The organism is Alteribacter natronophilus (genome assembly GCF_006007885.1).
Lineage (GTDB): Bacteria > Bacillota > Bacilli > Bacillales > Salisediminibacteriaceae > Alteribacter > Alteribacter natronophilus.
Genome location: NZ_VCRO01000007.1, coordinates 57,343 through 114,009, shown reverse-complemented (window position 1 = coordinate 114,009; position 56,667 = coordinate 57,343). Strand labels below are relative to the sequence as shown.

The window sequence follows — 56,667 nt, the reverse complement described above, 5'->3', positions numbered from 1 at the left end:
CGGCAGCTGTTCCGGTACTTACAGGAATGGAAACTTCCTCAATCATCACACCTGATTCAGCCTCGCTCCCTCCTTCTCCACGGCGAATCCGGGCGGCTAAATCAGGAAAAGTGAGGTATAACTCGGCAAATACGCCCGTCCGCTCACAAAGGGCTCCACTAAGCAGATCTCCAGGCTGAATAGGCCTGCCTGCTTCCCTGGCCTGCCGCTCACTCCATTCAATCAGCCTTGTCAGACGTCTGGTCATCATCAGCTGCCACCTCCGTTTCTACAATATCCATACGGCCATCAGAAAGCAGATGATGGCCACAACCACTCCCGCTCCCCGGGTGGTATACAATTTTTTCTCCGGTAAATCCGGCTGCTTTTCCTTAAGCCACGCCGGATAAATAAGACCGATCACCCAGAGTGACACTGCCCCGGCTGCAAGAAGAATGCCTGCGAGGAAATTCACAGGGTTAACCTTTTTCCTTCCGTGCAGCGGTTCTCTTTTCAAACAGCCCTGCCAAAAGCCCCTCCACACCAAACACACCAGGGTCTTTTGAAACGAACATCGGCCGGACTTCAATTTCAGTGAATTCGTGAAAAATCAAGCGGAGTTTTTCTTCTGTAAACCCGAGACCGCCTGCCATGGTCCGTTTTTCGTAAATCTCCCGGTCAGTCATTGGAGAACCTCCCAGCGGTCCGTTTTCACGGAAGCAGGTAAGGGCAAAACGGCCTCCCGGTTTAAGAGCTTTCTTCACAAGTGACATATATCCCTCACGCCTGTGGGGCGGCACATGGTGAAAGCAGCCCGAATCGTATACGAGATCATACGCTCCAGGTTCTGGGTCGAAGTTGTAAAGACTCTCTTGAATAAAGCGTACAGGAAGACTTTCTTTTTCCGCTCTTTCCGATGCCCAGCTGAGTGCTTCAGCCGAGCTGTCCACGGCGTCTACCTGAAAACCGTTTCTTGCAAAGTGAAGGGCGTTTCTCCCCGGACCGCAACCGAGCTCAAGTACCCGGCCCGGCTTTATTTTGCCGGACTCCATGTAATCGAGTATGTTTTCATCCGGCCTGTCCGCAAAAAACGGAACCGGCCGCTCCCTGTCTTTGTAAAACGCATCCCAGTCGATCCCCGAATCCTCATCCAGCCAGCTGTCGAGCATATGTAAAACATCTTCTGTTGTGCGAATCATGGCGCCACCCTCTTTTTTTACATTCTTTTCGTAAAGGTGTTTTCGGAAAAATTGCTGTTTTATCCCGCTGCAGGCGGACTCTTTCCGCTTTATAACACTTCTTTCTAAAAGCAGTAATCTAGTCAATCAAAGTAAGCAGGGCTGTCCGGGTTGTCCCAGTAACCAAACAGGATCTCTATCTGACGGTTCGTAATTCTTGCCCGTGACAACGGAGGCAGATTCTCCCTGTCAAAAAAACCGATGTCGCTCGTTTCCATACTGGCAGCCGGTTTGCCTCCATCCAGGCTGCAGAGGATGAACATTTTATAAGTATGATACGCGGAGGGCGGATGATCGTGGCACTTTTTATCCATCACAGCAACGAGCCGCTGTGCCCGTACGTGGTATCCCGACTCCTCCTGTACTTCCTTTACCGCCACTTCTGCCGGAGTAAGGCCGATATCCCCCCAGCCGCCGGGCAGGGCCCAGCTGTCATCGCTTCTCTCTTTCACCATCAGAAGCTTTCCGTCTTTGAAAACGACAGCTCTTACGTCCACTTTCGGTGTCTGATACCCCGTTTCACCGGCAAACAGGTCTCTGATTTTTGAGACTGGTTCATCTGTAAAGCCTTCGAGCATTTCCGCACTGATTGCCCTGATCCTCTCAAAACGTTCAATATCAAATTCATCCTTTGAATAGGCGAGACCGGACTGAGCGAGAGCCTGGAGCTCTTTTGCCAGTGTCAGCCGTGTCGGTTCATTCATCGTACTCCCCCATTTACATTTGTCTGCCGCAACTGAAGATACTGTATCTTCCGATCTTCATCTCTCTCACTGCTTTCCATGTTCGTTTCATTCTTCATTCGTACTTTACTTTCTTCAATTTATGAACCTTCATTTCCTTCATTTAGGAAAAAGTCCCGACTTCAGATCAGAAATAAAGACGGTCCTCACCAGACCGCCTCACGCGCAATTATTCGTTCATTGTTCCTTCAAAGCACGGCTGAACGATGACGAAGCCCCATCCTTCAAATTCCATCTGTATCGACTCCCCGCTTCCCCTTCCGAGAAAGGTCTTGTAATTGACGTCCGTTCTGAACTCCGGTTCCAGATCACCGGACCAGGCGACCGTGGCATTAGGGTCGGTCCGCACCGGTTTGCCCGGTTCCACCATGAGTGTCAGCGGCTCGTAATATGTTGTAATGGCGATCCGCCCCCGTCCCTCGAGAAGGATGTTAAAAAGCCCGCCGGACATCATTCCCGCCACTTTCCTCATCATGAATATATCCCAGTCCACCGTTGGCTCGAACGCCAGAAGGTCGTTGCCGTTCACCCGGATGCTTTCATTTTGAAGATCCAGTATCGTAATTTTTTTGCCCTGGTCGGATAAAAACAGATTTCCTTCGCCGGAGGCTTTCATGAGTTCGCTGCCTTCGTTGGTGAACGTCTTTTTAAACGCCCGGCTTGCTCCGTGCTCAAGGAGGCCCTCCCGCTCAAAGCGGATGTCACCGGTGTAGGAGATCATCGCCCCTGTTTTCGCCCAGAGATCACCCGAAAGTGTCACCTCAAGGATCCGGTCCGTTTCCAGGTGAAACGTATCTTTCGCCTTTTCCCTCTTTTTCGTCTGCTCGACAAACTCCTGTACCGACTGTTCGCTCATATGTGTCATCCTTTCTATTAATTTGGAAGACTTACTGCCGGGTCAGCGATTTCCCTTTGATATTCCCTGAACCCTCTTCCTGTTAAACATTTACAAATAGATAATCTGCGTGCCAGGCATCTGTCCCTACTTTACATAAGTTTTAGTTTGAATATTGAGAAATCGAAGGTATGATAATAGTGAAATGTGTTTCCTATACCAATTAAGGGGGGGTTCTATGAGTTTTAATGGAAAAGTTGTGGTCATTACCGGGGCTGCCGGAGGGATTGGCAAGGAAGCAGTTAAATCTTTTTCAAATGACGGAGCAAAGGTTACATTAGTAGATTTAGACCAGGAAGCATTAGATCAGGCAGCAGCCGAATTAGACCTGAATGACGGGCAGTATATTACAGTTGCCGCGGATGTGGGAAATGAAGCACAGGTTAAGAACTTCATAGAAAAAACTGTAGAGGCTTTTGGTACAGTGGATGTTCTCTTTAATAACGCAGGTATTGAAGGGAAAGTACTCCCCATTCCTGATTACCCATCAGAACTCTTTGACAAAGTTTTAGATGTAAATGTTAAAGGCGTCTTTTATGGCCTGAAATACGCGATGCCTATTATGAAAGAAAATAAAGGCGGTTCCATCATAAATACAGCTTCTGTTGCCGGCCTCGGAGGAACAGCTGGTGTGTCTGCATATATCACGTCCAAGCATGCCCTTCTGGGGTTAACAAAAACAGCAGCATTAGAAGGGGCTCCGGATGGTATTCGTGTAAATGCAGTGTGTCCTTCACCAGTTAACAACAGGATGATGCGGTCTCTAGAGGCAGGATTCAGCCCTGAAAATGCAGAAGCAGCTCAGAAAAGCTTTGCAGCAGCCATTCCGCTGGGCAGATATGCGGAAAATCACGAAATTGCTGATTTGGTGTATTTCCTGGCATCGGAAAAAGCCAGTTTCATAACTGGCGGTATTTATACTATTGATGGCGGAATGAAAGCAACGTAACGGCAGTAACCAGTCGTACCTTAATAAAAATGGGAGAGATTTAATTAAGAGTCCCAAAAAAGGGAGGGGATGTCTCTTCCTATTAAAGATTTACAGATAGATAATCTGCGTGCCAGGCACCTGCCTCTGCAGGATCACATACCCTGCCTTTGAGGAGGTGTGCGCGTGAGATTCAGACGAAGACAGACGATCTGGGGAGTGAATTCGGCCCGGCCGGTTGATCAGGCACTTTATGACTGTGTACAGCAGAATTTAGGGGACCCTGCATTCTGGGGACGGTTTCTCACTGAGGTACCTGACGTAAGCGCAGGACTGACTGTTGAGGAGATCCGCTTTATACGGGAAAACGGAATGCGGCTCCTTCCGATTTACAATGATTTCAGGGTGGCACTGGGAGACAGGAGAGGGCGGACCGCAGCCAGAAATGCCATTTTTAATGCCCAGCGCCTCGGTATCCCGGAGGGAACGTTTCTTTTTGCCAATCTGGAGCGTTTTTTTGACATCGATGCTGCCTGGCTGATTGCCTGGGTGGATGCATTTCTGGACAGCGGCTACCGTCCCGGCTTTTATAATGATCCGGTTCAGGGGGATTTTAACGCCGCTTTCTGTCAGGCTGTTGAAGCGGAACCGGCAGTCCTGAATCAGAGCGTACTATGGAGTGCGGAACCCGAACCCGGCACTCTTCCGCAGGCAGAGGCACCGGCTTTTGCTCCGGCAGAACCGGACTGCGGCGGCAGCGTATGGGCCTGGCAGTACGGTCGCGATTCCGACATCTGCCCGATCGATACCGTACTTATGAACGACGAACTTTTTTCAGCCATTGAGTAATCATCCTGCCCGTCATCTCATAATCTCTGAAGATGGCGGGTACTTTTATGTTCATTTCCAACAAGAAGAAATTATTTTCCAAAATAGTATCCTAACCGAAATAATTGTTGTAAAATTTAAAAATAAGGAAACTTTTGCACTAATACATACGTAAATGAATCAACATGAAGATGAGGATGGTTATTATGTTATCAAAGCTTTCACTCAGGGACGCCGATACCGGACGGGTTGCTCCCGTACTGGTCGTCTCCAGTCTCATTTTAATTATATCTGCTGCTTTTCTGCCGGTTGTTGCGGTAATGGTGATTCAGGACGTGCTGTATTTTTCCCGTGATCATTGGATCTTCATCCGGCCGACCGCAGCTTATGTGACATTCGGGGCAGGCATGGTCTGGATGGCTGCCGTGCTGCTTTCAACTCTGTTTACAAAAATGTGGTCCGACCGCCGGGACCAGCCGTACCGCCTGACATTTGTTCATGTGGTTCTGTTTTTCATCGCATTCCCTGCATTCGTTTTCGGGGTCAACCATTACACATACCTCGATGACCAGGGAGCGCACACGAACCAGCTTTTTGCAAGCGGGGAAAAAATGATCGAGTGGACTGACGTGACGGAAGTGTACCGGGAAGTGGATGCGGAATCGAACCGGATTCTTTCATATACGTTCAGCGACGGAAACGAAACGATTCACCTGCCGTTCCGTGTAACGGATACGGAACTGCGCTCCCACGTCCGGAACGTTGTGAATCATTACGGACTTGAAGTAACAGAAATTGAAGCAGAGGCCTAACCAGGCAGAACCGGGCTGAGAACAACTTCTATCGAAAATGCAGGCGGTGCAAATAAAAAAACATCCTCTTCTGCCATGCCGGCTCAAGAGGATGTTTTTGCGTAAAAGATCTATAACGTTCTGTTACTCTGTTTCTTTATTAAGTGCCTGAAACACGTTCTCGGCTGCTTCTTCCAGCAAGCCCTTTGCGTCTTCTTCAATATGTCCCGCATCGCTGTCCAGCTGATCCACGTATTTATGGACAAACTTTTCTGCCTGCTCAATTCGCCCTGAACTCTCGTGATGCTGTGCCTGTCTGAGCGTATTCGTCAGTTTGTTTGTCAGCGGTCTGCGAATATCACCGGAAGCGATATAGTCATTCATCTTGTCTTCAAGTACCTTAAGAAGCTCTCCCGCAGACGGAAGCGGTTTGTCATCTTCCTCTTCCTTCGGTTCGCCGTCAAGGAAGTCTCTCACTCCCTGAACCTCTACACGGACATTATCAATGACCACATCGTGAGAAGCTGAGATCTGTTCATCCAGGACGTTTCCGAGAAGGAACAGGAAGCCAACGGTGTCATCTGCGCCCATTTCAAATTCAAACGTAAAGGTTTTAGCCTCGTCAGTCAGCTGAACAATTTCTTCAAAGTGCCTGTAGTATCCTCCTGCCGGACCGTTATCCAGTACGACTTCAATGGAGCGGTCAGCAGTCGAGCTGGCATCAAACTCAACAACATAGGTCTGGCCTTCATTCAGGCTCAACTCCGGCTGGGTAAGCTGAATATCCCATGGGTTGGCACCAGTATGTTCAATGCTGATCCGCGCTTCTTCATTTTCACCGCTGAACACGGCTTGCGATTCGCCGTCCCAGTCACCCTGAAGATGCGTGCCCCATTCTTCGGGACCGTGGGAGAAGTCGCCGTTTTTAAGCGGGAAGTATTTCTCCCGTTCGCCTTTCACTTCAAAGCGGACGTTGCTCACTGTTACGTCATGAGGAGCTGCCTCAACCGCCCCCAGAAGATACTTAAGCCCGACAGTGTCATCCTCCGGCACCGTAAATTCGAACGTGAAGGTTTCCATTTCTTCGGTTAATGCCATTTCCTCAGACAGATGGCGGTAGTATGATGCATTTTCCACGACCGCCTCAATCGTTCTGTCCACGGAAGATTTTGCATCGAACTGTACCACATAGGTGTTCCCTGCTTTCACCGGAAGATTCTCCTGAAACAGCATTAGATCCCACGGGTTTGCACCTGTATCCTGCACCGAGAATACACCTTTTCCGTTTTCTGCTTTAAAGGATCCTGCAGAGGAGCTGTCACCGTAATCTCCCTGAACGTGCGTGTGCCAGTACGCTGCACCGTTGACAAACGAACCGTTCTTCAGCGGGAAGGCGTCGCTCAGAGGAATATCGGTCTCGGAAATCCGGTACATTTCAACATCATCCAGCACCACATTGCTCTCGCTGCCGCCAAAGTAGAATACAAGCTGACCTGCTGGATCTGTTACATCAGGCATCGTAAATGTGAAAGTCTGATCTTCCTGCTCTGACTTCAGCGATACGGTTTCCTCATGATAAATCGCTTCTCCATTTTCGCTTAGCAGGGCAATCGAAATGTCTCTTTCTTCTGCCGCACTTCCGTTAAACGACAGTTCATACTCAGCACCGCCAAGCAGATTCATCCCGTACTGACGAAGGGAAACAGCTTCTTGAATCTCGCCGCCATCTGTAATGACAACTTCAAGATCTCTTGCAATCGGATCAACGGAAGCTTCGGCGTCCGCTGCTTCAGCGTCGAAATCCCAGAAAGTCATCCGGTCCATTCTTCCCTGATCAAAGGTGCCGTTATACACATGGTTGCCGTTTGCCAGTGGGCGTTTTGGCGCCGTTTCATTGTACGGATCCTGCGCTTCCACTTCCTCGAGAACTACGTTGCCGACCCAGACACTGTTCGTGTTCAGTCCCAGGTTATATTCCAGGCGCGCCAGTGCGTCACTGTCATGCTGCATCTGGAAGATCATTTCATAGGTTTCGAGATTCTCTGTTAAAGCGAAGTCACGGCTCGGGGAGTAGGCTGTATACCCTCTTTCGGGGCCGCCTCCGAGCTTCACGTTCATCGTCCGGTCAGCTGCCGCTTTCGCATCAAAGCTCAGCTTGTACCATCTTCCTTTTCCGAGTGTCACATTCTGGATCAGCTGCACCGCGTAAGTCTGTGAGCCCGCCGCGGAGATATCAACTTTGGCAAACGGATCTCCGTTCACGTCTTCTACAGCCGCCGCTGCATCCCCGTTAAATTCATTCAGATGGACGAGATTCCAGTAATCATTCGTCCAGTCATTCTGCAGGTCATCATTGGTTTTAATATTCGTAAACCCTTCTTCAAAAGCAGGGTCGTACACGTAATTTCCATCGATTGCTTCCTTTGCACCTTCCGGCAGCTCCTCTGCTTCAAATACCGGTTCCACAGGCTCCATGTAGTCCCGGCCTGTCAGTTCGTATGCCTTCACATAATCGACGACAACATCACCGGGAAACGGTGTTGTCTCATCAGGATCGCCGCCGTACCATCCGCCGACTGCAAGGTTTAAAATCAGGTAGAATTCCTGATCAAAAGGCGCCGGGTAGGAGAACTTCGCCGGGTTTCCTGAACCGGTCGTACTCCAGTTGTTGAGCGTCTGGTAAAGTTCACCGTTCACATACCAGCGGATTTCCCCCGGCTCCCATTCGATGCTGTATACGTTGAAATCGGTAATATCCGTTCCTTCCGGAAAATAGTAATCTTTCGCTGTGTACGTATTCCCCGGCCACTCGGCACCGTAATGGATCGCACCGCCAATATGGTCCGGCCTCCCGCCGGCAGCTTCCATAATGTCAATCTCCCCGGAAGCGGCCCAGCCGCCGTAAACGTCATCTTCAGGCATCATCCAGAAAGCCGGCCAGTATCCCTGCCCTTCCGGCAGCTTCATCCTGGCTTCAAACTTCCCGTACTTCTGACTGAACTTGCCCTGGGAATGGACTTTTCCGGAAGTATAATCATAGGTTCCTGTATCATCCGAAACCGTCTCCTCCCGGCCTTCAAGAACAAGCTTCCCATCCTCTACTCTCACATTATCTTCCTGATAGGACTGAAGCTCCTCATTTCCCCAGCCGGGAACCCAGTTCCCGTTTGCATCGTAAAAACCGTTGCCGGTATCGATGGTCCATTTGTCCGGATCCAGCTCGTTCCCTTCAAACTGATCCTCCCACGTCAGAGTCCAGTCACCTTCCTCTGTTTCCCCGGATTGCCCGCTGCTTTCAGCCCTGTCGTTAAGTAAAACAGGCATCGCAAGTATCAACGCCATCACCAGCCCAATGCTCTTTCTCAACATAAGTTTGTCGCCACCTTTTTGGTATTATATTTCCCCCTGCTTTACTCTCCCGCCCTCCTTTTCCAGAATGTATAATGCTCACGAAAGCGCTTTCGTTTTACTGTGAAAGAACCCCCCTGTTTGTTCTCAACACGATGATCCCCCATCTCATTGATCCGGCTCACAGCCTAACGAAAGCGCTTTCGAAAAACCCGGTAAAAAAACAGCCGTCTCAGGACAGTTTTCAAATTAAATAATATTCCCTGCGCAGTTTTTTGTCAATTCAGGATTTTGAATAGTCTGACTCCAATTCAGGGTCTAAGGTCCTGCATTTGTTCCAGTCCTCTCCTCTTTCGATTTCACCCGGAGTCTTTTGAAACCATAATGTTTAAAACCAAGAAGATGATGGTAAATTAATGTTTGGGAGGCGCTGCCTTGCAAGGGTACTAAAGTACTAGTAACCTTGAATTCCGTTTGGCAGATGAGAACTGACGAGAGGAAAGGCAGAAAAATTGAAACTAATTTACTACTCTTTTTTTCTAACTTTCGTTTAAATGTTTAAATTTTCTGTATTTTAAGGAGCATTATACTTTTTATTTGGCTCATCATTTAATATAATTACAATGTAAGAATCGATATTGTCTCCATTTTCAGTTTCGTACCATGCAAGGCAAGTTTTTGCTGCTCACTCTTCTCAAATCAGAAAGGAGAATAACGTATGGACCAGAATAACAATGAAAACGCAGGACAATGCCCGTTCACAGGACAAGGCGGCGAAAAACCCCAAAAACCGCGGTCGAACAAGGACTGGTGGCCGGATCAGCTCGAGCTGAATGTTCTTCACCAGCACGATACGAAGACAAATCCACTGGGCGAGGATTTTAATTACGCTGAAGAATTCAAAAAACTTGATTATGATGCCCTGAAAAAGGATCTTCATAACCTTATGACAGATAGTCAGGACTGGTGGCCTGCCGACTACGGTCATTACGGCCCGTTCTTTATCCGGATGTCCTGGCACGCAGCCGGTACATACCGTATGGCGGACGGCCGCGGGGGCGGCGGAAGCGGCTCCCAGCGTTTTGCCCCTCTAAACAGCTGGCCGGACAACGGGAACCTGGACAAGGCCCGTCGCCTTCTCTGGCCGATTAAACAGAAATACGGCAATAAACTCTCCTGGGCTGACCTTCTGCTGATCACAGGAAACGTGGCGATCGAATCCATGGGCGGAAAAACGATCGGATTCGGTGGCGGTCGGGAAGACATCTGGCACCCGGAAGAAGACGTAAACTGGGGTCCTGAGGAAGAATGGCTCGGTAATAACCGTTACTCCGGTGAACGGGATCTTGAGAATCCGCTGGCAGCCGTTCAGATGGGTCTTATCTATGTTAACCCGGAAGGCCCGGACGGTGAGCCGGATCCGAAGAAAAGTGCCTTTGATATCCGTGACACGTTCAAGCGGATGGGAATGAACGATGAGGAGACAGTGGCCCTTACTGCCGGCGGTCATACATTCGGTAAAGCACACGGTGCGGTTGACCCTGAAAATATGGCTGATGAACCCGAAGGCTCACTTATCGAACACCAGGGCTTCGGCTGGCATAATAAACACGAAACCGGACACGGTGCCTTCACCATTACAAGCGGTATTGAAGGTGCTTGGACACCGACACCGACAAAATGGGATTCGAGCTACTTTGACCTTCTGTTCGGCTACGAGTGGGAGCTGACAAAGAGCCCTGCCGGCGCTTATCAGTGGGAACCGGTAGATCCTGACGAGGACCATCTTGCCCCTGATGCGCACGATGAGTCCAAAAAAGTAAAAACGATGATGACGACAGCGGACATGGCGATGCGTGAAGATCCGGAGTACAACAAAATCTCCCGCCGTTTCCATGAGAATCCCGAGGAGTTTGCCGATGCTTTTGCCCGTGCATGGTTCAAACTTCTTCACCGTGACATGGGGCCGCGTGACCGCTATCTCGGTCCTGAAGTACCGGACGAGGAGTTCGTATGGCAGGATCCTGTACCTAAGGTGGACTACACGCTCTCAGAGTCTGAGATTGAAGATCTGAAGGCCAAAATCCTCGACACCGAGCTGACCGTCAGCGAACTCGTCAAAACGGCGTGGGCTTCTGCAAGCACGTTCCGTAATTCGGACAAACGCGGCGGCGCAAATGGTGCCCGCATCCGCCTTGCTCCTCAGAACGAGTGGGATGCCAACGAGCCTGAACAGCTCAAAAAAGTGCTGAGCGTCTACGAAGACCTGCAGAGCGGTCTTGATAAAAAAGTCAGCCTCGCTGACCTGATCGTCCTCGGCGGAAGTGCAGCAGTTCAAAAAGCAGCAAGAGATGCAGGCTTTGACGTGACTGTTCCGTTTACACCTGGACGTGGTGACGCCACTGCGGAGCAGACTGACGAGGAGAACTTTGAAGCACTTGAGCCGCCTGCAGATGCTTTCCGTAACTACCAGAAGAAAGAGTACTCTGTTAAACCGGAAGATCTGATGGTGGACAAGGCACAGCTTCTTGACCTGACAGCCACTGAAATGACCGTGCTTATCGGCGGTATGCGCGTGCTGGGAGCCAACCACAGCGGCAGTAAGCACGGCGTCTTTACCGACCGTGTCGGCACGCTCACGAACGACTTCTTCGTGAACCTTCTCGACATGGGCGTTGAGTGGAAGGCGAAAGAAGACGGCACGTACGAAGGATACGACCGGAAGACCGGCGACCTCACGGCTACCGCAACACGTGTGGATCTCGTGTTCGGATCGCACTCCGTCCTCCGTGCCCTTGCCGAAGTATACGCCCAGGACGACAGCCAGGAGAAGTTTGTGAACGACTTTATCTCCGCCTGGGTGAAGGTTATGGATAACGATCGGTTTGATGTTAAGAAATAATACGGCATTGAAGCGGAAAAAGCACCTCAATCGAGGTGCTTTTTCCTTTGTTTATCCATTTTAGCGATCGTGTGCTCCCAGCCCGTGTCTTATATCAAAAAATAACTGGATGAGCGATTCATAGTACGGAATAAATACCCCTTCCTCGATCATATCCATGATTTCCTGCCTTGAGGCCCACATCACTTCCTTCACTTCCTCAGTAGGAAAAGTGAGAGAAGAGATATCCACCTGTGATTCCACCAGGTAATAGTCGTCGAAACCATGGTCAAAATTAATTGTAAATGAGGGCCGTCTGCTGCTGAAGTCGAGCGTATAACCAATTTCCTCTTCCACTTCCCGCTCGGCAGCCTCCTGACTCGTTTCACCGGCAAGGGCACTGCCGCCCACGGTTACATCCCACATATCTGCCCAGGTTTCACGGTCCGACTGGCGCTGCTGGATGAGCATCTCCCCTTTTTCATTAAACAGGCATACGTGAACGACTAAATGATAAGCGCCATCCTCAAACGCCTCCCCCCGGATCATCTGCTTTCCGGTTTTCCTGCGGTGCCGATCGTATATGTCCCACTTTTCCATCTGGATCTCCCCCTCACCTGGTATCTACTACAATATGAGTTGCGTGTTCAGGCAACCCTTTCAGTCTCTCTTTGAGAAAAGACGGCCTCACTTCAATGTCATCAAGCTGATCGAGGGGAAACCACCTGAAAACTAACTGGCGGTCCGTTTCCAATCCGTAAAAAGACTTCTGTTTTTCCAGTGGCAGTTCGGGACACATCCGATAATAAAAGCCGATTTCATGAAAAGCCTCTCCCTCATAATGAAAGAAGTTTTCAACAGTCCAGAGAAGGCCCTCTGTTTTAACCCTCATCCCGGTTTCTTCCTGTATCTCTCTGATCAGAGCATCCTCTGATCTCTCAGATATCTGCACCCTTCCACCGGGAAGAGCCCAGAATGAATCAGTCTCAGCTTTATGTAAGAGAACCTGGTTATCTACTATTAAGACACCTGCCACCCTGAAATTAAATTTACCGTTGCCAGTTTTGATTACCGCATCCATTGCCCGCTCCCTCCTATTCTATTTCTATCATAACGTAAAAACACCCCTTCGGAATCTATCTGAATCCGAAAGGGTGCAGCAAACTATTCTACAGTTACACTTTTTGCGAGGTTACGCGGCTTATCAACGTCGCAGTTGCGGTGAAGGGCGGCGTAGTAGCTGATCAGCTGGAGCGGGATAACGCTCACAAGCGGAGTCAGGTACTCGTGCACGCGCGGGATGACGATTGTGTCGTCTTCCTCTTCAAAGCCTTCCATGCTGATCGTGCATGGGTAGGCACCACGTGCGACAACTTCCTTGATGTTACCGCGGATGCTTAAGTTTACGTGCTCCTGAGTGGCAAGGCCAACGATCGGCGTACCCTCCTCGATCAGGGCAATGGTTCCGTGCTTGAGCTCCCCGCCGGCAAAACCTTCCGCCTGGATATAGGAGATCTCTTTCAGCTTAAGGGCTCCTTCAAGGCAGACATGGTAGTCCATGGCACGGCCAATGAAGAAACAGTTGCGTGTAACGCTCAGATACTCACGGGCTACCTGCTCGAGTGTTTCCTTCTGGTCCGTGAGAGTTTCCATAGCGTTGGCAACGATCGCAAGCTCCTGTAGCGGATCGAAGTCCATCTTCACACCTGCAGCACGGGCAGTGTCAACAGCAAGAATGGCAAGAACGGCCATCTGCGCTGTATAAGCCTTCGTTGACGCAACGGCAATTTCAGGTCCCGCGTACGTGTGAAGCGTAAAGTCTGATTCACGGGAAAGAGTGGATCCCGGTACGTTTGTAATAGTCAGGGCTTTATGGCCCAGCTTTTTCGTTTCCACGAGTACACCGCGAAGGTCAGCAGTTTCCCCGCTCTGGGAGATGAAAATAAAGAGTGGTTTTTCGCTAAGCAGCGGCATGTTGTAAAGAAACTCACTGGCAATGTGGGTTTCCACCGGCTTGTTGGCGATTTTTTCGATCAGCTGTTTTCCGACAAGACCGGCGTGGTAGCTCGTTCCTGCAGCGATGATGTAGATGCGGTCTGCATCGGTCATCGCCTGACGGATGTCCTCATCAAGCTTAATCGTATCGTTTTCGTTCTGGTATTTCGTAATGATATTCCGGATCACATAAGGCTGCTCGTCAATTTCCTTGAGCATGTAGTGAGGATACGTCCCTTTTTCGATGTCGCTTGCATCAAGCTCCGCCGTGTAGGAGTCACGTGTCACTACTTCACCGTCAAGCGTCTTGATTGTCACGCTATCGCGTTTAACAACGACAATCTCTTCGTCCATGAGCTCAACGTACTCATTTGTTACCTGCAGCATTGCCATGGCATCACTGGCCACAACGTTTACGCCTTCTCCAAGTCCTACGAGGAGAGGGCTCTTGTTTTTTCCGACAAGGATTGTTTCAGGTTCCTTGTTGTCAAGCAGAGCCGTGGCGTAAGAACCTCTCAGCAGGCTCAAGGTCTTGCGGAATGCTTCTTCAGTCGACAGGCCTTCTTTTGCAAAGCGCTCAACAAGCTGCACGATGATTTCCGTATCTGTGTCACTTGTAAGTGCTGTGTCCTCAAGGAATTCCTTACGAAGCTGGGAGTAGTTCTCGATTACACCGTTGTGTACGAGTGTGTAGCGCTCCGTCGTGCTCTGATGGGGGTGTGCGTTTACTTTGCTTGGCGCCCCGTGGGTTGCCCACCGGGTATGACCGATGCCGACTGTTCCCTGTTTCGTTTCGTCAACTGCTTCACGAAGAGTCGCGATCCGGCCTTTTTCCTTAAACACGTTCACGCCGCTTCCGTTGGCTACTGCAATTCCTGCAGAGTCGTATCCCCGGTATTCGAGCTTCTCCAGTCCCCGAAGAAGAATTTCCTTTGCATCCTCTGTTCCGATATATCCTACAATTCCACACATAATAATGTTTCCTCCCTGTATGCAGGGCAGGAACATGCACGGGGCAGTCCTGCCCCACTCTCTATTTAGTCGAAGATCTAATTATAAATTTTACGGTCATAAATTCAGTGACCCTGTATGCCCTTCGCTTTCCGCGGTGGTGCCGGCAAGCCTCCTCCGGCTTCTGCCGTGCGGGGTCTCGCCTGGCCCCCACTACCGCAGGAGTCTTCGGGCATTCCGGCTCAATTTAAGTTAAAAGCTTCATCACTGCCCAAGCTTTTGTTCAGAGAGTCGCCTCTCTGTTTTAGGCTTGCAGGCTTTCGGTTGTGATGAACAACCGGGAGGCATCCGCCGAAAGATCGATAAACCTCCTCCTCGTCAACTGAACAGGCATATCCGATCCCCCGCTCAGTTCAGGCGCTTCAGGTGTTGCTGTACATTTGTCTGACCTCCGTCCTCCTTCCGCTTTTTAAAATACCCGCTCATCATACTACGAAATCTGAAAACGGGTCAATACTTTTGGAAAATTCTTTCCTGTCTTTCCGTTTCCCTGCAAATAGTTTAGTAAACATCATTTTTTTCTTTTCCATCACCTCCCCGAAAAGTGTGCGCTGTTAATAATGAATATGCATGGACAGCGTGTCACGTGCTATCCATGCATACCCGTTCCACTTATACTCTGGGAGAGCGCCATTACCCGTCATCCGTTCGCTTTCCGCAGCGGTCATGTGAGCCTCCTCGGACTGCGACAGGAATCTCACTGAAGCTTAACTCCATCTGAAATAAATGCTTTTTTTAGCCGTATCGAGGTCCAGGCGGGATCAGTCGAGGGAGCCGAGTTCGCGCTTTACGACATCAACAATTTTCTGAACGTACGTTTCGCACTGTTCCACTGTCGGTGCTTCCGCCATCACGCGTACAAGCGGCTCTGTACCGGAAGGGCGTACAAGGATTCGTCCCTGTCCGTTCATTTCCGCTTCAACCGCATTGATTTCATCTGCGATAACTTCATTGTCATGAAGGGCGTGCTTATCTGCCACCCGGACGTTTACGAGCTTCTGAGGGAAGTGTTTCATTTCGGATGCAAGCTCGGAAAGCGGTTTGCCCGTTGCTTTGAGAATGTTAACGAGCTGAATGGCAGATAGAAGGCCGTCCCCTGTTGTCGTATAGTCGAGGAAGATAATATGTCCGCTCTGCTCGCCGCCGAGATTGTAGCCGCCTTTGCGCATCTCTTCGATTACGTACCGGTCACCTACAGCTGTCTGCTTCGTGTGTGCACCCATGCCTTCAAGCGCTTTATAGAACCCAAGGTTACTCATCACAGTGGAAACAACCGTATCTTCTTTCAGGAAGCCTCTCTCTTTCATATACTTTGCACAGATAAACATGATCTGATCGCCGTCCACGATCTTCCCGTTTTCATCCACAGCAATAAGACGATCCGCATCACCGTCGAATGCGAGGCCGATGTCAGCACCTTTTTCCCGCACAAGCTCCACAAGTGCATCGGGATGGGTGGAGCCCACCCCGTCATTGATGTTTGTCCCGTTAGGGGAAGCGCCGATCGTTGAAATCTGGTCGGCATCCAGGTCTGCAAACAGGTGGGCCGCAAGGGAGGATGCCGCTCCATGGGCGCAATCAAGGGCAATGTGAAGTCCGGTAAAGTCCTGGTGAATTGTCTGTTTCAGGTACTGCAGGTACTTCTGGCCGCCTTCGAAATAGTCGTTAACCTGGCCGAGGTCGGCACCGGTTGGGCGGGGAAGTTCGTCTTCCATGCCTTCTTCCCTGTTAAGAAGCTCTTCAATTTCATCTTCCTGGCTGTCCACGAGTTTGAATCCGTCCGGACCGAAAAACTTAATGCCGTTATCTGCAACCGGGTTGTGGGAGGCAGAAATCATTACACCAGCCTGGGCACTCAGTGCTTTTGTAAGGTAGGCCACCCCTGGTGTTGATATCACACCTAACCGCATGACTTCAGCTCCGATGGAAAGAAGCCCTGCCACAAGCGCACCTTCAAGCATGTGGCCGGAAATACGGGTATCCCTGCCGATAAGAACTTTAGGACGTCCTTCGCTTTCCTTTGTAAGAATATATCCACCGAATCGGCCAAGCTTAAAGGCCAGTTCAGGAGTAAGTTCTGTGTTGGCTACTCCTCTGACTCCGTCTGTTCCAAAATGTCTGCCCATAAAAAATCTCTCCTTGTTTTCCGATACCGCGATCAAAGCGGCTTTTTATGTATGATTGCGGGCAGATCCCAAAGAATGTGCCCGCCTTGTGTAAGTGTATAATTCCAGCTGTGAAGGTCAGGAGTTATGAAGAATCTGCATCCTGCTCGTCTTCATCTTCTGTCACATCGTCTTCCTGCTCTTCGTCGTCTTCCTCCGACTCTTCCTCATCTGAAAGATCGTCATCGTCTTCGTCTTCTATGACGTCATCTTCCTGCTCTTCCTCTATACTTTCAGGAGAGCTCTGGGTACTGGCTTCCTCTGCATCTTCTTCATCGTACACTCTGATATCCACTTCGTCTACGTCATAATCAAAACGAAGGTTCTGGGGGCCGGTCACTGTAAGAGGCACCGAATGTTCTCCTGCATCAAGGCCATCCAGGTCAATAAATGCTTCGATGTCGCCACTGCTGATCCGGGCGAGAACCATGGAGGTGCCAATGACCTCCAGGTCAAATACTGCCCTTTCAGGGTCGAGAAGTTCAACCTGGTATATTTCGTCCAGGCCCGTGATTTCAAACGGGAAGTTGCTTAACACCCGGGTTTCTTCCTCATCGATTTCCACTTCCACTTCAATCGTTTCCGGTTCAACCCGTTCCGCCCCCTCAGGGACGGGCACGTCCAGTTCGATAACGGTGCTCCCAGTAATTTCGGACAGGTCTACTGTGAGTCCTGTGATGAAATTAATTTCGTCGATTGCATCAGGTGGACCGAATACCGTAACCGTTGAAGGGTTCGGCTGGATTGACGTGACGGCTGCACCATCCGGAAGCTCCCCTTCCCGGTCAATCCGCACAGGAACTTCCTTGTTCGGGCTCGTTACCGGCACCGTTACATCAACCGCCGGAGGATCCGGGATAAGATCAATTTCATTTCCTGACTCATCGTAAAGAAGGACTTCCACACTTTCGTCCACCGATTCGGATACTCCTGACAGATCAACAAAGGCTCTCGCGGTGGCAATCTGATTTACGAGCCCTTCCGCTGCTGTGACATCCACGCTGCTCGGCGTGACAGAAGGACTCCCGGCGGCATAACCCGATTCCATTTCATCCTCGTTCAAAAGCTCCACCTGTACAGGAAACGAGGAAGTCTGCAGCTCCTGGAGAGTTACCCGGACAGTGGAAGGGTCCACTCTGACACTAAGCTCACTCTGGAAACCACTGTACTGAACCCGTTCATAGTGCTCTCCGGCACCCTGATCCCTCAGGTCAATGAACACCTCATACTGAGGCCTTGCAATCTGCAGCATAAGAAGATTCTGAGGCCCCTGAAGCTGCACATCCACGGTTTCCGGGGCTTCTGTCACTACATACCTGTCCTCATCGTAGAGAACTGTCAGCTCCACATCCTGCAGGACGCGCTCCCCGTCCGTAATACCGGGAATCCCTGCTCCGGGCTGCTGGTGATTGACGTTATCAATACTTACCATCATGTAAAGCATGACAGCAATAAAGAGGGAAATTCCCCGGATAAACCATTTATTATTAAACCATTTATCCATCATTTTTCTTCCCTCCCCACTGCCAGCGTGAAGAAGCGGTGTCCGAACTTTCAGTGAGCATTTCCTTTATAAGAAGCTCCCTCAGTGCCTCCTCATCGAGATTTCGGTGAAGCTCTCCGTTCTTTGTCAGGGAAATCCCGCCGGTCTCCTCGGACACTGCGAGAGTAACGGAGTCCGTTACTTCACTGACCCCGAGTGCTGCCCGGTGCCTTGTACCAAGCTCCTTGGAGATAAACGGGTTTTCCGATAGGGGCAGATAACAGGCAGCCGCGGTAATTTCATTTCCCTTAATGATAACCGCCCCGTCATGCAGGGGTGTATTCGGAATAAACACATTGATCAGAAGCTCCGAAGACAGGTTGGCGTTCATCGGGATGCCTGTTTCCACATAATCTGTCATTCCCGTTTCCCGCTCGAGGGAGATAAGTGCCCCGATCCGGCGCTTCCCCATATAGTTCGCTGCCTTCACGATATGATTGATCGTATCTTTGATTTCTTCTTTGGCAGCTGAGGAACTTTTCGCAAAAAACTTTCCCCGTCCAAGCTGTTCAAGAGCACGCCGCAGTTCCGGCTGGAAAATAATAATGATCGCCAGAAGACCGTAGGCAATGGCGGTACTCATAATCCAGTTCAGGGTCTGCAGACCGAGGAAACTGCTGATAAACCAGACCGCAAGGATAACCACGATCCCTTTTACGAGCTGAACAGCGCGGGTTCCCCGTATAATCATAATCAGTTTATAAATCACAAAGGTTACGAGCGCAATATCTACAATAATGCCTAATAAACGAAGGATTTGTGCGTCTTCAAACATGGGCGTTCCTCCATGGTAAAATTCCCGGGTACAGTTACGCTGCGTCTGATAATGTCCACCGGACGAACATTTGAAAAACCGGTTTTATTAGTATCTGATAACTTACCAATTATATCACATTTTGCACACCGCAGTGACAGGACCTGCCAATTAAGCAGGCCGGAATTCTCATTTCAGTGTCCGGCAATATCTGCTGTTCAGACCACGTTGTATGCCTGCAGAAAGGCTTTTGAAATATGTACTGCTCCCGGTTTCGGGCAGCGCTAATGTGCCCGCCTCCAGGTACCTTTATTATCCCGGTACCCTTTTTATAGACGGGACAATCGCGGATTTGTTACACGGGACAATGCCTGACTTTTCCGACCCTGCAAGAGAAGAGTTCTTTTGGAAAAGCTCTTTTCGTAAAGATTGTTGCTATTGGTATTATTAATTTCGGAGCGAAAGGCCGCGACTCCAGCGACGAGCGATTACTCCGTGAGTTATCTCCGAGTTGCTTCGACGCAGCCTTCTTCGGAGCTTAACCGGCAGAGGAAGAAGCAGGAAATTTTCACCCGGCTGAGGTGTTGCCCGCGGAAAGCATCGGTCTGCAGCGCAGAAAAACAACAACCTTTCCGAAAACATCCTTTGGAAAACAAAAAAGAAAACCCTGCGGCAGCAGAGTTTATTTATTCGTTACTTTTCTTTACAACCAGATCATTATTGAAGGCATAAATGACGGCCTGGGTGCGGTCCTGTACATCAAGTTTATGGAGAATATTACTCACATGTACTTTGGCGGTCTTTAAGGCGATAAAGAGGTGGTCTGCGATCTCCTGATTGGTCTTACCTTCCGCCATCAGCTGCAGGACGTCCTTTTCCCGGCCCGTCAGCTGTTCATGAGGCTTCGGTTTCTGCCGCATGCGGTTCATGATTTTCCCGGTCACTTCCGGCTCCAGGACGGACTGCCCTTCGTATGTAGCCCTGATCGCTTTTGCAATTTCACTCGCTTTCGATGTTTTCAGCATGTAACTCACTGCTCCTGCCTCAAGAGCAGGATACACCTTCTCATCATCGAGAAAACTTGTCACAATGATGATTTTTGCCTCCGGCCACGCTTCAACAATCTTCCTTGTCGCTTCGATCCCATCCATTTCCTGCATCACAAGGTCCATCAGAATGACATCCGGCCTGATTTCAAGAGCAAGCGCCACGGCTTCTTTCCCATCACCGGCTTCAGCGACCACGTCGATATCCTTCTGGGCTGACAGGTAAGAGGACACACCAATCCGCACCATTTCATGATCATCCACAAACAGTACCCTGATCATCCGCTTTCCCCTCCTTTAGCATACGGTACTTTAACTTCGTAGTAACTTCCTTCCCCGGCTACACTGACAATTTTAAGCTCTCCTCCAATCGCCTCGGCACGCTCTTTCATATTCGTAAGGCCATACGAGCTTTTTTCTGCGGCCTCATCAACATCAAAACCAATACCGTTATCTGTTACCCTGAGGATCACATAACCATCCCGGCCGACACACAGGACAGTCATTTTTTCTGCTTTTGAATGGCGCAGAATATTGGAAACAGCCTCCTGGAGAATCCGGAACAGATGATCTTCAACTCCTTTTTCAAGCTCAAGAGGTTCTGCTTTCACCTGAATCTCCATCGGAACCTTTTCTGTCAGTTCCGAAAGAAGTTCTTTCACTCCTTCTTCCAGTGTTTTGTTTTTGAGGGCAACCGGCCGCAGGTGAAGCAGAAGAGCACGCATTTCCAGCTGGGACTGCTCAATCATCCTGCCGACCATTGCCAGCTGCTTTTTCATCGTCTCATCTTCGGGGGGGCTCGTTTCATTGATCGTTGCCATCATCATTGAAGCGGCAAACAGCTGCTGGCTCACAGAATCATGAAGCTCCCGGGCCAGTCTCGTCCGCTCTTCCGCCACCACTTCCTGGAGGCTTTTTTCCCGTTCACGGGCATGTTCGGTGACGAGCCGCTGAGCAGTTTTGGTCTGCTCGGCGATTTTATGCTCGAGTACGACCAGACTTTTTTCAAACTCCTTCATCTCCTGAAGAGGCTCCCCCTCAAGACCAGCCCTCTTCTTTCCCTTTGCAACCGCATCCACCTGACTGCGAATGGCCAGGAGTCTGTTTTTAGCGTAATTCCCTGCCAGAAGACCGGCAGTGAGGCCAGCAAACACTGTAATGATCAGTAAAAAATAGATAAAAGGGAGGTCAAGGACCCGCTGCTCCCAGAGCATGGACCACTCTGCAGGAGGAAAGGAAAAAAAGATGGTCACACTTAAGATGAGACTGAATAACACCGCAGCTGTAAAGGTGATGAGTGCGGTTCTGTACATGACACTCATGTCCGCTTCACCTCACATTCCCCCGACCAGACAGAGGTAACGATCCGAATTCGCGGCTTTTCCGTCCGGTACCCTTCTGTCTCGTAAAACACCTGCTGGTTAAAACGGCGGTCGGTTTTCCGGTCAAAGACTGTGACCCCTCCAAACAGAGCTGTATGGTGAATGGCCACTTCCACTTCATAAGGGACGTGAATGGTCAGATTACCGATTCCATGGCGAATCATAATCACACCATCATCGGGTACGACCGTGTTTCCAAGATCAACGATCCTGTCGCCAATCCCGCCAAGAATGTTGACGTCCCGCCAGGAGTAGGGGATTTCGCCTGTCTTTTCCGTACCGGTAAGGCGGTTTTTCATAATGGGGCGTACCTGAAGGAAGTCTCCCTCTTCCGGTGTCTCCGCGGCAGAATCAGGTTTAACGACTTCCGGCTCGTTTCTTGACTGGTAAAAACGGTACAAAATCAGAGCCGCCATAGCAATGATTACAAACCTTACAGCCATCAGATTGAGGATTGTCAGAAGAAAGATGACGAGCCCTGTCCAGAACAGAAGCTTTCCGATCAGGCGGTGGTACCAGCGTCTTCCCAGCATCATCATGATCACCTGAAGCAGGAGTGAAAACAGAAAGCCCGCTCCGATAAACAAAGCTTCCCCCAGCAGAAGGACAACCCCGATCAGAAAAATCCAGTTGAATGTTCTTGTTGATATCCGGTTAAACACAGGGGATGCCCTCCTTTTTTATGGTTTGATAAAGGCTGTTTTCGTATAGATTGCTGCTATTGGTCACATTATTAATGGAGCGAAAGGCGGTGACTCCAGCGGGAAAAGCATCAGGTGAAGACCCCGCAGGGACGAGCGTTTACATCGTGAGTTCACTTCGAGCTGCTTCGACACAGACGCTTCGGAGCGTTTCGGACAGAGGAAGAAGCACGATAACTACTCTGTCGGCTGAAGCGATGCCCGCGGAAAGCATCCGCCTGCAGCGCAATAAAACAACAATCTATCCGCTTTGATAAAAGACATTTTTTCAGGGTGGAAGCTAAGTTACCAGGAGACTTTATTTATATAGCAGAAGCGCCCCGCTGCACGGAGCGCTCATCTTCTTCAGAGACAACCTTATTTTACCATGAATTAACTGTTCGTTGCCTGGTCCGCCTGTTCAATCAGCTTCTGTTCGATTTCCGCCAGCTTCGAATCGAAAGTGCTTTTGCGATAATCACGGTTCACCCGCTGTTCCAGGTTTTCAATATAGCGCTCCATCTCCCCGAAACGTGAGAAGGACCCTTCACCTGATTCAGAGGTAACCTTACTCATTTTAAAGCTTGCCCTGGCGGTATTTTCACGTCCCATCAGTTCCATCTGGCGAAGACGCATGTCCTTGAGCCTGTGCTTCATATCCTCGTACTGGTGTTCCAGTTTTTCAAGCTGAAACTCAGCGTCTTTCCGGGTTTTCTCAAGTCTTTCCGCTCTCCGGCTGTATTCCTCCCATTCACGGGCTGCAAATTCGGCGTATTCCTCTTCGCCGGCACGCTCAGCCACTTCTTTCTGTTGGAGGCGTTTTTCAGCCATTTCAGCTGCTTCTGTATATTCTCTGACGAATTCCTCTTTCAGCCGGTGCTGACGCTCAACAAGCTGCCTTACTTTTTCAGTCTCTTTTTCGCTCTGTCTCAGAGAATGGTTCAGCGCAGCAATGGGGTTGCCGGCTTCTTTTTTATCCATCAAACCGTGCAGGTCTGCAGACACTGCGTCTTTAATTCGGGTAAACAGGGTAGTCATCGTGTATTCTCTCCTTCATTTTTATTTTTCTTCAATGAAATACCGGTTTTACACACTCAGCGGTTCATGTCCGCCCACTGCTTTTCGAAGCTCGTAAACGGATCGTGGTCTTCATCGGGCTTCTGAAGTGTGACTGCACTTGTGCTGTTCCAGCTCTTCCAGATGAAATAGAGAGCCGCAAGCGCCGCCAGTCCGATCACCGAGAATGAGTTGGCAACACCGATACTTACCACAACCACCCCGGCAATGACCCACCATACCTTTCCTGCTGTTGACGTGGTTTTTACGAACTGTTTAAAAATAACGTAGGTGAGCCAGACGGAAACTGCCAGCATAATCATGGGTCCGAGGTTGGCCAGAAGTACAGCCAGCGCCACAAGTCCGGCACAAAACAGTAAAAACTTTTTCATCTCGTTTTCCTCCTTTCCTGATCTCTGCCTTTATCGTACCGGGATTTGAAAAACCGCATAACGACCCCCGGCTTTATTTTCACTAGGTCCCGAGGCGTATCCTGAATCGGGATGCTTCTGCCAACTGAGCATGTGAAGCCCCGGACAGCATTCAGCTTCATTTCCCTCCACCCGACATTTCCCGCAAGTTAATTAAACGTTTATTTAACTTGCACAGATTGACGGATTAACGGTACTTTGTGGCGATTCCTGAAAGTGCTGCCGGACAGCTTAGCGTGCAAAGAATAGGACCGCTACGCTTAATTGCCATCCCTGACAACGAATAATCACCATCTCCCGGCCATAAAAAAACACAGCCTGCGGCTTTTCCAGCCCGGCTGTGTTTTCCCCGTTATTTCGTTAGTCTTCCTCCGGCGGATCGCTGCCATTAAAGACATTCACCACTTCACTCATGAAGGATTTCGTTTCGTACCAGATCCAGCTGAGCACCTGGTTGACTTCATTTATTTCACCGGCTACGTGTCCGGCTGATGCCAGATAATTATCCCCGTTAATTACGGTGATATTCCCGAGCACTTCACCTTCAACTTCAATGTCACCGTTGCGGACAATCAGGTTCCCTTCAATTGTTTCCCCTTCAGGCACAACAACAACGCTGCGCTCTTCATCTATATGAAAGTTACCCTGCCCCTGCACTGTAATCTGCGAGCCGGTTCCACCGCTCCAGAACGAGGATACACTGGTGACAAACAAAAGCATAAACACTGCTGCTGCGAGGACAAAAGGATGCTTTCTCATCCACGTTTTCCACTTGTCCGGTTTTGACTGTTTCGGAAGCCTGTTCATCACTCCTGCTGTGAAATCCGGAGGTGCTTCCACGTGTGATGTGCTCTGGACAATGGCGATTGTCTTTCTCAGCTCACGCAGATGCTGCTCACATTCACTGCAGGATTTGAGATGCTGTTCCAGTTGCTTTTTTTCAAGCAGCGTCATATCTTCATCCAGGTACTTGTGGAGCTGTTCGATTTTTGTTTTTTCACACGCCATCTGTATGCACCCCTTTCTCCTAGGAATGACGGAGCCGCTTGCGAAGCGCCTCCCTGCCCCGGTGGATTCTTGTTTTTACCGTTGCCACCGGCAGGTTCAGAATTTCCCCAATCTCCTTTAACGATAAATCCTCAAGATATTTAAGAATAATAGCGGAACGGTATTTCGGAGGAAGCTCCGAAATTTCATTCTGAATCCACTCCTGCATCTCATACTGAACCACCTTGTCTTCAGGCAGCTCCTCATCTGCAGCAATCTGCGAATAATAGTTGAGATCCTCGGTACCCCCAACCGGATCATCGAGGTGAAAATCCGGCTTCTTTTTACGTATACGATCAATCGATAAATTGGTTGCAATTCTAAACAGCCAAGTGGAAAATTTTCTGTTCATATCATAGCTGTCCAGATTCGTATACGCCCTGAGGAAAGCCTCCTGTGACACATCCTGAGCTTCATGAACATTGCCGAGCATGCGGTACGAAATCTGATAAACTTTATCTTTATAGAGGTCGACCAGCTCCGCAAATGCCTGCTGGTCCCCTTTTTTTACTTCCATGATAATTTTTTTAACCACCGCATCCATCGCATACTCCCCCCGCTATTGCGGCTACCTTGTTTACGCTCTCCCGGCAAAAAAGGTTTCACCTTAATTTCATTTCTTAATTTTATCACCTGAATCCAGAAAAATCATACGATTCCTAAAAAAGTATATGTTTGGAAAAGTTTTTATCAGGGTATGCTACGTACATGAAGGTCTATCCAAACGACGGGAGGTCGAAAAACTTGGAAATTGAGCAAAAGGATTTACTGGAGGAAATTGAGTGGGCACGGGAGAAAATGTATGACCTCTCTTCGCAGCTTAACCGGACCTCACACGAAGTTGTAGCAATCAGTTCATACCTTGACGCTCTACTGAACAAATACCAATCCACGTACTACAAAATAGAAAATTAACCAACTGATGATCCTGAGCACCTTCCGCAACTCCCCTGCGGCAGGTGTTTTCTTTTTGTCTGAGAGCCGGTGGCACCTGAATCAACACAAAAAAATCCGGCCTCCAATCAGCCGAACTGCAAAGTAAATATGTATGGTGGAGCCTAGCGGGATCGAACCGCTGACCTCCTGCGTGCAAAGCAGGCGCTCTCCCAGCTGAGCTAAGGCCCCTACTGTTTTTTCTGCCGGAAATAAAAATGGCAGGGCTAGCAGGATTCGAACCTGCGAGTCACGGGATCAAAACCCGATGCCTTACCGCTTGGCTATAGCCCTAAGTCATTTGATTAATTATGTAATGGTGCTGGCCAGAGGACTTGAACCCCCAACCTACTGATTACAAGTCAGTTGCTCTACCAATTGAGCTAGGCCAGCAAAAAAGGTATGGTGACCCGTACGGGATTCGAACCCGTGTTACCGCCGTGAAAGGGCGGTGTCTTAACCACTTGACCAACGGGCCTCCTGGAGCTTCCTAGCGGGCTTGAACCGCTGACCTCATCCTTACCATGGATGCGCTCTACCAACTGAGCTAAGGAAGCATGGCTCCACAGGTAGGACTCGAACCTACGACCGATCGGTTAACAGCCGATTGCTCTACCACTGAGCTACTGTGGAATAATGTGAATTGCCGTTAAGCGGCGAATCTCTTCGTCACCTGCAGTCGATTGGGCAGTCACGTACTTCATGTACGCTCCTTTCCTCTCTTCCTTGTTTCCTCGACCTTCTTGCTTCTCGGCAATTAACGGTCTGGAAACGGGGCGAATTTGTTCGTCGCCTGAGGCTTTTCAGGAGGATAAAAATGTCCGGATCACATGCCCAGCGGCGTCCTACTCTCACAGGGGGAGAGCCCCCAACTACCATCGGCGCTGGAGAGCTTAACTTCCGTGTTCGGCATGGGAACGGGTGTGGCCTCTCCGCTGTCGCCACTGGACAATGTTATCTCAGACATTTGATATCATACTACACCCCACTCTTTTTGACAAGGGGTTAGTACTATTTTTTTATCAAATGCCAGGCTTGTCCCTTAACGAAAATCAGAGGCCCGTTCAGGTCAAATTGTGTGGAAAGACGTTATTTAGTTCTGCAGCCCTGCTGCTCCTGCTTCGAAGATCGGTTCTGCCTTACGTACTTCATGTATTCTTGCGGTTTTACAAACCTTTTATACATACGGAAGATGATTTGATATCTTTCCTCCATGGCACGTTTCACGATCCCTTCAATTCTGGAATCCGTCAGGTCAAGCAGCAGTTCTTCAAGTTCACGCTTCAGTAAGTACTCCATTTCCTGTGTTTCTTTTGCATTAAGCATAATTCCAAACATAGGTCACCTCGGCTTCCGACATTTGCGTCATCTTCTGACTGTACTCGGTGGGTGTACTTGGGCGTCGCGTTATCGAGCTCCTCTAAAATTATTTTCCACTTCTTTACTTTTTATTCACGGGAGATTTTCATGTTTACTGCTCCTGATCCTGAAAATCAATTTTTCGCTGCCTGTACATATTTGTTCTTCACTGGAATACATATGAGATAACAATGGACAAGGAGGGCTCCGAATGAATTTCTTCTGGGTATGGAGTGCCAAACGGTTAAAGCGTTATACAATTGTTGTCTTAGCCGCCCTTTTTACGGCGGGAATTCTTTATGTTGAACGGACACAAATTCCTGTTTTCTCAACAGGTGAAAAACCGGTGGCCATTTATAAAGTGGAAACCGAGGACAAGGACATTGCCCTCACGTTTAACATCAGCTGGGGTGAGGAGCGGGCAGTTCCAATACTTGATGTTCTCAAGGAAAACAGCGTAACAGACGCCACCTTCTTCCTTTCCGCAGCATGGGCGGAGCGGCACCCGGAAATTGTGGAAAGAATTCTTGAGGACGGGCACGAAATCGGCAGTCACGGGTTCCGCCATGAGCATTATACGAAGTGGGAGGATGAGTCCATAAAAAAGGACATTCTTACAGCTCACGAAATTATTAAGAAGGTCAGCGACACGACACCCCAGTACCTTCGGCCGCCAAATGGAAACTTTGACGAGCGTGTGCTGACGATCGCAGAAAAACTCAATTATGATGTGATCCACTGGAGTATTGATTCCCAGGACTGGCTTAACCCCGGTGCAGATGTCATTACAGAAAATGTTGTTACAAGTGCCTCTCCCGGTGATATTGTTCTTTTCCACGCATCGGATTCCGCTCAGCAGACTGGAGAAGCGCTGCCGGGTATTCTGAAAAAGCTGAAATCCGACGGGTTTAACTTTGTGTCACTGTCAGAACTCATGACCGGTGCCGATACGAAAACCGAGGAAATCCGCTGATCACCTTCTCCCCCTGAAACAAAAAGCTCAGCCCTGGAAACGGGCTGAGCTTTCCTTGTTATTTAGGCTGTTCGTGCAGACGGTGAAGTACGAGAAGCTGCCATGTATTTGCCACAAGCAGCGGTACGATCGCCGTAATCAGAAACGTCATGTCGTTTTCGCGGAGTGCCGGAATCCACTCAATCGTCGTTACCACGACCATAAAGAACAGCGCCGGTATAAACGCGGTGAAATTCGTGTCCTTCGCTTTCAGGTAGGCGACAATTACCCCGTACACGAGAAGGAAAAACGGCATCGCCGCATAATCAAACATCGTTTCATCCGCTGTACCGAATGCCAGGTAGCGGAAAAACATAAGATCAAACAAAGCAAACAGAATAAGAACGACCTGAACTCTGTTCCAGAGCTTCAATGATTTGAAAATGCCAAGTCCGAACCGGTGAATCGTCAGGTAGGCAAAGAATCCCATCTGGGCGATAATCGTCCAGATCCCTGCTCCCGTAAAGAGCATGAAGAGTCCGCCGATCTGACCCTGGCGAAGATCCTGCATATGTGTATTGAAATCGAGCATCAGTCCCATCAGCATCCCGGATATGGTGCCGATCAGAAACGTGCTCCAGAATAAGAAGACCACTTTTCTTGTGTTCACAGCTGTTCCCCCATTACTCGAGTTGTACCAACCACCATTGTACCAGAACGTTCGCGCGGTTATCCACTCTTTTCGGTTCCCTGAAGATAACGTTTCTGCCAGTGTCAGGCATCTCCTTCATGGCGGCATAAACCGGTGCTTTTTGAAGCATATTAGGAACAAACCAAAAAGAAAGGGGCTGGCACCGATGAGGCACATCTCCAGAAAGACAGCAGCCTTGGGCTTTGTTCTGGCAGGTTTACTCGCGTTCACGGGCTGTGCAGCCGCGGAGGATCAGAGTCAGCCTGACTATGAAGACACAAAGAAAATGATGGTCGACATGCTTAAGACTGACGAAGGCAAGCAGGCCATTCAGGAAGTGCTCCAGGACGAAAAAGTAAGAGAAAATTTCGTCGTGGATCAGTTTTTTGTAAAAGACACGATTGAAGATACATTGACAACAGCAAAAGGGAAAAACTTCTGGAATGAAATGAGCCAGGACGAGGAGTTCCGTAAAACCCTTGCCGAGAGTATGCAGGAGAGAAACGAGCAGGTGCTTAAAGGTCTTATGAAGGACCCTGAGTATCAGGAGATGCTTATGAACGTCATGCAGGATCCCGAAATGGAAGATGAGTACCTTGAATTGATCAAGAGCAAGGAATACCGCAGAGAGGTCATGAACATCATGGCCGAGGCATTTGAAAGCCCCTACTTTATTTCCCGCCTCCAGGACATCATGAGTAAGGTTGCGGAAGAACAGCTGGAAAAGCAGGAGGAAGAAGGCCAGAACGGCCAGCAGCAGGATGAACAGGGGGAACAAGCAGCTCCGGAAGAGGAAGAAGGCCAGGAAATGGGTCAGGGTGGAGGTTCAGGAGGAAACTGATGTTACTCCACTGCAGAAGAAAACCCCTGCGGTCTGTACGAATGCAGACCGCAGGGGTTATTTATGTCTTTCTTTATTTTCCGACCTTCCCGATCACTTTGTCCGCAAGCTGGGAATAGATCTGTCCGATCTGATGGCTCTCGTCGTAGATGGACGGAGCGAAGTTTTCCTCATCGATATCCGGCTGGCCAAGCGGCACTTTTACAAGAATTTCGCTGTTAAGCACTTCTGCCAGCTTTTCTCCGCCACCAGTTCCGAATACGTACTCTTTTTCGCCCGTAAGCTTACTTTCAAAGTACGCCATGTTTTCCACGATCCCGAGGATTTCATGCTCGGTTTTAAGTGCCATGGCTCCGGCACGCGCCGCTACGAATGCAGCTGTAGCGTGCGGGGTTGTGACGATGATCTCCTTACACTGGGGAATCATGGAGTGAATATCAAGGGCAACGTCCCCTGTGCCCGGCGGCAGGTCGAGAACGAGATAGTCAAGATCTTCCCACTCCACTTCGTTAAAGAAGTTGTTGAGCATTTTTCCGAGCATCGGGCCGCGCCAGATAATCGGCGAATTGTCCTCCACGAAAAAGCCCATGGAAATGACCTGGACGTCAAAACGGTTAACCGGATAGATGCGCTCACCCACTACTTTCGGACGCTCTTCGATGCCCATCATGTCCGGTACACTGAAACCGTAAATGTCTGCATCGATAATGCCGACTTTTTTGCCTTTTTTCGCAAGAGAGGTGGCCAGGTTGACGCTCACCGTTGATTTCCCGACGCCGCCTTTTCCGCTTGTAACAGCAATAAACGTGGTCTTGCCGTTTTTCGCCCGGTCAAGAATGGTTTCCCCTTCTTCCTCACCGGACGTTCCGCCGTGCTCGGCCACAACTTCATCAGGAAGCTGTTCGAAGCGGAGACCGACTGATTCCGCTCCCGCTGCTTTTACAGCGCTTACAACGGCCTGCTGCAGCTGCATCTGCTCGGCTGTTCCCGGCTGTGCAATCGCCAGTTTCAGACTAACGAGATTGTCTTTTATTTTTACTTCCTTAACAGATCCAAGATCTGTGAGGCTTTTCCCTAAATGCGGCTCCTGAACGCCTTTGAGGGCTTCAATCACCTGCTCTTCCGTTAGCATCTATAACACCGTCCTCTAAGTTTTCAAATAGTTCTTAACTCCAATCCAAGTATAACACTGTACCATCGGGAAAAAAAGAATCGGGGAAGCGAGTGGAACAGAGGAGCGGAGAACACAAACGAAGCAGGGTTAATACTTTTGCTGCCTTTACAGTCGAGGCTGCGTAATGTCATCGGGCTTCTATAATCAGTTTCAGGTGAGAGTCACATCAGTTCTTCTTTCTTTTTCATGAGTTATGATGCGATTTCGCCTGAATCACATCATTCTGCTCTCTTTTTCACGAGTTTTAATACGATTCGGCCCGAATCATATCACTTCCGCTCTATTTTCATGAGTTTTAATACGATTACGCCTGAATCACATCATTCTGCTCTCTTCTTCATGAGTTTTAATACGATTACGCCTGAATCACATCATTCTGCTCTCTTTTTCACGAGTTTTAATACGATTCGGCCTGAATCATATCACTCTGCTCTCTTCTTCATGAGTTTTAATACGATTCGGCCCGAATCATATCACTTCCGCTCTATTTTCATGAGTTTTAATACGATTACGCCTGAATCACATCATTCTGCTCTCTTTTTCACGAGTTTTAATACGATTACGCCTGAATCATATCATTCTGCTCTCTTTTTCATGAGTTTTAATACGATTCGGCCCGAGTCATATCACTTCCGCTCTCTTTTCATGAGTTTTAATACGATTCGGCCTGACTCACATCACAAAGCAGAAAAGAGGGCCGTTACTGGCCCCCTCCAGGAATGGGATCTCCGTTGGCATAACGAAGGATCCCTTCGTAAATCGATGCAGCTACACTCTGCTGATAGTCCTTTGTTTTCAGCAGCTCAGCTTCCGTTGGATTGGACAGAAACCCCACCTCTACAAGAGCACCGGGGATTTTGGACTGCTGGATCAGATACACACTGTTGATCGGCCGGGCATCACGGTTCGTGTTCTCCAGATTCCGCATGATTTCAGCCTGGATCTGCTTTGCAAGCACATCGCTTTTTTCGATGGAACGGTTGTAAAAGGTCTGTGCACCGCTCCACTTGGGTGTAGGAATTGCGTTCAGATGTAGACTGATGAACAGATCCGCATTAGAATTGTTGATCAGATCCACGCGCCTCTTCAGATCCTCCACTTTCCTCGCACGGATCCGTTTCGTTCCATCAGCAGCGAGGTCGTGGTCCCCTTCCCGGGTCATGAGTACAAGCGCCCCTGCCTCCTGCAGATAATCCCGCAGGATAAAAGTAATTTCAAGAGCAATGTCTTTTTCCAGATCACCTGCCCGCGACGAAGCTCCTCCGTCGATACCGCCGTGACCGGGGTCGAGCACTACCACTTTGCCGGCAAGAGGTACGTTCAGTCCTGCCGAATCCTCGCTTGTAAATACAGTTTGAACAGCGATAATAATACCAATTAAAAGTACTGCTGAGCTGATTACCCATATCCACTTTTTCCGCACAGCCGTCCCCTCCTTGTCTCCACCAGTACTATATGGGACAAGAGGACGTTTCAGAACTGTTTCGGGCCAGCCTGTCACAGGCCGACAGACGTTTAATGGAGCTTCATTTTATAGCGCTTTACCCCTTCATTGAAACCTTTTTCCCACCAGCGGTGCACAAACGATTCGCTGAGCTGCTTATAGCGCTCTTCGTCTTCTTCGGACCCGTGCAGCCATGCTGCGAACTGACCTGCCGACTGTTCAATGTAGATATCAATTTCATCCAGGCACCGGCTCTTTGCCATATCCGCGGATTCACCAAAATACCCGAACCGGCCGTACTCGGAACCGAGGAGAAACGCATCAATGCCGATGTCCACGGCGAAATCCTCAAGATACATATTGCTCACCCGGTCCATGTAGATCGTCGTCATAAAATGCTGGTGCACGTCCTTGCGCATGTCGGCAATGGAAAGGCTTTTCAGCACTCTGCGTTCATAATTCCACTGTTTCTTCCTTCTCTTTTCGCTGAATGATGTAATTAAGTTCATTTTTCCCCGCCTCTTTTTAGTCTTATTTTTCGCCTCCTTCAAGCCTTCACACCCGAGAAAACATGCCAGTTTATCCAGTGGATTTTCCATACGCTTCATGCCCCTGCTTTCATGACCGGAGCAAGAAAAAATGCGCCCCCTTGAATACCGGGACGCATGATTTGCTGCTATTAATTTGGCTCTGTTAAAGTCTGTTGTTGATATTCGCTCACTGCGCTCCCTTTCCGCGGGCACCACTGCAGCCTGCGCAGATGTTAGCGTGCTTCTTCCTCTTCCAGTATCGCTTCGAAGTGTCTGCGTCGAAGCAGATCACAGCATACTCATGAAGCAGATGTTCTTTGCTGTTCCCGCAGGAGTGTCGCTCGTTCGCTCCAATCAACTTTTAAAAATCAACATTATGCTTTAACAGAGCTATTAATTTAAGAGCCCTTCCCCTTCAAGAAACTCTCTCGCCACGTCGGAAGCATTTTCATCACCGACTTCCACGCGGTGGTTCATTTCCTGCATCTCCTCGTCGGTGATCAGGCCTTCCAGCTGGTTTAAAATCGGCTCGATTTCAGGGTGCTGCTCGAGGACATCCCCGCGTACAAGCGGTGCTCCCTGGTACGGCGGGAACAGCCCTTCATCGTCTTCAAGTACAGTCATGTCGTACTCTTCAAAATACCAGTCGGTCACGTAGGCATCCATCAGGTCAATTTCACCGGACTGAAGCGCCTGCGGACGAAGGCCCGCCTCCATCGTAACCACGTCAAGCTCCACCCCGTACAGCTCCTGAATCCCCACGTAGCCGTCTTCACGGTTGGAAAACTCATGGGTGAAACCGGCTGTAAGCTCATTATTGTAGGCCGTCAGATCAGAAATTGTCTCCACTCCCAGTTCCTCGGCCGTTTCCGTGAGCATGCCGAGGGCATACGTGTTGTTATATGCCATCGGCCTTAAAAAGATGAGCCCGTATTCATCTTCCATTCCGGCTCTCGCCTGTTCGTACACATCCTCTTCCTCCGTGGACTCGATTTCCTCGTCGAGAAAAGTCATCAGAGCCGTTCCGGTAAACTCGAGATAAATATCAACGCTTCCCTGCTGAATGGCATTGAAAACAAAATCGGTCTGGCCGAGGTCCGCTTCCAGATCCACCGTCAGGTCCGTTTCCTCTTCAATGAGGAGCTTGTACATGTTGATAATGATCTCCGGCTCTGAGCCGAGCTTCCCTCCGATCGTAATATCAGCCTGCTGGGGACGGACAAGAAGCGGAGCAGCCACGATCAGTACCGCGGCCAGAATGACAATTAATATCGGCTTATTGGATCCTCCCCCTGACCTCCGCTCGGTAAACCGCAGAATGGCGTCAAAAAACAGGGCAAGGAGCGCCGCCGGGATAGCACCAAGCAGAATGTACTCATTATTTGACCTGGAGATTCCGAGCATGATCAGGTCACCAAGACCACCGGCTCCAATTAATGCAGCCAGTGTTGCCGTTCCCACAATCAGCACCATGGACGTGCGGATACCTGCCATAATAACAGGCATGGCCAGAGGCAGTTCGATTGTACGCAGCCGTTTGACCGGGCTCATTCCCATACCGTCCGCAGCTTCAATGAGAGAGGGATCGATTTCCCTGATTCCCGTATAGGTGTTGCGGAGAATCGGCAAAAGGGCATACGCCGTCAGGGCGACGATCGCTGGTGTCGTCCCTATCCCGAGAAGCGGAATCATAAAGCCGAGAAGGGCAAGTGACGGGATTGTCTGCAGTACGGCAGACACGCCGATAATCGGTTCGGCAACCCTTGTCTTTCTGGTCAGGTAAATACCAAGAGGCAGTGCAATGAGTACACTCAGGAGCAGGGAAATAATCGAGAGCTGCAGATGCTCCCACGTGGCCGCCCAGAGAAGGTCCTGCCGGTCCTGTACAAGCTGGAGAAAGCTTTGCATGTTTACCCCCATCAGCGCTCACTCCCTTCTTTACGGGAGTCATTCAGGTAAAACGCCGTATCCTTAAGCAGGATGGTACCGATCAGCTTCCCCTCGTCCACCACCGGGAGCACCTCGCTGCCTGAATCCCGAAAAAGATCCATCGCTTCTTTCATTGAAGAGTCAGAACCTAGAGTATATGTAAACGGCTCTGTCCCGGAACCTGATGCAGTGCCCTTGAATGTCTGATCCGCTCCATCATAGACGAAAACAGGTTGTACCTCCTTTTCCCCGGCTGAATCCATCGTGCTCCGCATATAGCGGCTTTCCCGGTCCACGATAGGCCCGATTTCATGCTCCCACACTGATCCCCGGTCACCGATGAACTCTCTTACAAAATCACTTTCAGGCTGACTGATAAGCTTTTCCGGTGTATCAGTCTGAACGATTTTCCCTTCACGCATGACACAGATCCTGCTTCCAAGCGCCAGAGCCTCATCCATATCGTGTGTGACAAAGACGATTGTCTTTTTAATCTCCTGCTGCAGTTTTCGGAAATCGTCCTGCAGCTGTTTCCGGCTGATCGGATCCAGCGCGCTGAAAGGTTCGTCCATTAAAAGTATGTCAGGATCCCCCGCAAGCGCCCTGATCACGCCGATCCGCTGCTGCTGGCCCCCGGAGAGCTCCTTCGGTTTACGGTCTCTGTAAGTATCGGGTTCCATTCCGACCATCTCGAGGAGCTCATCGATCCGGTCATTCGTCTTCTTTTTATCCCACCCCTTCATTTCAGGCACAATGGCGATATTCTCCGCTACCGTCATGTGGGGAAACAGCGCAATCTGCTGGAGTACGTAGCCGATGTTCCAGCGAAGCGTTTTTATATCTGTACTGCTGATATCCTCCCCGCCGATCCGGATCGTTCCTTCTGACGGTTCGATCAGACGGTTAATCATTTTCATCGTCGTTGTTTTCCCGCAGCCGCTCGGGCCGATCAGAACAAAAAATTCGCCTTCTTCGACCGAAAAATTAAGATCTTCGGCACCCGTGGTACCGTCTTCAAATTGTTTTGTTACGGACGTAAACTGGATCATCTGGTTCCCTTCTTTCCGCGACGGCTTCCGCTGTCTGATAAAGTCCTTTCATATAATTTCCACAACCGCTGTTCCCTTAAACTCAGGATTTCCCGGAGCACGGAAAAGGACGCGCAAAAAAAGAGTGGCTGGGACAGAAGTAAAGTGTTTTGATGAGAATCCGAACAAAAAGCTGGCAAGCGGATCAAATATCCGCCGACTCCTGCGGGAGAAAAAGCGCAGGTGAGACCCCGCAGGGCAAAGCACGCGGAGGCTCAGCCGCTTCCCGCGGCAAGCGGCGAATATTTCAGAAGCGATTCACCTGGGCCGCGAATTGATTGTTCAGATTTTCATCTATTAAAACACTTCTGTCCCAGCCTCTCTACTTAAGGCTTTCTGTTTTCGTTCTGAGCGTGTTTCTGTTTTCGTTTGTATGCTTTCCAGTTCACTGCGATACCGTACAGCCCTGTTGCCAGAAGAAAGGCCCCTGCCCACCACTGCAGGTCGAGAATCAGGAGACACGCAATGACCAGCACGATAATGCCTATTATGCTGCGAAGATGTTTGTCCATCGGGTAAGTCCTCCATCGGTTGTTCTTTAAGTTGAATGTAGCACAATTAAGCCCCGGCCGGCCACTCCGCATGTTACAGAATTTCCGTCCGGGGAATAGAGCATGTAAACCAATCACAGAGGAGCTGTTCATATGACACAGAATATGGAAAATAAAGTTGCTGTCATCACCGGCGGCGGTTCCGGAATCGGTAAAGCGTCTGCCGGACTTCTTGCAGAAAAAGGGGCACGCGTTGTCCTCGCTGATATCAGTTCGGATAAAACCGAACAGGCAAAAAAGAAGATTGAAGCTGCCGGAGGCGAAGCCCTCATAATTGAAACCGATGTTTCAAATCCGGGAGACGTACAGGAGTGCTTTCAGCAGACTGTGGACCACTTTGGCCGGATTGATACGGTTTTTGCCAACGCAGGTATCAACGGGACCATCACACCGATAGAGGACATGGACGAGGAAGACTGGGATAAAACGATTAATGCCAACCTGAAAGGCACGTTTCTTACGGTGAAGTACGCTGTTCCCCACATGAAGAAAAACGGCGGAAGCATCATCATCACGAGCTCGATTAACGGAAACCGCACGTTTAAGAATTTCGGCTTTTCCGCCTACAGCTCGTCCAAAGCCGGCCAGATGGCTTTTGGGAAAATGGCAGCCCTTGAGCTCGCGAAGTATAACATCAGAGTCAACGTCATCTGCCCTGGAGGGATCGAAACAAATATCGGCGAAAACACCCATCCGGAAACAGATTCACTTGAAAAGGTGAAGATTCCAGTTGAATATCCCGAAGGCAGACAGCCGCTTGAACACCGTCCCGGAAAACCTGAGGAGGTTGCCGACCTGATTTTGTTCCTCGCTTCCGATGCTTCCCGCCACATCACTGGAACCGAGCTGTTCATCGACGGAGCGGAATCACTGTTATAATCCCGTTCTTTAAATACATGGTATAATTAATGGGCACGAACACAACTGCATACCTTTCGCATGCAACAGGTGACCTATGAGCTTAAAAGGGAAGTCCGGTGAGAATCCGGCACGGTCGCGCCACTGTAAGGATGAACTTTCTGTTTTTTACCACTGCCTCCATGGCGGGAAGGAATGACAGAGAGTAATGACTCCAAGTCAGGAAACCTGCCTGTTGTTCGCACTTGTACCTACGCGTCATAGGGAGGAGTGATAGATACAGGCTTTTTTTCACCTGCCTGAATATATTCTGCCGCTCTCTGATCACCCTTTGATTAGAGGGCTTTTTGTATGATCATTTAAATTAAAGGAGACAGCAGAATGAAAACCAGCCATCCAATGGAAAGATCGAGAACCATACAGACAAAACTTGTACTTCCGCCTGATACGAATCACCTGAAGACGATCTTCGGAGGTCAGGTTTTATCCTACATCGATGAAATCGCAGCACTTGCTGCCATGAAACACGCCAACACAGTTGTCGTAACGGCATCCATCGATTCCGTGGACTTTTTATCGTCCGCCAGGGTCGGAGACGCCCTTGAGCTCGAGGCTTTTGTCACCTCAACCGGTAAAACCTCGATGGAGGTGTACGTCAGCGTATTCTCCCACAACCTTCTTACGGGGAAACGGACAATGACAACAGAATCCTTTCTCACCATGGTAAGCGTGGATGAGGACGGCAGACCTTCTCCTGTTGCCGGGGTCACTCCCCATTCCGAAGAAGAAAAACGGCTGCACGAAACAGCTGAAGCCCGACGGATCCACCGGAAAGAACGCTCAGCTATCAGATAATAGTCCCGCAACTGTCCATACTTTATTGATTTCCGGCCAAATAAAAACATCGGGAAAGGCAGGTCCCTTCTGCCTTTCCCGATGTTGTAAAATACAGAGAAAGCTATACTTTTTCCTCCCACGTTTCCCGCTCATAATCCTTCATCTGATCCTCCACTTCCTTCGGATAGGCTGTCCGGAAATGGTGGCTGTCTGATGCAATGACTTCAACCATTTTATCGATCATACCCTGAGGGTCATACTGCTCGTCCAGAATTTTTTCCGACTCCTGGATGGATTCTTTAGGAGTAAAGTTACTGTCCTCGTCGTACCACTTCCACTTTTCTTCAAACATACGGTCGTTAAAGCCGGTTTCAAATGGTCCCGGGTTAATCGTTGCCACCTGGACGCCGTGCTCCTCCAGTTCTTCTTTCATAGCTTTGGCAAGACCTTCAACGGCATGTTTGGAGGAACTGTATGCGCCAAGATGCGGCAGCGACACGATTCCCACGATGGAACTGAGAAATACAATCTTCCCCGATTTCTTTTCAACAAACTTCCGGGCGGCAATCTGGGCATTTTCCAGCGTACTGAAGACATTTGTTTCGTAGATTGCCCTTACTCTGTCTACGGGGATCTCTGATACAGGACCGCCTTCACCGACGGCAGCGTTCGCCACAAATACATCATAATCGTACTCTTTGAGCAGCTCCTGGTCTCTTTTATCAGTAATGTCCAGTTTGATAACCTCAAGATCTGCTCCTTGTGCTTCTGCTGCCTCCCTCAGGCTCGTCACCTGGGAGATGGTTTCCACTGATGCAATGATTTTATGACCTTTCTTTGCAAGTCCAATCGCCGTACCTTTTCCGAGGCCGCTTCCGGCGCCGGTAATAAAGATTGTTTTACTCAAGTGCCTTCCTCCTTATTTAATCCTGGAATATGTAGTTCGCCTTCCCGCAATAGGAGACTGCAAAACATTGACTCCCCTTCCAGAAAAACGTTCTTAGAGTCTGCCGGCGCCAAAAACAGAACCCCCGCCTCCACAGCAGGAGACAGGGGTCATATTTTTACTGTTCGTTTTTCAGCCGCTCATACTCTCCGGCCACTGCTTCCGTAAGCGTGTGATCAGGCGCGAGTCCTGTCACCGTGCTTACAGTCTTTCGAATGCCGTCTGTCTCAATCATCTGCTGGATTTCCATGCTTTCTTCATCTTCCCGAACGCTGAACAGAAACGCTGCGCCGGCAACTTCTATAAGATGTGGAGCATCGATCCCTCTCTCATAAAGCTGAACGAGTGGGCTTAGAATCCTATCGTCTGCTCCCAGTTTCCGCAATGGGTTCCTTCCAACTCGTGTAACCGGGTCCGATAGATGACGGTTTTCAAACCGCTTCATAATTTTACGGTGATAGTCCTGAAGATCCGCATCAGAAAAGCCGTACTTCTCCATGAGAAGAATGCCCGTTTCCCTGAGAACCCCTTCTGCTTTTCTTCTCACATCTGGATTTTCAGCAGCTTCTGCCACTGTCTCTATGCCACCGGCAAAGCCGAGATACGCCAGGCAGGCGTGACCCGTATTTACGGTAAACAGCTTCCGCTCGATATACGGAATGAGGTCATCCACATAGTGGACACCTTCCAGCTTCTCCTCTTTCACCATGCCTTCCCGGTGCACAATCCATTCGTGGAACGGCTCCACGGTTACATCCAGGTGATCACCTGCTGTACCCGGCACGATCCGGTCCACGGCCGAGTCGGGAAAACCGGTAACAGAAGCTACGGCATTCCAGTCTTCCTCACTGCCGAGCGCTTTTTTAACCGCTTCCTTAAGCACAGTGCTCGCTCCGACTGCATTTTCACAGGCGATTACGTGGACCGGACTGCCTCCCTGCTCCGCTCTCACCTTCAGCCCTTCGGCTAGAACCGGGGCAATGTGGGGAAGGACGCTGACACCAACCGATGCGGTAATAATATCAGCCCTCGCCAGGTCCTGGACCACTTCACTGTGATTATGCCGGCTGTGAAGGGCGTAAATATTGTTCACTGTTACCGGCTTATTGCGGTCCCGGGCAAGGTTTACCGTATATTCCTGTTCCTCGTTGATCCGGCTGATCAGGGAGTCGTTTACATCCACAAAGCCGATGCGGCAGCCGTTCCGGTGAAGAATTTCACCAATAAAGCCTCTTCCAATATTTCCGGCTCCAAAATGAATCGCAAGCATATTACTCCACTCCCGAAAACAGTTCCATCAGTTCCCCGCTGGAATCTGCTGACAGAATCTGCTGCAGGGTATCTTCCGAGCATGTAATAGCAATGTTGGAGAGGATGCTGAGATGCTCATCCCCTTTACCGGCAATTCCGATTACAAGCTTCACTTCGTTGCCATCCCAGTCAATCGGTTCGTCCAGCAGGTGAATGCTGATCCCTGATTCAATGACTTCTTTCTTTGCATCTTCCGTTCCGTGTGGAATGGCAAGGAAGTTACCCATGAACGTGCTGGTTACTTCTTCACGCTCCATCATTTTTTCCACATACTCTTTATTCACATAACCGTTTTCCACGAGAAGATTCCCTGCTTTGCGAATCGCTTCCTCCTTGGATGCGACTGTTTCCCCGATGCGGATGTTTGCTTCCTGAAGTACTGCTTTTGTCATAATCCGATCACTCCTGTTTATTGTAATTTACTGATCATATATTCCTTCAGTTTCTTTTCAAGAAAAGACAGAATCGACTGTTCGTCTCCGTTTTCAAAAAGCCGGATTGATTCATCACTTTCGATAATCATGGCACTGATATAACTCATCACTTCGATACCCGTCTGACTCCAGTCCTCCGGTGCCAGCATAAGGAGGATCCGGCGCACATGCGCCTTTTCGTTGTCCATTCCCCTAAGTGGGACCGGCAGTTCAAGTTCACGGATGGTAAAAGAAGGCGTAACCACACTGTCGGTCCTGGTATGAAAAAGTGCCAGTGAGGTTCCGGGTATGGCAAGCCCTCCTGCCGCTTCCCGCTTAAGCAGCGCTCCGGCGATCTCACTTTCGTCCCTGACGAGGCCCTTTTTCTTCTGTTCCCGGCCCAGCTCACGGACAATCTCTTCCGATCCGGAAACAGCCGGCAGGTGTTTGAGCTCGAACTGATCCAGAAGAATCTTTATGAGGGAGCTGACCTCCTGAATCGTCTGAAAGTCATTCTGCCCCTCACCAGGATCCGGCTGATGCTCTCTGCCTGCTTCCCGGGTTTTTGAAGCATTTCCTTCGCCCGGCAGATCGGATAGTCTGTGAAGGTGTTCCCTGATTCGTTCTGCTTCTTTTGCCGACAGAAAGGGATTTACAAGAAAGTAATTCGGAATCGACGTTAACGGGACAGTTGAGACAACGATGGTGTTCACAGGAATTTCTTCCTCCACAACGTCAAACACGGATTTGTGCGTAATGCGGCTGATCTCCGGTATTTCCTTTTCCAGCCGTGCGGCCAGAAGCTTGGAGGTGCCGATCCCGCTTGAACAGACAACGATGGCGTCTGTCCGACGGGTGCGCCCGGCCTTCTCAATGGCGGAGCCGAAATGAAGAACGAGAAATCCGGTTTCCTCTTCCGGCACGGCTTCATCCGTAAACACCTGATCCACAGCAGACCTTACAATCCCGAACAGCTCCCCGTAGTCACGCTTAATCTCCGGCAGCAGCGAATTGTAGATCTTCATCCCGTTTCTAATCCGGAACAGGGCCGGTTTCAGGTGGCTGATCAGCCCTTCTATCAGTGACTGACCACCTGCAAGGGGCAGGTTCACATGTTTCTCCACCTCTCCTGCCAGCTGCTTTGCAGACAGGGCAATATCCATCGATGTCTCCTGAAAATAAACCGGACTCTCGTCTCCCTGCCTGGCTCCCAGCAGATGCATCGTTACGTAACCCGCCTCCGATTCAGGAATGTCCAGGCCGAGGCGCTTTTCCAGTTTTGTAATGATCTTCAGGGCTGTACGGTATTCGTTTTCCGCCTGGGCTTTTTCAAGGTGGATTTCATGTTCGCCTATACTTTCCCCGTTTCGGACACGGTGCACTGCAAGACTCAAATGTACAGCCAGGCCGATGATAGACGCATCTCCAATCGCCTCGCCCTCGTTACGGAGATCATGGAGCATATCCATTACTTCGTGAATGACCCGGGAATCAAGAAGGTTAAGAACCTTCCCGGAAACCTCTTCAGCCTGGCTGCTGTTTGTATGCTTTGATTCAAGCACTGAAAAGAACTGCTCTTCGCTCATCTGTTCGGTGATCAGACTTCTTAACGCCTTGCGTTTCTGTCCTTCCTCACCCCTGATTTCAATGCCATAGCTTCTTCTCCGGATCAGTTCAAGTCCGAACCGTGCCAGCCGGTTCTCCACCCTGTTCAGATCGTTACTGATGGTGGAAATGGTCACATGCAGTTCCCTGGCGAGAGTGTAGAGCTTAACTGGCTCGTTTTCCTGAAGCAGGATGGACAGCAGAAGCTGATGCCTTTCCTCCGGCGTGTATTCCGAGGGCTCCAGCTCCTTCATTTTGTTCCTGAGAAGAGCAGTACCCGCCTCATCACCGGAGAGGAGGAGCCCGCTTCCGGTTTTCCTCTCGAGCAGAAGACCGTATTCATCCAGAATCGAATCAATTCCCGGGAGATCCCGCTGGACAGTTCTTTTACTGACATTCAGTTCCTCGGCGATCGCTTTCACCGTGAGACCGTCCGGGGCTTCAAGAAGCAGATTAAGAATATTCCGTTCCCTTGCCGAAACATACATTCTCTTCACCTCCCAGGAAGTTCTGCATGGTCCTTTTCCTTACTGCGAGTCTTTCAGTTCACTTACAATCTCGTCATATTTTGCACTGTTCATGAAGTTATCAACCGAAATATGCTGTTTATCGGGCTGTTTCGCCTTTGCACGATCGGTCAGATCCTTGTGGGTAATAATCAGATCGGCATCGTCCGGAATCTGGTTAATGGCTTTATTGGTCACTTCGATCTCGAGACCTGCCTTGTTTACTTTATTTTTGAGAATGGAAGCCCCCATGGCGCTGGAACCCATTCCTGCATCGCAGGCAAAAATAATCTTATTGATTTTTCCTGCATTCAGTTCTGCCGGTTCTTTTTCCCCTCCGGCTTCTTCTCCGCCTTCTTCCTGTGTGGAGAAGTTTCCGGCCACGCTGCTCTTTTTCCCTTTCATGGCCTGCATTTTCGTAGCAGCTTCCTCAAGGTCTTCGTTTTCATCATCTTTAGCCGTTCTGAGAATCAGGGAAGCGATCGCAAAGGAAACAGCTGTCGCCACAATGATACCAAGCAGTACTGCTATATGGTCACCGCGGGCTGCCATCGCCATGAAAGCAAAGATACTTCCCGGTGACGGTGCTGCAACGAGCCCTGCGTTAAAGAGGGAGAACGTGAAAATACCGCTCATGCCTCCCCCGATCACGGCGAGTAGAAGCATAGGTTTCATGAGAATGTAAGGGAAATAGATCTCATGGATTCCACCGAAGAAGTGAATAATCCCTGCACCTTTAGCCGACTGCTTTGCCATTCCGCTGCCGAAAACCATGAAGGCAAGAAGAACGCCGAGGCCCGGTCCGGGATTTGCTTCAAGCATGAACAGAATCGATTTTCCGGTTTCAGATGCTTCCTGGAGTCCCAGTGGACTCAGAATTCCATGATTAATTGCATTGTTTAAAAACAGTACCTTACCCGGTTCAATGAAAATACTTGCAAGCGGCAGCAGTCCTGCATCCACAATGACGCGTACTCCGCCGGCCAGTACCTGGTTTAGCCCAAGCACTACAGGTCCGATCCCGACGTAGGCAAGGATCGTCAGAATCATGGCAACAATTCCTGCCGAGAAGTTGTTTACGAGCATTTCAAAACCTGATTTCACTTTTCCTTCAAAAAGGCGGTCAACCTGTTTAATCACGTACCCGCCAAGCGGCCCCATGATCATGGCACCGATAAACATCGGGATGTCCGCACCGACGATGACACCCATCGCGGCTGTTGCTCCAACGACACCACCCCGAAGATCATAGACCATCCGACCTCCTGTAAACGCTATCAGAAGCGGCAGTAAATAAAGGATCATTGGGTCTACAAGCTCGGCCAGACTCTCATTTGGCAGCCACCCGGTTTCAATAAACAGGGCCGTAATGATTCCCCATGCGATAAAAGCGCCGATATTCGGCATAATCATGCCGCTCAGGTAGCTTCCGAGCCGCTGAATCTTTGCTTTCACTCCGCTCTTTGCACCATCAGTCTGTGCTGTATGCTGTGTCATATTTATATCCTCCTCTTTCATAATGTCCTTAACTGGTTATACTTTTATAATAAAGCGCTCTCATGGTGATTCTCAATTCAATCTAAAACCAGTTTCGTCACCGCGGATGGTGACATTATTAAATAAAGAGGGTTTTCAGTTGACCAGTCCTAATGCAGACAGAAAAAGCCCCCCCTGCTCACTATGAGCAGGAAGGGCCGGTTTCTCTTATAAAGATGCGTATTCCTTTACATCTGTATTTGGTTCGTAAAGCTCCGCTGAAAGCCTTCCGCTCGCTTTCCGCGGCGGTGCCGGCGAGCCTCCGTGGGCTTTGCCCTCCGGGGTCTCGCCAGGCGAAAAAACTCCCTGCTTCTTCCTCTGCAGGCGTAGCTCTGAAGCAGAATACGTCGAAGCACCTCGAAGTTAGAGCATGATGCGGATGCTTGCCACTGCCGCAGGAGTCTCGCTGCTGGCGTTCAGCTGCGCATGACCAGTGGTGCACTTATTGAAAGGTATACATCTTATTAAAACGCCGGAATGGCTGTTTCTTCGTAATTTTCCTCAAGGAACTCTCTTACTTCATCACTTGTCATCGCTTCGGCAAGCTTCTGAATGGCATCGGAATCCACGTTGTCCTCCCGCGCCACCAGTGTGATTGCGAACTCGTTATCAGTTCCCTCGGTCAAAAGAGCATCGCTTTTCGGAGTCAGGCCAAGCGGGGATGCATAAGCCGGTGTCATCAATACTGCCGGCACATCATCATACATTCTCGCCAGCATGAGAAGATCCACTTCCTCAAATGTAAAATCGTTTGGATTTTCGATGATATCCGACTGCGAATAATAGCTTCCAGTCTTTTCATCCAGCGTAATGACACCGTGCTGATCCAGAAGAGCCAGTGAACGGTCAACGTTTGACGGGTCATTGGCAATGGCAATCACAGATCCTTCCGGAATATCATCCATGGAATCATACTCTTCAGAGTACACACCGTAATTGGCAAAATAGATTTCCTCCACCGGAACGAGATTCGCATCGTTGTTCCGATTATACTCCTCCATATAAGGCACGTGCTGGAAGAAGTTCGCATCCACTTCCTCATTTGCAAGGGCGGTGTTTGGCTGAATGTTGTCACTCAGAACTTCAATCTGAAGATCGATTCCTTCTTCCGCGAGTTTCGGCTCAGTAAGCTCCAGAATTTCAGTCATGGGCGGAATCAGCGAAGCGACTTTGAGTGTCACTTCCTCCTCGTCCTGGTTCTGTTCCTCGGTACCCTCGTTCTGTTCCTGGGTATCATCCTGATTCCCGTCCTGGGTTTCTCCGTTGTCTGTATTCTCCTGTTCCTGACCGCATCCGGCCAGCACAGCAAACGCCATTGATGTTAAAAGCAGATATTTTTTCATTATCATCTTCTCCTCTTACCTTTTATCGATCATTCTTGAAACAGTTGTGCCGGTAAACTGGATGAACTGTACCAGTATCACCATAACCACAATCATATACATCATTAATTCGGTCTGAAACTGCTGGTACCCGTAGCGGATGGCAAAATCACCAATTCCTCCTCCTCCGACGACTCCCATGATGGTGGAGTAGGATACAAAGCTGATCGTCGACGTGGTCAGGCCGAGCACCAGTCCCGAACGGGATTCCACGTAAAGAAACCTGAATACCACTTCTCTCACGGAAGCTCCCATGGACACCGCCGCTTCAATAATCCCTTTCGGCACATCCAGGAGCGACTGTTCAACGAGCCTCGAATAATGGGCAATCGCAATAATCGCCATCGGAACGGTAGCCGCTGCAGTACCGATAGCCGTTCCGATAATCAGTCTCGTAAACGGAATTAAAAAGACGACGAGCAGTAGAAAAGGAAACGAGCGGATCGTATTGACCAGCAGGTTCACTGTTGAGAAAACAGCCTTGTTCTCAAGCAGATGCCCTTTCCGGCACAGATAGAGCAGCGTCCCTACCGGAAGGCCTACGAGAATCGCAGCCAGAATCGCCACCCCTACCATAATAAAGGTCTCACCAATTGAGCGCCAGATTTCAGCTTCGTACTGTAACAGGATTTCCGGCATCATGGTCCCGTCTCCCCATCCTGCACCAGCTGATCGACAAAGTACTGCGGGTTGTGATCAACGTCCCGCACGCCGGCGGGCTTCTGTGAAATGGTCTCGTAAATCCCGCCGTCGGCCATCACCGTAACCGTGTTACAGAGGCTTTTAATGACACCCATCTGGTGGCTTACAATAACTATAGTCACACCGAGCCGTTTATTAATATCCTCCAGCACACGAAGAACCTCAGCTGTCGTATTCGGGTCAAGAGAAGAGGTTGGTTCGTCACAGAGCAACACATCCGGATGGTTGGCCAGCGCCCTTGCAATGGCCACCCGCTGCTTCTGCCCGCCGCTCAGCTGTGCCGGGTATTTACTTATATAACTCTCCAGCCCCACAAACTGCAGACATTCAATGACCCGTTTCCGCCTTTCTTTTCCGGGATAACCGGCAAGCTGCAGCGAAACGGCAATGTTGTCATACACCGTCTTATTGGCCACAAGATTAAAGTGCTGAAAGATCATTCCGATGGACTTCCTGGCATCACGGAGTTTTCTGCCTTTCAGGCTCGTCAGATCCTGGCCGTTTACTTCGACCCGGCCTTGATCCGGCATCTCCAACACATTCATCAGCCTGAGCAGGGTGGATTTCCCTGCACCGCTGGCTCCGATCACCCCATATATTTCACCTTGTTTCACCGTTAACGATACCGGTTTGACCGCTTCGGAATCACCGAAGCGTTTACTCACTTGATGTAATCTGATCATAAAAAAACACCCTTTTCATCAGTTGAAAGGTGGCTGCAACGCTCCTCATTATAGCTGAATCTGACTGCTCTGTCACTTACACCGAAAGAATAACTTGACACCCTGCAGGAATAATCATGACATCTTCCAGACAGAATACACTAGACTCTATTTGGAAGGTGGATGGTAACGTGTATTTCTACAAAGAAGATTTAATCAATATGATTGTACCTGACAAACCGGATCCCCATGCAGCCAAAGTGCTTCAGGAAGCACTGGGGGGTCAGTTCGGTGAAATGAGAACCCTCATGCAGTTCTCATTCCAGAGTGCCAACTTCAGAGGGAAAGCCAAACAGTATCGTGACCTGATCAGAGGCGTATTTCTGGAAGAGCTTAGTCACGTGGAACTGGTACAAACGACCATCAACCAGCTGTTAAATGAATCCGGCGGAGATATGCCGGGAAACAAAGCCTCAGATGAAGCTCCCCTGGATGACGTAATCCAATCCGGAGCGAATCCCCACCATTATATTATGGGTGCCAAATCCTCCCTTCCAGTGGATGCCGGAGGAAATCCCTGGAACGGATCCTGGGTTTACGACCACGGTAATCTCATAGCGAACTTGCTTAATAACGTCGTTCTGGAATCAACGGGTGTTCTTCAGAAGTCCAGAATTTACGAGATGAGCAGCAATAAAACACTAAGGGAAACGATCGCCTTTCTGATTGTACGGGATAATGCCCACCAGAATGCCTTTGCCAAAGCGCTGGAGACTCTTGGTGTCGACTGGGGAAAATTGTTCCCGATTCCGAATTATGATTTAAACAAATACCCGGAATGCCGAAAATACGTTGAGATGGGCTTCCATAATGCCCAATTCAACTTCCGTCTGGACGATACAAGAATGGGTGAAATCTTTCAGGGTACCAGTCCAAGCAGAAACGATGGGGAGCTGTCAGTTACAGAGCCTCCAAAGGGCCACCCTGTTCCTGACATGCCCGATATGCCCAATGAGCATGCTCCCGGTCTCACTGACCTCAATAATTAATGGTCTGCTCCCTGATTACTTAAAAAAGCCCTCTCTGCTCGGTATGAGGAGAGAGGGCTTTCTGTATCCCTGAAGGGAATATTAACGCTTCGAGAACTGAGGAGCACGACGTGCAGCTTTAAGACCGTACTTCTTACGCTCTTTCATACGAGCGTCACGAGTAAGGAATCCTGCACGCTTAAGCGGTGTGCGGTACTCAGGGTCTGCTTCAAGAAGCGCACGGGAGATGCCGTGACGGATCGCGCCCGCTTGTCCTGTGTAACCTCCGCCGTCCACGTTTACGTGGATGTTGTACGTACCTTCTGTTTCAGTTTCAGCGAGTGGCTGTTTTACGATAAGCTTTAGAGTTTCAAGGTCGAAGTACTCGTCGATGCCGCGACCGTTGATAACGATTGAACCGTCACCAGGTACTAGGCGTACACGTGCGACAGAGTGCTTACGACGACCTGTTCCGTAGTATTGAACCTGTGCCAAAGTAGGTAACCTCCTTTATTATTAACCGCGTAGTTCGTAGTTTTCAGGCTGCTGTGCCTGGTGTGGATGCTCGCTTCCAGCGTATACGTGAAGCTTTTTACCCTGCTGACGTCCAAGAGAACCTTTTGGAAGCATGCCTTTTACTGCAAGCTCAAGCATTTTTACAGGCTTGCGGTCGCGCATTTCCTGAGCAGTCATGCTCTTAAGTCCGCCTGGGTGCTGGCTGTGACGGTAGTACATTTTGTCCGCCAGTTTGTTACCAGTAAGGTGAATTTTTTCTGCGTTGATCAGGATTACGTGATCACCAGTGTCAACGTGTGGTGTGAAAGTCGGCTTGTGCTTACCGCGAAGAATGGAAGCTACTTCAGTGGCAAGACGACCAAGTGTCTGACCTTCTGCGTCCACAACGTACCATTTGCGCTCTACTTCATGAGCTTTTGCCATATATGTCGTACGCATCAGTTATTTCCCTCCTAAAAACTTCAATGAAAAAATCAAATTTAACAGTGTATCTAAAACGATTCGTCTGCCCGGGGCTAGTGGGCTTTAGAATACCATATAGTATCATAACCCATTGGGACATCTGATGTCAACAGGATGTTACACCAGGATTCGTTGTTACGAAGAATTTTTTTCGGCTGCGGGGAGAAGTTTCTGGAATTGCGCGGTTTTCCCGGAATTATGCCCGAAAAACCCTGTCACCCGCGCTCCCCACTGCTCCCGAACAGAGCGTGCTCATAAAACACTTCCCACAGGTACAGTCCGCTTCCCGGTGCCGTCATACCGGCGCGCTCACGGTCCCTGGCGGCAATAATGCCGGGAACAGACGAAGCTTTTCTTTTTCCCTGCCCGATTTCAAGAAGTGTGCCGGTCATGATCCGCACCATCTGGTACAGAAAGCCGGTGCCCCTGAAAACAAAAAGAAGCTCGTCTCCGTCCTCCGTGATGTCCAGTGCCGTAATCGTACGGACTTTATCTTCCACCGGCGACCGCGGTGAACAGAAGCTCGTAAAATCGTGCCTGCCGAGAAAGTGCTGTGCAGCCTCACGCATAGCATCCACATCCTCCACAAGAGGAAAAGGCTGATACGTATGGTTACGGCGGAACACATCCCTCCGGCGACCCCTGAGCACTCTGTAGCGGTACTCCTTGCCAGTTGTATCATAGCGGACATGAAAGTCACCGGGCACCGGCACGACCTCCAGAGCGGCCACGTCAGGCGGGAGAACGGCAGTAAGTGCCACGGGCCACCGCTCAGGCGGGATGGCGAGGTCCGAATCAAACTGGACGACCTGCCCCCTGGCATGAACGCCGGCGTCTGTGCGTCCCGACCCCTTCGTCTCCACTACCCGGCCTTTATGAATTTTTTTCAATGCTTTCTCTAATTCCGCCTGCACGGTGCGGCCGTTCTCCTGAACCTGGTAGCCCGAGAATGCGGTGCCGTCGTAGGCAAGTTTAACAGCATAACGCGCCATACGCGTCACCCCTTTCCCTTTTAAACCTCTCAGCCACGGAGGGCAAAAATGCATATACCCGTCAGCACAACGGTAAATAGAACCCGCGTATCGGACGCTCTCCATACCATCTGCCGGAACCGCGTCCGGCCTTCACTGCCTGCGTAGCCCCTTGCCTCCATGGCAACAGCAAGTTCCTCGGCCCGCCGGAACGACTGAATGATAAGCGGCACGAGCAGAGGAATGAGGGCCTTGATCCGTTTCACAATCGAACCGTCGGAAAACGAAGCACCCCGGGCCATCTGGGCTTTCATAATCTTCTCCATCTCCGAAAACAGCGTCGGAATGAAGCGCAGCGCAATACTCATTGTAAGCGCCAGTTCATGTGCCGGTACTCCCAGCCGCTGCAGCGGTTTAAACAGCCGTTCCAGTGCATCCGTCAGCTCAATCGGAGTTGTGGTGAGCGTCAGCACAGTCGCCATCACCATGAGCAGAAACAGTCTCCCGGCAAAAACAGCCCCGTCCCTCACACCTTCCTCGTAAATGGGCAGCCACGGCAAGTCAAGAAGCACCGTTCCTTCCCGGGTCATTAACATCCTGAACAGAAAGAGAAAAATAACCATAATTGCGATAAACTTAAGACCCTTCAGGAGATAACGGACCGGGATTCTTGTCATTAAAAATACAAAACATGCAAATGCTGCAGCCGGAATGAGAGCAGCAGGCCGGTTGGCCAGAAACATAACGAGGAGAAACAGGAAAAGGCCTGTAAGCTTCGCCCTGGGGTCCATCCGGTGGATAAAGGAGTCTCCCTGTACGTACTGACCAAGGATCATCGACCTCATAATGGACCTCCCCCTCTCAGAATCCTCGCAATTTCATCTGCAGTCTCATCTGCTTCATACGTGTTCAGGGAAAAGGATCCGGAACCATCGATCTCTGTTAAAATCCGAACCGCTGCCGGCACATCGAGGCGGGCTTCTTTCAGACGGGCCGGGGATTGAAACACCTCAGCCGGCGTTCCTTCCATGACAATACTTCCGGCGTTCATTACATACAGATAATCGGCGTATTTAGCCGCATCCTCCATATGGTGAGTCACGAGAATATAGGACCTGAAGGGCTGTTCCTGCTGCCAGCGGCTGAACATCTCCATCATCGCCCGTCTGCCTTTCGGATCAAGTCCGGCTGCAGGTTCGTCCAGGATAAGTACGTCCGGGTGACCAGCCAGAACACCGGCAATGGCCACACGTCTCATCTGTCCGCCGCTCAGTTCAAACGGCGAACGTGAAAGCAGCGACTCATCCAGGCCGACAGCTTCTGCTGCCCGTCGTACCCGCTCCGCCGTTTCTTTTTCACCCGCTCCGAAGTTGTTTGGTGCAAAAGCGATATCTTTTTCCACCGTTTCCTCAAACAGCTGATGTTCTGGGTACTGAAAGACCATGCCGACAGTGCGCCGCAAATGATGCAACACCTTCTGTTTCATCCCCGGCCTGATGGTGGTCTCTCCCACTGTCAGGGTCCCTTCGGTGGGAACGAGCAGACCGTTGAGGTGCTGGACAAGTGTGGACTTGCCCGATCCTGTATGACCCACTACCGCGATCCGGCTTCCAGGAGGAATGTCCACATCGATCCCGGAGACCGCTTTCTTTTCAAAAGGTGTGCCTTCACCGTACGTGAAGCCTAGGTTTTGTGCTTTAATCTGCATAACGCACTCACCATCGCTTTCTCAGATACCGCATTTTCCGGGATGACAACCTCCCGGCGTGCCAGCTCCTCCCGAAGGCGGACACTGAACGGCTGTTCCAGCCCTGCACGGTCAAGAATTTCCTTTTCCCTGAACACGTCATCGGGCTTTCCGTCTGCTGTAACAACACCCTGGTTCATTACGATCATTCGGTCGGCCCTGAGCACTTCCTCAAGGTCATGAGTGATGCTGATCACAGTAACGTTTTCTTCTTTATGAAGCCGCCCCGCAAGCGACATCACTTCTTTTTTCCCAAGGGGGTCCAGCATGGACGTTGCTTCGTCGAGAACGAGTATGTCCGGTTTCAGAGCCAGAATGCCTGCAATGGCTACGCGCTGCTTCTGTCCCCCGGAAAGATTATGGGGTTCAGCGTGCTCAAGCCCGGCGAGACCTGCAGCTTTAATTGCCCATGCGACACGTTTCTCCATCGTCTGTGGGTCCACACCGGTATTCTCCAGGCCGAACGCTACATCATCCTGAACGGTTGGAGCGACAATCTGGTTGTCAGGATTCTGAAACACCATACCGACTTTCCGTCTTATATGGACTTTGTCATCTTCAGAAGCACTGTTTAAACCCTGAACAAGGATGTCACCATGTTCCGGAAGCAGGAGGCCGTTTATCAGTCTGGCAAGCGTGGACTTGCCGGATCCGTTATGACCGGTGATGGCCACCCACTCGTTCTGCTCCACTTTCAGTGACAGTCCGGAGAGAACAGACGGCGCACCTTCCGCGTAACGATACGTGACGTTGTTCACCTGTACAGCTGTTTCTTCAGCCATAACATCCTCTCCTGTTCCCCGGGCCTTTGATAGTCTGGTCGTGATGCAGTTGCCGGAGGTTTGTCTAGTTTATATGACTCTCTCAAATTATAGAGCTGTTCTGCTGCCGCAGGAGAGAGCTTCCGCAGAAGTTCCTGACTTCCGCTCCACAAAAACCATTAAGCGAAAACAAGCGCAGCTTCACGCTGGCAGTGAGACTCCTGCGGCAGAAGGGGCCCGGGTGAGCCCCCGCAGGGCGTATGCCCGAGGAGGCTCACCGGCCGACGCGGAAAGCGAACGGACGGCGTGAAGCGGAGCTTTCATAATTAAAGAGTGTCGGAATGAATGTATTTTTCTTCCTTCCGGACGCGCAAAAAAAGGGCATAGAAACAGAACCTGCCGTTGTGTCAGATTCTGAGTCCCGCCCTTTTAAGCAATCGGTTAAAAGTTTATACCAATTCGATGATTGCCATTTCAGCGCCGTCTCCGCGGCGTGGTCCCAGCTTGTGGACACGAGTGTATCCGCCTTGACGGTCCTCGTAACGCTTAGCCACATCATCAAAAAGCTTCTGAACAGCTGTAGTGCCTTCCTCGTCTGCAAGTTCAGCACGTACGAAAGCAGCTGCCTGACGACGAGCGTGAAGATCGCCGCGCTTTCCAAGTGTAATCATCTGCTCAACGACAGAACGAAGCTCCTTCGCTTTTGATTCAGTCGTTTCAATTCGTTCGTTGATGATCAGGTCAGTTGTAAGATCGCGAAGCAGCGCTTTACGTGCAGAGCTGTCACGACCGAGTTTTCTGTATCCCATGTGTGAGTCCCTCCTTCTCTAAAGGTTGTCCGTTATTTCAGATTCATCCCGCACCGGGAACACGGAGATAAGTCCGCGTTTCCCATTTTTAAGAAGAGGAACTGCGTCCGGACAGAAGCCTTGTGCAGTTTACTCTTCGTTGCGTAAGCCAAGGCCCAGTTCGCCCAGCTTTTCCTGAACTTCTTCCAGGGACTTGCGTCCAAGGTTACGGACTTTCATCATATCTTCTTCTGACTTCTGAGTCAGTTCCTGAACAGTGTTAATTCCTGCACGCTTCAGACAGTTGTAGGAACGCACGGAAAGATCAAGCTCCTCGATCGTCATCTCGAGTACTTTTTCTTTCTGATCTTCTTCTTTCTCCACCATGATCTCGGCATTCTGAGCCTGATCAGTGAGGCCGACGAAGATGTTCAGGTGCTCGGTAAGAATCTTCGCACCAAGTGAAACGGCTTCTTCCGGGCGGATGCTTCCGTCCGTCCACACGTCCATTGTGAGTTTGTCGTAGTTGGTAATCTGACCGACACGCGTATTTTCAACCTGGAAGTTCACGCGGGAAACCGGTGTATAGATCGAGTCAATCGGAATCACACCGATTGGCAGCTCGCCTGTGTTGTTTCCTTCAGCAGGCACATAGCCGCGACCGCGGTTTGCCGAAAGCTTCAAGTGAAAATTGGCGTTTTTGGACAGTGTGGCAATATGAAGATCAGGGTTTAAAACCTCCACGTCACTGTCGTGCATAAGATCAGCTGCCGTTACGACACCTTCACCCTGGGCTTCAACCTCAAGGGTTTTCTCTTCATCAGAGTAGATCTTAAGCGCAAGCTTCTTCAGATTCAGAATAATCGTTGTTACGTCTTCCGTTACGCCTTCAATCGTTGAAAACTCATGAAGAACAGTATCGAACTGCGCACTTGTTACCGCTGAACCCGGCAGTGAGGAAAGAAGAATACGGCGAAGGGAGTTGCCAAGCGTCGTACCATATCCCCGTTCTAATGGTTCCACTACAAATTTGCCATATGAAGCATCATCATTAATTTCTACAGGTTCAATTTTCGGCTTTTCGATTTCGATCATTAAACAAACCCTCCTTCAAAACGTCGAAACCCCGGCTGACCGGTAACGGTCAGACCGGAATCCCTCATTGGGCACATCCGATCTTTTACGAATCGTCAATATTCCCAAAAGAGCCCTGATTTATTCATGACTCTTATCCATTATTGACACGGGTATGGAAATCCATACCTTTGACCGTTATTATACTCGACGACGTTTTGGTGGACGGCAGCCGTTGTGAGGTACCGGAGTAACATCTTTAATCATGTTAACTTCCAGACCAGTTGCCTGAAGGGAGCGGATTGCAGCTTCACGTCCGGCACCAGGGCCCTTAACGGAAACTTCCACAGCCTTCATACCATGCTCCATCGCCGCCTTGGCAGCAGTTTCAGCAGCAGTCTGAGCTGCGAAAGGAGTTGATTTACGGGATCCTTTAAAGCCTAATGCACCAGCACTGGCCCAGGAAATTGCATTCCCGCGAGGGTCTGTGATCGTTACGATCGTGTTGTTGAATGTGGAGCGGATATGCGCAATTCCGGATTCAATATTCTTACGCTGACGACGTTTTGTACGAGTCGTTTTAGCTTTAGCCATAACAGTACATTACCTCCTTTACTTCTTCTTGTTCGCTACAGTACGGCGAGGTCCTTTACGCGTACGTGCGTTGTTCTTCGTTTTCTGACCACGGACAGGAAGACCGCGACGGTGGCGGATTCCACGGAAAGATCCGATTTCGATCAGACGTTTAATGTTAAGGGACACTTCACGGCGAAGGTCACCTTCTACTTTGATGCCGTCTACAACTTCACGGATGCGGCCGAGTTCATCTTCTGTAAGATCGCGTACACGGGTATCTTCTGATACGCCCGCTTCCTTCAGGATCTCAGCAGCTCTTGATTGTCCGATTCCGTAAACGTAAGTGAGTGATACGACAATTCGCTTATCGCGGGGAATGTCGACTCCAGCAATACGTGCCATTTACGTTACACCTCCTGTTGATTAACCTTGTTTTTGTTTGTGTTTAGGGTTATCGCAGATTACCATGACGGTACCTTTACGGCGAATAACTTTGCATTTCTCGCACATTGGCTTTACAGATGGTCTTACCTTCATGCTCTTTACCTCCTTGTGATACGGAGTGCGCTTTCGCTTTCCATCAGCTTATTTATAACGATACGTGATGCGACCACGGCTTAAATCATAGGGAGACAATTCAACGGTCACTTTATCTCCTGGTAGGATACGAATGAAGTGCATACGGATCTTACCGGATACGTGGGCGAGAATCTTGTGTCCATTTTCCAGTTCAACTCGAAACATCGCATTTGGAAGCGGCTCAATGACCGTTCCTTCTACTTCGATTACATCTTCTTTGGCCATGAATTTACTCTCCTTCCTTCAGTAAGTTGTCATTCATATATGATGAAATTGCAAACCGCAATTTAGCATTGGTGACACGGCCCGTATCAACGATACTGTTTTTGACCTCGGGCATGACCAGTTCGGTACGTTCCAGATGCTGAATGTTTTTCTTCTTCGCTCTGTCAACCTTCCGCTTATCACCGTCGGCTATCAGAACGAATCTGGAATCCAGCACACTGATAATGCACGCATACTGATCTTTATCTCTGCCCTTGACTATTCGCACAAGCTCACCGAGCTGCGGAACGGTTTCAGGATCTTTCATCTGTTGACCACCTTCAATTTTACTACGGCTTAGTCAGAATTTCATATCCTGAGTCTGTAATAGCAATCGTGTGTTCAAAATGGGCACACCGCCTGCCATCAGCTGTAACAACTGTCCAGTTGTCGGCAAGGGTTTTGACGTGCCTTGAACCGGCGTTGATCATCGGTTCAACGGCCAGTACCATGCCCGGTTTGAGACGGGGGCCTTTACCCGGCGGTCCGAAGTGCGGAATCTGAGGATCTTCGTGAAGGTCCTGACCTACTCCATGACCGACATATTCGCGGACGACAGAGAATCCGTGTGCTTCCGCATACGTCTGTACCGCATGCGAAATATTCGAGAGTCTTTCCTTCGGTCCGGCTTCATCCAGACCTTTAAAAAGTGAGGTTTCAGTCACTTCGAGGAGCTTCTGATCACTCTCGGAAATTGTCCCGACCGGATAAGTCCAGGCGGAATCACCATGATAGCCACCGTATTTTGCACCGATGTCAATACTGATGATATCGCCGTCCTTTAGTTCTCTGTTACCCGGAACTCCGTGTACCAATTCTTCATTAACTGAAGCACAGATGCTGCCAGTAAATCCATTATAGCCTTTAAAAGATGGAATCGCATCATGCTTTCTTATAAAACTGTCTGCGA

Annotated in this window: 59 protein-coding genes, 6 tRNA genes, 1 rRNA gene and 1 riboswitch (2 of these 67 cut by a window edge); of the genes, 10 read left to right on the top strand and 56 right to left on the bottom strand. The window is 49.9% G+C overall.

Annotation, left to right across the window (positions count from 1 at the left end):
• The 5 genes from FGB90_RS18180 to FGB90_RS18160 all read right to left on the bottom strand — a co-directional run.
• Positions 1–250: the start of a GNAT family N-acetyltransferase gene (locus tag FGB90_RS18180; protein ID WP_138812285.1), read on the bottom strand. It extends 626 nt beyond the left edge of the window; 250 of the gene's 876 nt are visible here — the first part of the coding sequence; it begins with the start codon at positions 248–250; its stop codon lies beyond the left edge, outside the window.
• An 18-nt stretch (positions 251–268) separates the two neighbouring features.
• Positions 269–454 carry a hypothetical protein gene (locus FGB90_RS18175; protein ID WP_138812284.1) on the bottom strand — a complete coding sequence of 62 codons (186 nt, stop codon included), beginning with the start codon at positions 452–454 and terminating at the stop codon, positions 269–271.
• A gap of 4 nt (positions 455–458) precedes the next feature.
• Positions 459–1,178, bottom strand: coding sequence for a class I SAM-dependent methyltransferase (locus FGB90_RS18170; protein WP_138812283.1), 720 nt, complete (start codon positions 1,176–1,178; stop codon positions 459–461).
• Between the two features lie 122 nt (positions 1,179–1,300).
• Positions 1,301–1,921: an NUDIX hydrolase gene (locus FGB90_RS18165; RefSeq protein WP_138812282.1), complete on the bottom strand. Its 621-nt coding sequence runs from the start codon at positions 1,919–1,921 to the stop codon at positions 1,301–1,303.
• 208 nt (positions 1,922–2,129) lie between these two features.
• Positions 2,130–2,816: an AIM24 family protein gene (locus tag FGB90_RS18160; protein WP_138812281.1), complete on the bottom strand. Its 687-nt coding sequence runs from the start codon at positions 2,814–2,816 to the stop codon at positions 2,130–2,132.
• 217 nt (positions 2,817–3,033) lie between these two features.
• Here FGB90_RS18160 and FGB90_RS18155 point away from each other — a divergent pair, with 217 nt between their 5' ends.
• The 3 genes from FGB90_RS18155 to FGB90_RS18145 all read left to right on the top strand — a co-directional run bounded on the left by FGB90_RS18155 (position 3,034) and on the right by FGB90_RS18145 (position 5,423).
• Positions 3,034–3,804 carry an SDR family NAD(P)-dependent oxidoreductase gene (locus FGB90_RS18155; RefSeq protein WP_138812280.1) on the top strand — a complete coding sequence of 257 codons (771 nt, stop codon included), beginning with the start codon at positions 3,034–3,036 and terminating at the stop codon, positions 3,802–3,804.
• A gap of 165 nt (positions 3,805–3,969) precedes the next feature.
• On the top strand, positions 3,970–4,632 hold the full coding sequence (locus tag FGB90_RS18150) for a glycoside hydrolase domain-containing protein (RefSeq protein ID WP_246056251.1): 663 nt from the start codon (positions 3,970–3,972) through the stop codon (positions 4,630–4,632).
• A 185-nt stretch (positions 4,633–4,817) separates the two neighbouring features.
• The gene (locus tag FGB90_RS18145; RefSeq protein ID WP_138812279.1) at positions 4,818–5,423 is read left to right on the top strand and encodes a hypothetical protein; all 606 of its coding nucleotides are present in this window, start codon (positions 4,818–4,820) and stop codon (positions 5,421–5,423) included.
• A gap of 123 nt (positions 5,424–5,546) precedes the next feature.
• On the opposite strand, the gene FGB90_RS18140 is transcribed toward FGB90_RS18145, so the two are convergent.
• Positions 5,547–8,771 (bottom strand): carbohydrate binding domain-containing protein, encoded by a 3,225-nt coding sequence (locus FGB90_RS18140; RefSeq protein ID WP_138812278.1) that lies wholly within the window; start codon positions 8,769–8,771, stop codon positions 5,547–5,549.
• Between the two features lie 697 nt (positions 8,772–9,468).
• Here FGB90_RS18140 and katG point away from each other — a divergent pair.
• Entirely contained in the window at positions 9,469–11,652 is a 2,184-nt protein-coding gene (katG, locus tag FGB90_RS18135) for a catalase/peroxidase HPI (RefSeq protein ID WP_138812277.1), read from the top strand.
• Between the two features lie 60 nt (positions 11,653–11,712).
• Here the strand turns inward: katG and FGB90_RS18130 are convergent, their stop codons facing one another.
• The 13 genes from FGB90_RS18130 to sigW form a co-directional block, all read right to left on the bottom strand.
• Positions 11,713–12,231, bottom strand: coding sequence for an NUDIX hydrolase (locus FGB90_RS18130; protein ID WP_138812276.1), 519 nt, complete (start codon positions 12,229–12,231; stop codon positions 11,713–11,715).
• 13 nt (positions 12,232–12,244) lie between these two features.
• Positions 12,245–12,712: an NUDIX hydrolase gene (locus tag FGB90_RS18125; protein ID WP_138812275.1), complete on the bottom strand. Its 468-nt coding sequence runs from the start codon at positions 12,710–12,712 to the stop codon at positions 12,245–12,247.
• Between the two features lie 83 nt (positions 12,713–12,795).
• Positions 12,796–14,598, bottom strand: coding sequence for a glutamine--fructose-6-phosphate transaminase (isomerizing) (gene glmS, locus FGB90_RS18120; protein WP_138812274.1), 1,803 nt, complete (start codon positions 14,596–14,598; stop codon positions 12,796–12,798).
• A gap of 800 nt (positions 14,599–15,398) precedes the next feature.
• The gene (gene glmM / locus FGB90_RS18115; protein WP_138812273.1) at positions 15,399–16,763 is read right to left on the bottom strand and encodes a phosphoglucosamine mutase; all 1,365 of its coding nucleotides are present in this window, start codon (positions 16,761–16,763) and stop codon (positions 15,399–15,401) included.
• Between the two features lie 124 nt (positions 16,764–16,887).
• Positions 16,888–18,309 (bottom strand): CdaR family protein, encoded by a 1,422-nt coding sequence (locus FGB90_RS18110; protein WP_138812272.1) that lies wholly within the window; start codon positions 18,307–18,309, stop codon positions 16,888–16,890.
• Entirely contained in the window at positions 18,299–19,120 is an 822-nt protein-coding gene (gene cdaA / locus FGB90_RS18105) for a diadenylate cyclase CdaA (protein ID WP_138812271.1), read from the bottom strand. The genes FGB90_RS18110 and cdaA overlap by 11 nt, the downstream gene beginning before the upstream one ends.
• A gap of 665 nt (positions 19,121–19,785) precedes the next feature.
• Positions 19,786–20,427, bottom strand: a complete 642-nt coding sequence (locus FGB90_RS18100) for a response regulator (protein ID WP_138812270.1) — start codon at positions 20,425–20,427, stop codon at positions 19,786–19,788.
• Positions 20,424–21,467, bottom strand: coding sequence for a sensor histidine kinase (locus FGB90_RS18095; RefSeq protein ID WP_138812269.1), 1,044 nt, complete (start codon positions 21,465–21,467; stop codon positions 20,424–20,426). Before FGB90_RS18095 ends, FGB90_RS18100 begins: the two co-directional genes overlap by 4 nt.
• Complete coding sequence (gene liaF, locus FGB90_RS18090) at positions 21,464–22,189, bottom strand: cell wall-active antibiotics response protein LiaF (RefSeq protein WP_138812268.1); 726 nt, start codon at positions 22,187–22,189, stop codon at positions 21,464–21,466. The genes FGB90_RS18095 and liaF overlap by 4 nt, the downstream gene beginning before the upstream one ends.
• Before the next feature lie 411 nt (positions 22,190–22,600).
• On the bottom strand, positions 22,601–23,245 hold the full coding sequence (locus FGB90_RS18085; RefSeq protein WP_138812267.1) for a PspA/IM30 family protein: 645 nt from the start codon (positions 23,243–23,245) through the stop codon (positions 22,601–22,603).
• A 56-nt stretch (positions 23,246–23,301) separates the two neighbouring features.
• Complete coding sequence (locus tag FGB90_RS18080) at positions 23,302–23,655, bottom strand: lmo0954 family membrane protein (RefSeq protein ID WP_138812266.1); 354 nt, start codon at positions 23,653–23,655, stop codon at positions 23,302–23,304.
• Positions 23,656–24,054: 399 nt separating this feature from the next.
• Positions 24,055–24,702 carry an anti-sigma factor family protein gene (locus tag FGB90_RS18075; protein WP_138812265.1) on the bottom strand — a complete coding sequence of 216 codons (648 nt, stop codon included), beginning with the start codon at positions 24,700–24,702 and terminating at the stop codon, positions 24,055–24,057.
• A 19-nt stretch (positions 24,703–24,721) separates the two neighbouring features.
• Positions 24,722–25,285, bottom strand: coding sequence for an RNA polymerase sigma factor SigW (gene sigW, locus FGB90_RS18070; protein ID WP_138812264.1), 564 nt, complete (start codon positions 25,283–25,285; stop codon positions 24,722–24,724).
• A 200-nt stretch (positions 25,286–25,485) separates the two neighbouring features.
• Here sigW and FGB90_RS18065 point away from each other — a divergent pair, with 200 nt between their 5' ends.
• Positions 25,486–25,656 carry an aspartyl-phosphate phosphatase Spo0E family protein gene (locus FGB90_RS18065; protein ID WP_210237261.1) on the top strand — a complete coding sequence of 57 codons (171 nt, stop codon included), beginning with the start codon at positions 25,486–25,488 and terminating at the stop codon, positions 25,654–25,656.
• A 134-nt stretch (positions 25,657–25,790) separates the two neighbouring features.
• Here FGB90_RS18065 and FGB90_RS18060 read toward each other — a convergent pair.
• The 8 genes from FGB90_RS18060 to FGB90_RS18025 all read right to left on the bottom strand — a co-directional run bounded on the left by FGB90_RS18060 (position 25,791) and on the right by FGB90_RS18025 (position 27,012).
• Positions 25,791–25,866: transfer RNA gene (locus FGB90_RS18060), tRNA-Ala, on the bottom strand.
• A 27-nt stretch (positions 25,867–25,893) separates the two neighbouring features.
• Positions 25,894–25,968, bottom strand: a tRNA-Gln gene (locus FGB90_RS18055).
• A gap of 23 nt (positions 25,969–25,991) precedes the next feature.
• Positions 25,992–26,067: transfer RNA gene (locus FGB90_RS18050), tRNA-Thr, on the bottom strand.
• A 10-nt stretch (positions 26,068–26,077) separates the two neighbouring features.
• Positions 26,078–26,152, bottom strand: a tRNA-Glu gene (locus FGB90_RS18045).
• Positions 26,153–26,155: 3 nt separating this feature from the next.
• Positions 26,156–26,231, bottom strand: a tRNA-Thr gene (locus FGB90_RS18040).
• A gap of 1 nt (position 26,232) precedes the next feature.
• A tRNA-Asn gene (locus FGB90_RS18035) sits at positions 26,233–26,307 on the bottom strand.
• A 199-nt stretch (positions 26,308–26,506) separates the two neighbouring features.
• A 5S ribosomal RNA gene (gene rrf / locus FGB90_RS18030) occupies positions 26,507–26,623 on the bottom strand.
• Positions 26,624–26,763: 140 nt separating this feature from the next.
• Positions 26,764–27,012, bottom strand: coding sequence for a hypothetical protein (locus FGB90_RS18025; protein ID WP_138812263.1), 249 nt, complete (start codon positions 27,010–27,012; stop codon positions 26,764–26,766).
• A gap of 232 nt (positions 27,013–27,244) precedes the next feature.
• On the opposite strand from FGB90_RS18025, the gene pdaB reads away from it, so the two are divergent.
• The gene (gene pdaB / locus FGB90_RS18020) at positions 27,245–28,006 is read left to right on the top strand and encodes a polysaccharide deacetylase family sporulation protein PdaB (protein WP_138812262.1); all 762 of its coding nucleotides are present in this window, start codon (positions 27,245–27,247) and stop codon (positions 28,004–28,006) included.
• Between the two features lie 58 nt (positions 28,007–28,064).
• Here pdaB and FGB90_RS18015 read toward each other — a convergent pair whose 3' ends face one another.
• Positions 28,065–28,655 carry a KinB-signaling pathway activation protein gene (locus FGB90_RS18015; RefSeq protein ID WP_171051903.1) on the bottom strand — a complete coding sequence of 197 codons (591 nt, stop codon included), beginning with the start codon at positions 28,653–28,655 and terminating at the stop codon, positions 28,065–28,067.
• A gap of 187 nt (positions 28,656–28,842) precedes the next feature.
• Between FGB90_RS18015 and gerD the strand changes: the two genes are divergently transcribed.
• Positions 28,843–29,517: a spore germination lipoprotein GerD gene (gerD, locus tag FGB90_RS18010; RefSeq protein ID WP_171051902.1), complete on the top strand. Its 675-nt coding sequence runs from the start codon at positions 28,843–28,845 to the stop codon at positions 29,515–29,517.
• A gap of 73 nt (positions 29,518–29,590) precedes the next feature.
• On the opposite strand, the gene salA is transcribed toward gerD, so the two are convergent.
• From salA to FGB90_RS17980, 6 genes are all read right to left on the bottom strand, one after another.
• On the bottom strand, positions 29,591–30,649 hold the full coding sequence (salA, locus tag FGB90_RS18005) for an iron-sulfur carrier protein/transcriptional regulator SalA (protein ID WP_138812261.1): 1,059 nt from the start codon (positions 30,647–30,649) through the stop codon (positions 29,591–29,593).
• A gap of 742 nt (positions 30,650–31,391) precedes the next feature.
• Entirely contained in the window at positions 31,392–32,114 is a 723-nt protein-coding gene (gene cwlD / locus FGB90_RS18000) for an N-acetylmuramoyl-L-alanine amidase CwlD (RefSeq protein ID WP_138812260.1), read from the bottom strand.
• 92 nt (positions 32,115–32,206) lie between these two features.
• On the bottom strand, positions 32,207–32,644 hold the full coding sequence (locus FGB90_RS17995; protein WP_171051901.1) for a DUF2521 family protein: 438 nt from the start codon (positions 32,642–32,644) through the stop codon (positions 32,207–32,209).
• Positions 32,645–33,058: 414 nt separating this feature from the next.
• A complete protein-coding gene (locus FGB90_RS17990; RefSeq protein WP_138812378.1) occupies positions 33,059–34,573 on the bottom strand; it encodes an ABC transporter permease/substrate-binding protein in 1,515 nt (504 codons plus the stop codon).
• 11 nt (positions 34,574–34,584) lie between these two features.
• Positions 34,585–35,643, bottom strand: coding sequence for an ABC transporter ATP-binding protein (locus tag FGB90_RS17985; RefSeq protein ID WP_138812258.1), 1,059 nt, complete (start codon positions 35,641–35,643; stop codon positions 34,585–34,587).
• A 365-nt stretch (positions 35,644–36,008) separates the two neighbouring features.
• Positions 36,009–36,194 (bottom strand): hypothetical protein, encoded by a 186-nt coding sequence (locus FGB90_RS17980; RefSeq protein WP_138812257.1) that lies wholly within the window; start codon positions 36,192–36,194, stop codon positions 36,009–36,011.
• Between the two features lie 132 nt (positions 36,195–36,326).
• On the opposite strand from FGB90_RS17980, the gene FGB90_RS17975 reads away from it, so the two are divergent.
• Positions 36,327–37,112 carry an SDR family oxidoreductase gene (locus FGB90_RS17975; RefSeq protein WP_138812256.1) on the top strand — a complete coding sequence of 262 codons (786 nt, stop codon included), beginning with the start codon at positions 36,327–36,329 and terminating at the stop codon, positions 37,110–37,112.
• Positions 37,113–37,162: 50 nt separating this feature from the next.
• A riboswitch (cobalamin riboswitch) is annotated at positions 37,163–37,341 on the top strand.
• Between the two features lie 131 nt (positions 37,342–37,472).
• On the top strand, positions 37,473–37,946 hold the full coding sequence (locus tag FGB90_RS17970; protein WP_138812255.1) for an acyl-CoA thioesterase: 474 nt from the start codon (positions 37,473–37,475) through the stop codon (positions 37,944–37,946).
• A 103-nt stretch (positions 37,947–38,049) separates the two neighbouring features.
• On the opposite strand, the gene FGB90_RS17965 is transcribed toward FGB90_RS17970, so the two are convergent.
• The 8 genes from FGB90_RS17965 to FGB90_RS17930 all read right to left on the bottom strand — a co-directional run bounded on the left by FGB90_RS17965 (position 38,050) and on the right by FGB90_RS17930 (position 47,012).
• Positions 38,050–38,835: an SDR family oxidoreductase gene (locus tag FGB90_RS17965; RefSeq protein WP_138812254.1), complete on the bottom strand. Its 786-nt coding sequence runs from the start codon at positions 38,833–38,835 to the stop codon at positions 38,050–38,052.
• Between the two features lie 157 nt (positions 38,836–38,992).
• Positions 38,993–40,144: a mannitol-1-phosphate 5-dehydrogenase gene (locus tag FGB90_RS17960; RefSeq protein ID WP_138812253.1), complete on the bottom strand. Its 1,152-nt coding sequence runs from the start codon at positions 40,142–40,144 to the stop codon at positions 38,993–38,995.
• 1 nt (position 40,145) lies between these two features.
• Positions 40,146–40,577 carry a PTS mannitol transporter subunit IIA gene (locus FGB90_RS17955; protein ID WP_138812252.1) on the bottom strand — a complete coding sequence of 144 codons (432 nt, stop codon included), beginning with the start codon at positions 40,575–40,577 and terminating at the stop codon, positions 40,146–40,148.
• A 17-nt stretch (positions 40,578–40,594) separates the two neighbouring features.
• A complete protein-coding gene (locus FGB90_RS17950; RefSeq protein WP_138812251.1) occupies positions 40,595–42,691 on the bottom strand; it encodes a BglG family transcription antiterminator in 2,097 nt (698 codons plus the stop codon).
• A 39-nt stretch (positions 42,692–42,730) separates the two neighbouring features.
• Positions 42,731–44,206: a PTS mannitol transporter subunit IIBC gene (locus FGB90_RS17945; RefSeq protein ID WP_138812250.1), complete on the bottom strand. Its 1,476-nt coding sequence runs from the start codon at positions 44,204–44,206 to the stop codon at positions 42,731–42,733.
• 503 nt (positions 44,207–44,709) lie between these two features.
• On the bottom strand, positions 44,710–45,588 hold the full coding sequence (locus FGB90_RS17940) for a MetQ/NlpA family ABC transporter substrate-binding protein (protein WP_138812249.1): 879 nt from the start codon (positions 45,586–45,588) through the stop codon (positions 44,710–44,712).
• 15 nt (positions 45,589–45,603) lie between these two features.
• The gene (locus tag FGB90_RS17935) at positions 45,604–46,266 is read right to left on the bottom strand and encodes a methionine ABC transporter permease (protein WP_138812377.1); all 663 of its coding nucleotides are present in this window, start codon (positions 46,264–46,266) and stop codon (positions 45,604–45,606) included.
• Positions 46,266–47,012 carry a methionine ABC transporter ATP-binding protein gene (locus FGB90_RS17930; protein WP_138812248.1) on the bottom strand — a complete coding sequence of 249 codons (747 nt, stop codon included), beginning with the start codon at positions 47,010–47,012 and terminating at the stop codon, positions 46,266–46,268. Before FGB90_RS17930 ends, FGB90_RS17935 begins: the two co-directional genes overlap by 1 nt.
• A gap of 170 nt (positions 47,013–47,182) precedes the next feature.
• Between FGB90_RS17930 and FGB90_RS17925 the strand changes: the two genes are divergently transcribed.
• The gene (locus FGB90_RS17925) at positions 47,183–48,040 is read left to right on the top strand and encodes a manganese catalase family protein (RefSeq protein ID WP_138812247.1); all 858 of its coding nucleotides are present in this window, start codon (positions 47,183–47,185) and stop codon (positions 48,038–48,040) included.
• 81 nt (positions 48,041–48,121) lie between these two features.
• On the opposite strand, the gene rpsI is transcribed toward FGB90_RS17925, so the two are convergent.
• From rpsI to map, 14 genes are all read right to left on the bottom strand, one after another.
• Entirely contained in the window at positions 48,122–48,514 is a 393-nt protein-coding gene (gene rpsI / locus FGB90_RS17920; protein ID WP_138812246.1) for a 30S ribosomal protein S9, read from the bottom strand.
• A gap of 21 nt (positions 48,515–48,535) precedes the next feature.
• Positions 48,536–48,973: a 50S ribosomal protein L13 gene (gene rplM, locus FGB90_RS17915; protein WP_138812245.1), complete on the bottom strand. Its 438-nt coding sequence runs from the start codon at positions 48,971–48,973 to the stop codon at positions 48,536–48,538.
• A gap of 239 nt (positions 48,974–49,212) precedes the next feature.
• Entirely contained in the window at positions 49,213–49,989 is a 777-nt protein-coding gene (gene truA, locus FGB90_RS17910) for a tRNA pseudouridine(38-40) synthase TruA (protein WP_138812244.1), read from the bottom strand.
• A 29-nt stretch (positions 49,990–50,018) separates the two neighbouring features.
• Entirely contained in the window at positions 50,019–50,816 is a 798-nt protein-coding gene (locus tag FGB90_RS17905) for an energy-coupling factor transporter transmembrane component T family protein (protein ID WP_171051914.1), read from the bottom strand.
• The gene (locus FGB90_RS17900; protein WP_138812242.1) at positions 50,810–51,676 is read right to left on the bottom strand and encodes an energy-coupling factor transporter ATPase; all 867 of its coding nucleotides are present in this window, start codon (positions 51,674–51,676) and stop codon (positions 50,810–50,812) included. Before FGB90_RS17900 ends, FGB90_RS17905 begins: the two co-directional genes overlap by 7 nt.
• Positions 51,652–52,497, bottom strand: coding sequence for an energy-coupling factor transporter ATPase (locus FGB90_RS17895; RefSeq protein WP_138812241.1), 846 nt, complete (start codon positions 52,495–52,497; stop codon positions 51,652–51,654). The genes FGB90_RS17900 and FGB90_RS17895 overlap by 25 nt, the downstream gene beginning before the upstream one ends.
• A 428-nt stretch (positions 52,498–52,925) precedes the next feature.
• Entirely contained in the window at positions 52,926–53,285 is a 360-nt protein-coding gene (gene rplQ / locus FGB90_RS17890) for a 50S ribosomal protein L17 (RefSeq protein ID WP_138812240.1), read from the bottom strand.
• A gap of 129 nt (positions 53,286–53,414) precedes the next feature.
• The gene (locus tag FGB90_RS17885) at positions 53,415–54,359 is read right to left on the bottom strand and encodes a DNA-directed RNA polymerase subunit alpha (RefSeq protein ID WP_138812239.1); all 945 of its coding nucleotides are present in this window, start codon (positions 54,357–54,359) and stop codon (positions 53,415–53,417) included.
• Between the two features lie 180 nt (positions 54,360–54,539).
• Complete coding sequence (rpsK, locus tag FGB90_RS17880; protein WP_138812238.1) at positions 54,540–54,932, bottom strand: 30S ribosomal protein S11; 393 nt, start codon at positions 54,930–54,932, stop codon at positions 54,540–54,542.
• 18 nt (positions 54,933–54,950) lie between these two features.
• A complete protein-coding gene (gene rpsM / locus FGB90_RS17875; protein ID WP_138812237.1) occupies positions 54,951–55,316 on the bottom strand; it encodes a 30S ribosomal protein S13 in 366 nt (121 codons plus the stop codon).
• Between the two features lie 21 nt (positions 55,317–55,337).
• On the bottom strand, positions 55,338–55,451 hold the full coding sequence (gene rpmJ, locus FGB90_RS17870) for a 50S ribosomal protein L36 (RefSeq protein ID WP_138812236.1): 114 nt from the start codon (positions 55,449–55,451) through the stop codon (positions 55,338–55,340).
• Positions 55,452–55,499: 48 nt separating this feature from the next.
• Positions 55,500–55,718: a translation initiation factor IF-1 gene (gene infA, locus FGB90_RS17865; RefSeq protein ID WP_138812235.1), complete on the bottom strand. Its 219-nt coding sequence runs from the start codon at positions 55,716–55,718 to the stop codon at positions 55,500–55,502.
• A 4-nt stretch (positions 55,719–55,722) separates the two neighbouring features.
• Complete coding sequence (locus FGB90_RS17860; RefSeq protein WP_138812234.1) at positions 55,723–56,025, bottom strand: KOW domain-containing RNA-binding protein; 303 nt, start codon at positions 56,023–56,025, stop codon at positions 55,723–55,725.
• A gap of 22 nt (positions 56,026–56,047) precedes the next feature.
• Positions 56,048–56,667, bottom strand: the 3' portion of a protein-coding gene (map, locus tag FGB90_RS17855) for a type I methionyl aminopeptidase (protein ID WP_138812233.1). The gene runs 127 nt beyond the window's last position; 620 of the gene's 747 nt are visible here — the last part of the coding sequence; its start codon lies beyond the right edge, outside the window — the gene reads right to left on this strand; its stop codon occupies positions 56,048–56,050.

Coding starts and splice junctions, on each gene's coding strand:
- FGB90_RS18170 (WP_138812283.1), bottom strand. CDS start 1,178: ATGATTCGCACAACAGAAGATGTTTTACATATGCTCGACAGCTGGCTG.
- FGB90_RS18165 (WP_138812282.1), bottom strand. CDS start 1,921: ATGAATGAACCGACACGGCTGACACTGGCAAAAGAGCTCCAGGCTCTC.
- FGB90_RS18160 (WP_138812281.1), bottom strand. CDS start 2,816: ATGAGCGAACAGTCGGTACAGGAGTTTGTCGAGCAGACGAAAAAGAGG.
- FGB90_RS18155 (WP_138812280.1), top strand. CDS start 3,034: ATGAGTTTTAATGGAAAAGTTGTGGTCATTACCGGGGCTGCCGGAGGG.
- FGB90_RS18145 (WP_138812279.1), top strand. CDS start 4,818: ATGTTATCAAAGCTTTCACTCAGGGACGCCGATACCGGACGGGTTGCT.
- FGB90_RS18140 (WP_138812278.1), bottom strand. CDS start 8,771: ATGTTGAGAAAGAGCATTGGGCTGGTGATGGCGTTGATACTTGCGATG.
- katG (WP_138812277.1), top strand. CDS start 9,469: ATGGACCAGAATAACAATGAAAACGCAGGACAATGCCCGTTCACAGGA.
- FGB90_RS18130 (WP_138812276.1), bottom strand. CDS start 12,231: ATGGAAAAGTGGGACATATACGATCGGCACCGCAGGAAAACCGGAAAG.
- FGB90_RS18125 (WP_138812275.1), bottom strand. CDS start 12,712: ATGGATGCGGTAATCAAAACTGGCAACGGTAAATTTAATTTCAGGGTG.
- glmS (WP_138812274.1), bottom strand. CDS start 14,598: ATGTGTGGAATTGTAGGATATATCGGAACAGAGGATGCAAAGGAAATT.
- glmM (WP_138812273.1), bottom strand. CDS start 16,763: ATGGGCAGACATTTTGGAACAGACGGAGTCAGAGGAGTAGCCAACACA.
- FGB90_RS18110 (WP_138812272.1), bottom strand. CDS start 18,309: ATGATGGATAAATGGTTTAATAATAAATGGTTTATCCGGGGAATTTCC.
- cdaA (WP_138812271.1), bottom strand. CDS start 19,120: ATGTTTGAAGACGCACAAATCCTTCGTTTATTAGGCATTATTGTAGAT.
- FGB90_RS18100 (WP_138812270.1), bottom strand. CDS start 20,427: ATGATCAGGGTACTGTTTGTGGATGATCATGAAATGGTGCGGATTGGT.
- FGB90_RS18095 (WP_138812269.1), bottom strand. CDS start 21,467: ATGAGTGTCATGTACAGAACCGCACTCATCACCTTTACAGCTGCGGTG.
- FGB90_RS18085 (WP_138812267.1), bottom strand. CDS start 23,245: ATGACTACCCTGTTTACCCGAATTAAAGACGCAGTGTCTGCAGACCTG.
- FGB90_RS18080 (WP_138812266.1), bottom strand. CDS start 23,655: ATGAAAAAGTTTTTACTGTTTTGTGCCGGACTTGTGGCGCTGGCTGTA.
- FGB90_RS18075 (WP_138812265.1), bottom strand. CDS start 24,702: ATGGCGTGTGAAAAAACAAAAATCGAACAGCTCCACAAGTACCTGGAT.
- sigW (WP_138812264.1), bottom strand. CDS start 25,285: ATGGATGCGGTGGTTAAAAAAATTATCATGGAAGTAAAAAAAGGGGAC.
- FGB90_RS18025 (WP_138812263.1), bottom strand. CDS start 27,012: ATGTTTGGAATTATGCTTAATGCAAAAGAAACACAGGAAATGGAGTAC.
- pdaB (WP_138812262.1), top strand. CDS start 27,245: ATGAATTTCTTCTGGGTATGGAGTGCCAAACGGTTAAAGCGTTATACA.
- gerD (WP_171051902.1), top strand. CDS start 28,843: ATGAGGCACATCTCCAGAAAGACAGCAGCCTTGGGCTTTGTTCTGGCA.
- salA (WP_138812261.1), bottom strand. CDS start 30,649: ATGCTAACGGAAGAGCAGGTGATTGAAGCCCTCAAAGGCGTTCAGGAG.
- FGB90_RS17995 (WP_171051901.1), bottom strand. CDS start 32,644: ATGAACTTAATTACATCATTCAGCGAAAAGAGAAGGAAGAAACAGTGG.
- FGB90_RS17990 (WP_138812378.1), bottom strand. CDS start 34,573: ATGCAAAGCTTTCTCCAGCTTGTACAGGACCGGCAGGACCTTCTCTGG.
- FGB90_RS17985 (WP_138812258.1), bottom strand. CDS start 35,643: ATGATCCAGTTTACGTCCGTAACAAAACAATTTGAAGACGGTACCACG.
- FGB90_RS17980 (WP_138812257.1), bottom strand. CDS start 36,194: ATGGACAAACATCTTCGCAGCATAATAGGCATTATCGTGCTGGTCATT.
- FGB90_RS17975 (WP_138812256.1), top strand. CDS start 36,327: ATGACACAGAATATGGAAAATAAAGTTGCTGTCATCACCGGCGGCGGT.
- FGB90_RS17970 (WP_138812255.1), top strand. CDS start 37,473: ATGAAAACCAGCCATCCAATGGAAAGATCGAGAACCATACAGACAAAA.
- FGB90_RS17960 (WP_138812253.1), bottom strand. CDS start 40,144: ATGCTTGCGATTCATTTTGGAGCCGGAAATATTGGAAGAGGCTTTATT.
- FGB90_RS17955 (WP_138812252.1), bottom strand. CDS start 40,577: ATGACAAAAGCAGTACTTCAGGAAGCAAACATCCGCATCGGGGAAACA.
- FGB90_RS17950 (WP_138812251.1), bottom strand. CDS start 42,691: ATGTATGTTTCGGCAAGGGAACGGAATATTCTTAATCTGCTTCTTGAA.
- FGB90_RS17945 (WP_138812250.1), bottom strand. CDS start 44,206: ATGACACAGCATACAGCACAGACTGATGGTGCAAAGAGCGGAGTGAAA.
- FGB90_RS17940 (WP_138812249.1), bottom strand. CDS start 45,588: ATGAAAAAATATCTGCTTTTAACATCAATGGCGTTTGCTGTGCTGGCC.
- FGB90_RS17935 (WP_138812377.1), bottom strand. CDS start 46,266: ATGCCGGAAATCCTGTTACAGTACGAAGCTGAAATCTGGCGCTCAATT.
- FGB90_RS17930 (WP_138812248.1), bottom strand. CDS start 47,012: ATGATCAGATTACATCAAGTGAGTAAACGCTTCGGTGATTCCGAAGCG.
- rplM (WP_138812245.1), bottom strand. CDS start 48,973: ATGCGTACGACATATATGGCAAAAGCTCATGAAGTAGAGCGCAAATGG.
- truA (WP_138812244.1), bottom strand. CDS start 49,989: ATGGCGCGTTATGCTGTTAAACTTGCCTACGACGGCACCGCATTCTCG.
- FGB90_RS17900 (WP_138812242.1), bottom strand. CDS start 51,676: ATGCAGATTAAAGCACAAAACCTAGGCTTCACGTACGGTGAAGGCACA.
- FGB90_RS17895 (WP_138812241.1), bottom strand. CDS start 52,497: ATGGCTGAAGAAACAGCTGTACAGGTGAACAACGTCACGTATCGTTAC.
- rplQ (WP_138812240.1), bottom strand. CDS start 53,285: ATGGGATACAGAAAACTCGGTCGTGACAGCTCTGCACGTAAAGCGCTG.
- FGB90_RS17885 (WP_138812239.1), bottom strand. CDS start 54,359: ATGATCGAAATCGAAAAGCCGAAAATTGAACCTGTAGAAATTAATGAT.
- rpsK (WP_138812238.1), bottom strand. CDS start 54,932: ATGGCTAAAGCTAAAACGACTCGTACAAAACGTCGTCAGCGTAAGAAT.
- rpsM (WP_138812237.1), bottom strand. CDS start 55,316: ATGGCACGTATTGCTGGAGTCGACATTCCCCGCGATAAGCGAATTGTC.
- rpmJ (WP_138812236.1), bottom strand. CDS start 55,451: ATGAAGGTAAGACCATCTGTAAAGCCAATGTGCGAGAAATGCAAAGTT.
- infA (WP_138812235.1), bottom strand. CDS start 55,718: ATGGCCAAAGAAGATGTAATCGAAGTAGAAGGAACGGTCATTGAGCCG.
- FGB90_RS17860 (WP_138812234.1), bottom strand. CDS start 56,025: ATGAAAGATCCTGAAACCGTTCCGCAGCTCGGTGAGCTTGTGCGAATA.